At 64.8% G+C, this 57180-nt stretch carries 49 protein-coding genes, 1 tRNA gene and 3 rRNA genes (2 of these 53 running past the window's edge); 33 read left to right on the plus strand and 20 right to left on the minus strand.

The genetic code is table 11. The features are described 5' to 3' along the window. The 6 genes in view from AC5Y2L_RS05585 to AC5Y2L_RS05610 are tightly spaced (at most 46 nt apart) and all read left to right on the plus strand, a layout consistent with a single transcriptional unit that may run on beyond the window. Positions 1-1261, plus strand: the 3' portion of a protein-coding gene (locus AC5Y2L_RS05585; protein WP_499932681.1) for a F0F1 ATP synthase subunit B/delta. It extends 83 nt beyond the left edge of the window; the window shows 1261 of its 1344 coding nt (coding positions 84-1344); its start codon lies beyond the left edge, outside the window; its stop codon occupies positions 1259-1261. A 46-nt stretch (positions 1262-1307) separates the two neighbouring features. Further along, a complete protein-coding gene (atpA, locus tag AC5Y2L_RS05590; RefSeq protein ID WP_499932679.1) occupies positions 1308-3020 on the plus strand; it encodes a F0F1 ATP synthase subunit alpha in 1713 nt (570 codons plus the stop codon). Positions 3021-3026: 6 nt separating this feature from the next. Next, complete coding sequence (locus AC5Y2L_RS05595; protein WP_499932677.1) at positions 3027-3950, plus strand: F0F1 ATP synthase subunit gamma; 924 nt, start codon at positions 3027-3029, stop codon at positions 3948-3950. 25 nt (positions 3951-3975) lie between these two features. Further along, on the plus strand, positions 3976-5436 hold the full coding sequence (atpD, locus tag AC5Y2L_RS05600; RefSeq protein ID WP_499932675.1) for a F0F1 ATP synthase subunit beta: 1461 nt from the start codon (positions 3976-3978) through the stop codon (positions 5434-5436). Positions 5437-5466: 30 nt separating this feature from the next. Further along, positions 5467-5832: a F0F1 ATP synthase subunit epsilon gene (locus tag AC5Y2L_RS05605; RefSeq protein ID WP_499932673.1), complete on the plus strand. Its 366-nt coding sequence runs from the start codon at positions 5467-5469 to the stop codon at positions 5830-5832. A 6-nt stretch (positions 5833-5838) separates the two neighbouring features. Next, positions 5839-6282 carry a DUF2550 domain-containing protein gene (locus AC5Y2L_RS05610; protein WP_499932671.1) on the plus strand — a complete coding sequence of 148 codons (444 nt, stop codon included), beginning with the start codon at positions 5839-5841 and terminating at the stop codon, positions 6280-6282. A 92-nt stretch (positions 6283-6374) separates the two neighbouring features. Here the strand turns inward: AC5Y2L_RS05610 and AC5Y2L_RS05615 are convergent, their stop codons facing one another. Then, positions 6375-6953 carry a cob(I)yrinic acid a,c-diamide adenosyltransferase gene (locus AC5Y2L_RS05615; RefSeq protein ID WP_499932670.1) on the minus strand — a complete coding sequence of 193 codons (579 nt, stop codon included), beginning with the start codon at positions 6951-6953 and terminating at the stop codon, positions 6375-6377. Between the two features lie 71 nt (positions 6954-7024). Here AC5Y2L_RS05615 and murA point away from each other — a divergent pair, with 71 nt between their 5' ends. The 4 genes from murA (at position 7025) to rrf (ending at position 13673) form a co-directional block, all read left to right on the plus strand. Continuing rightward, positions 7025-8278: a UDP-N-acetylglucosamine 1-carboxyvinyltransferase gene (gene murA / locus AC5Y2L_RS05620; RefSeq protein WP_499932668.1), complete on the plus strand. Its 1254-nt coding sequence runs from the start codon at positions 7025-7027 to the stop codon at positions 8276-8278. Between the two features lie 294 nt (positions 8279-8572). Continuing rightward, positions 8573-10091: ribosomal RNA gene (locus AC5Y2L_RS05625) — 16S ribosomal RNA — on the plus strand. A gap of 275 nt (positions 10092-10366) precedes the next feature. After that, positions 10367-13479 (plus strand): 23S ribosomal RNA (locus AC5Y2L_RS05630). Positions 13480-13559: 80 nt separating this feature from the next. Continuing rightward, positions 13560-13673: ribosomal RNA gene (rrf, locus tag AC5Y2L_RS05635) — 5S ribosomal RNA — on the plus strand. Together the 16S, 23S and 5S rRNA genes form the textbook arrangement of a ribosomal RNA operon. A gap of 122 nt (positions 13674-13795) precedes the next feature. Here the strand turns inward: rrf and AC5Y2L_RS05640 are convergent. The 6 genes from AC5Y2L_RS05640 to AC5Y2L_RS05665 form a co-directional block, all read right to left on the minus strand. Beyond that, entirely contained in the window at positions 13796-14293 is a 498-nt protein-coding gene (locus AC5Y2L_RS05640) for a methylated-DNA--[protein]-cysteine S-methyltransferase (protein ID WP_499932666.1), read from the minus strand. After that, on the minus strand, positions 14290-15777 hold the full coding sequence (locus tag AC5Y2L_RS05645) for an AlkA N-terminal domain-containing protein (protein ID WP_499933192.1): 1488 nt from the start codon (positions 15775-15777) through the stop codon (positions 14290-14292). Before AC5Y2L_RS05645 ends, AC5Y2L_RS05640 begins: the two co-directional genes overlap by 4 nt. 50 nt (positions 15778-15827) lie before the next feature. Next, on the minus strand, positions 15828-17468 hold the full coding sequence (locus tag AC5Y2L_RS05650; RefSeq protein WP_499932664.1) for an AMP-binding protein: 1641 nt from the start codon (positions 17466-17468) through the stop codon (positions 15828-15830). After that, positions 17465-18550: a CaiB/BaiF CoA transferase family protein gene (locus tag AC5Y2L_RS05655; RefSeq protein WP_499933190.1), complete on the minus strand. Its 1086-nt coding sequence runs from the start codon at positions 18548-18550 to the stop codon at positions 17465-17467. The genes AC5Y2L_RS05650 and AC5Y2L_RS05655 overlap by 4 nt, the downstream gene beginning before the upstream one ends. Positions 18551-18585: 35 nt before the next feature. Then, positions 18586-19710 carry an acyl-CoA dehydrogenase family protein gene (locus AC5Y2L_RS05660; RefSeq protein WP_499933188.1) on the minus strand — a complete coding sequence of 375 codons (1125 nt, stop codon included), beginning with the start codon at positions 19708-19710 and terminating at the stop codon, positions 18586-18588. Between the two features lie 144 nt (positions 19711-19854). Beyond that, the gene (locus AC5Y2L_RS05665; protein WP_499932663.1) at positions 19855-20856 is read right to left on the minus strand and encodes an AraC family transcriptional regulator; all 1002 of its coding nucleotides are present in this window, start codon (positions 20854-20856) and stop codon (positions 19855-19857) included. A gap of 135 nt (positions 20857-20991) precedes the next feature. Between AC5Y2L_RS05665 and AC5Y2L_RS05670 the strand changes: the two genes are divergently transcribed. From AC5Y2L_RS05670 to AC5Y2L_RS05695, 6 genes are read left to right on the plus strand one after another with little or no spacing between them, the layout of a single operon-like run. Further along, on the plus strand, positions 20992-21849 hold the full coding sequence (locus AC5Y2L_RS05670) for a MaoC/PaaZ C-terminal domain-containing protein (protein WP_499932661.1): 858 nt from the start codon (positions 20992-20994) through the stop codon (positions 21847-21849). Between the two features lie 5 nt (positions 21850-21854). Next, positions 21855-23138, plus strand: a complete 1284-nt coding sequence (locus AC5Y2L_RS05675; RefSeq protein ID WP_499932659.1) for a lipid-transfer protein — start codon at positions 21855-21857, stop codon at positions 23136-23138. Between the two features lie 43 nt (positions 23139-23181). Next, the gene (locus AC5Y2L_RS05680; protein WP_499932657.1) at positions 23182-23616 is read left to right on the plus strand and encodes a type II toxin-antitoxin system Rv0910 family toxin; all 435 of its coding nucleotides are present in this window, start codon (positions 23182-23184) and stop codon (positions 23614-23616) included. Positions 23617-23645: 29 nt separating this feature from the next. Beyond that, complete coding sequence (locus AC5Y2L_RS05685) at positions 23646-24533, plus strand: SDR family oxidoreductase (RefSeq protein ID WP_499932655.1); 888 nt, start codon at positions 23646-23648, stop codon at positions 24531-24533. Further along, positions 24530-25393, plus strand: a complete 864-nt coding sequence (locus AC5Y2L_RS05690) for an alpha/beta fold hydrolase (RefSeq protein WP_499932653.1) — start codon at positions 24530-24532, stop codon at positions 25391-25393. The genes AC5Y2L_RS05685 and AC5Y2L_RS05690 overlap by 4 nt, the downstream gene beginning before the upstream one ends. A 10-nt stretch (positions 25394-25403) precedes the next feature. Then, entirely contained in the window at positions 25404-26240 is an 837-nt protein-coding gene (locus tag AC5Y2L_RS05695) for an SDR family oxidoreductase (RefSeq protein WP_499932651.1), read from the plus strand. 58 nt (positions 26241-26298) lie between these two features. Here the strand turns inward: AC5Y2L_RS05695 and AC5Y2L_RS05700 are convergent, their stop codons facing one another. Then, positions 26299-27921, minus strand: coding sequence for an adenylate/guanylate cyclase domain-containing protein (locus AC5Y2L_RS05700; protein ID WP_499932649.1), 1623 nt, complete (start codon positions 27919-27921; stop codon positions 26299-26301). A gap of 45 nt (positions 27922-27966) precedes the next feature. Between AC5Y2L_RS05700 and nucS the strand changes: the two genes are divergently transcribed. Both nucS and AC5Y2L_RS05710 read left to right on the plus strand, forming a co-directional pair. Beyond that, positions 27967-28638, plus strand: coding sequence for an endonuclease NucS (gene nucS, locus AC5Y2L_RS05705; RefSeq protein ID WP_499932647.1), 672 nt, complete (start codon positions 27967-27969; stop codon positions 28636-28638). 22 nt (positions 28639-28660) lie between these two features. Beyond that, on the plus strand, positions 28661-28942 hold the full coding sequence (locus AC5Y2L_RS05710; RefSeq protein ID WP_499932645.1) for an Rv1322 family protein: 282 nt from the start codon (positions 28661-28663) through the stop codon (positions 28940-28942). Here the strand turns inward: AC5Y2L_RS05710 and mce are convergent. After that, positions 28939-29397: a methylmalonyl-CoA epimerase gene (mce, locus tag AC5Y2L_RS05715; protein ID WP_499932643.1), complete on the minus strand. Its 459-nt coding sequence runs from the start codon at positions 29395-29397 to the stop codon at positions 28939-28941. The two genes, AC5Y2L_RS05710 and mce, sit on opposite strands and share 4 nt — an antisense overlap. A gap of 90 nt (positions 29398-29487) precedes the next feature. On the opposite strand from mce, the gene AC5Y2L_RS05720 reads away from it, so the two are divergent. Together AC5Y2L_RS05720 and AC5Y2L_RS05725 are read left to right on the plus strand one after the other, a co-directional pair. Then, a complete protein-coding gene (locus AC5Y2L_RS05720; RefSeq protein WP_499932641.1) occupies positions 29488-30669 on the plus strand; it encodes an acetyl-CoA C-acetyltransferase in 1182 nt (393 codons plus the stop codon). 160 nt (positions 30670-30829) lie between these two features. Further along, positions 30830-31744 carry a tetratricopeptide repeat protein gene (locus tag AC5Y2L_RS05725; protein ID WP_499932639.1) on the plus strand — a complete coding sequence of 305 codons (915 nt, stop codon included), beginning with the start codon at positions 30830-30832 and terminating at the stop codon, positions 31742-31744. A 62-nt stretch (positions 31745-31806) separates the two neighbouring features. Here the strand turns inward: AC5Y2L_RS05725 and glgB are convergent, their stop codons facing one another. Together glgB and AC5Y2L_RS05735 are read right to left on the minus strand one after the other, a co-directional pair. Then, positions 31807-34002, minus strand: a complete 2196-nt coding sequence (gene glgB, locus AC5Y2L_RS05730) for a 1,4-alpha-glucan branching protein GlgB (protein ID WP_499932637.1) — start codon at positions 34000-34002, stop codon at positions 31807-31809. Positions 34003-34009: 7 nt separating this feature from the next. Then, positions 34010-36097, minus strand: coding sequence for an alpha-1,4-glucan--maltose-1-phosphate maltosyltransferase (locus AC5Y2L_RS05735; RefSeq protein WP_499932635.1), 2088 nt, complete (start codon positions 36095-36097; stop codon positions 34010-34012). Positions 36098-36289: 192 nt separating this feature from the next. Here AC5Y2L_RS05735 and AC5Y2L_RS05740 point away from each other — a divergent pair, with 192 nt between their 5' ends. Then, positions 36290-38881, plus strand: a complete 2592-nt coding sequence (locus AC5Y2L_RS05740) for a glycosyltransferase family 1 protein (RefSeq protein ID WP_499932633.1) — start codon at positions 36290-36292, stop codon at positions 38879-38881. Here the strand turns inward: AC5Y2L_RS05740 and AC5Y2L_RS05745 are convergent. Together AC5Y2L_RS05745 and AC5Y2L_RS05750 are read right to left on the minus strand one after the other, a co-directional pair. Next, the gene (locus tag AC5Y2L_RS05745; protein WP_499932631.1) at positions 38868-40865 is read right to left on the minus strand and encodes an ATP-dependent DNA helicase; all 1998 of its coding nucleotides are present in this window, start codon (positions 40863-40865) and stop codon (positions 38868-38870) included. The two genes, AC5Y2L_RS05740 and AC5Y2L_RS05745, sit on opposite strands and share 14 nt — an antisense overlap. A 101-nt stretch (positions 40866-40966) precedes the next feature. After that, on the minus strand, positions 40967-42265 hold the full coding sequence (locus AC5Y2L_RS05750; RefSeq protein ID WP_499932629.1) for a nicotinate phosphoribosyltransferase: 1299 nt from the start codon (positions 42263-42265) through the stop codon (positions 40967-40969). Positions 42266-42321: 56 nt separating this feature from the next. Here AC5Y2L_RS05750 and clpS point away from each other — a divergent pair, with 56 nt between their 5' ends. The 8 genes from clpS (at position 42322) to rdgB (ending at position 48086) form a co-directional block, all read left to right on the plus strand. Further along, the gene (gene clpS, locus AC5Y2L_RS05755; protein WP_499932627.1) at positions 42322-42627 is read left to right on the plus strand and encodes an ATP-dependent Clp protease adapter ClpS; all 306 of its coding nucleotides are present in this window, start codon (positions 42322-42324) and stop codon (positions 42625-42627) included. A gap of 25 nt (positions 42628-42652) precedes the next feature. Continuing rightward, positions 42653-43228, plus strand: a complete 576-nt coding sequence (gene aosR / locus AC5Y2L_RS05760) for an oxidative stress transcriptional regulator AosR (RefSeq protein ID WP_499932625.1) — start codon at positions 42653-42655, stop codon at positions 43226-43228. Continuing rightward, positions 43225-44283 carry a P1 family peptidase gene (locus AC5Y2L_RS05765; RefSeq protein ID WP_499932623.1) on the plus strand — a complete coding sequence of 353 codons (1059 nt, stop codon included), beginning with the start codon at positions 43225-43227 and terminating at the stop codon, positions 44281-44283. Before aosR ends, AC5Y2L_RS05765 begins: the two co-directional genes overlap by 4 nt. 36 nt (positions 44284-44319) lie before the next feature. Next, positions 44320-44982: a rhomboid family intramembrane serine protease gene (locus AC5Y2L_RS05770; protein ID WP_499932621.1), complete on the plus strand. Its 663-nt coding sequence runs from the start codon at positions 44320-44322 to the stop codon at positions 44980-44982. Then, a complete protein-coding gene (gene murI, locus AC5Y2L_RS05775; RefSeq protein ID WP_499932619.1) occupies positions 44979-45794 on the plus strand; it encodes a glutamate racemase in 816 nt (271 codons plus the stop codon). Before AC5Y2L_RS05770 ends, murI begins: the two co-directional genes overlap by 4 nt. Before the next feature lie 72 nt (positions 45795-45866). Continuing rightward, the gene (locus AC5Y2L_RS05780; RefSeq protein WP_499932618.1) at positions 45867-46643 is read left to right on the plus strand and encodes a cyclic nucleotide-degrading phosphodiesterase; all 777 of its coding nucleotides are present in this window, start codon (positions 45867-45869) and stop codon (positions 46641-46643) included. Between the two features lie 58 nt (positions 46644-46701). After that, positions 46702-47481: a ribonuclease PH gene (gene rph / locus AC5Y2L_RS05785; protein ID WP_499932616.1), complete on the plus strand. Its 780-nt coding sequence runs from the start codon at positions 46702-46704 to the stop codon at positions 47479-47481. Next, positions 47478-48086: an RdgB/HAM1 family non-canonical purine NTP pyrophosphatase gene (rdgB, locus tag AC5Y2L_RS05790; RefSeq protein ID WP_499933186.1), complete on the plus strand. Its 609-nt coding sequence runs from the start codon at positions 47478-47480 to the stop codon at positions 48084-48086. Before rph ends, rdgB begins: the two co-directional genes overlap by 4 nt. A gap of 25 nt (positions 48087-48111) precedes the next feature. Here the strand turns inward: rdgB and AC5Y2L_RS05795 are convergent, their stop codons facing one another. Together AC5Y2L_RS05795 and AC5Y2L_RS05800 are read right to left on the minus strand one after the other, a co-directional pair. Next, positions 48112-48462, minus strand: coding sequence for a DUF3817 domain-containing protein (locus AC5Y2L_RS05795; RefSeq protein ID WP_499932615.1), 351 nt, complete (start codon positions 48460-48462; stop codon positions 48112-48114). Continuing rightward, positions 48459-48851, minus strand: coding sequence for a hypothetical protein (locus AC5Y2L_RS05800; RefSeq protein WP_499932614.1), 393 nt, complete (start codon positions 48849-48851; stop codon positions 48459-48461). Before AC5Y2L_RS05800 ends, AC5Y2L_RS05795 begins: the two co-directional genes overlap by 4 nt. Before the next feature lie 63 nt (positions 48852-48914). On the opposite strand from AC5Y2L_RS05800, the gene AC5Y2L_RS05805 reads away from it, so the two are divergent. Further along, positions 48915-48998: transfer RNA gene (locus AC5Y2L_RS05805), tRNA-Leu, on the plus strand. Between the two features lie 31 nt (positions 48999-49029). On the opposite strand, the gene AC5Y2L_RS05810 is transcribed toward AC5Y2L_RS05805, so the two are convergent. From AC5Y2L_RS05810 to AC5Y2L_RS05820, 3 genes are all read right to left on the minus strand, one after another. Continuing rightward, positions 49030-49179: a hypothetical protein gene (locus AC5Y2L_RS05810; RefSeq protein WP_499932612.1), complete on the minus strand. Its 150-nt coding sequence runs from the start codon at positions 49177-49179 to the stop codon at positions 49030-49032. Positions 49180-49181: 2 nt separating this feature from the next. After that, the gene (locus AC5Y2L_RS05815; protein WP_499932611.1) at positions 49182-49445 is read right to left on the minus strand and encodes a hypothetical protein; all 264 of its coding nucleotides are present in this window, start codon (positions 49443-49445) and stop codon (positions 49182-49184) included. 296 nt (positions 49446-49741) lie between these two features. After that, positions 49742-50101 (minus strand): helix-turn-helix domain-containing protein, encoded by a 360-nt coding sequence (locus AC5Y2L_RS05820; RefSeq protein WP_499932610.1) that lies wholly within the window; start codon positions 50099-50101, stop codon positions 49742-49744. A gap of 650 nt (positions 50102-50751) precedes the next feature. Between AC5Y2L_RS05820 and AC5Y2L_RS05825 the strand changes: the two genes are divergently transcribed. Continuing rightward, entirely contained in the window at positions 50752-51093 is a 342-nt protein-coding gene (locus AC5Y2L_RS05825; protein WP_499932608.1) for a hypothetical protein, read from the plus strand. An 82-nt stretch (positions 51094-51175) separates the two neighbouring features. Continuing rightward, positions 51176-52225, plus strand: a complete 1050-nt coding sequence (locus AC5Y2L_RS05830) for a phosphotransferase family protein (RefSeq protein WP_499933185.1) — start codon at positions 51176-51178, stop codon at positions 52223-52225. 2 nt (positions 52226-52227) lie between these two features. Here the strand turns inward: AC5Y2L_RS05830 and AC5Y2L_RS05835 are convergent, their stop codons facing one another. Together AC5Y2L_RS05835 and AC5Y2L_RS05840 are read right to left on the minus strand one after the other, a co-directional pair. Then, positions 52228-55491, minus strand: a complete 3264-nt coding sequence (locus AC5Y2L_RS05835) for a helix-turn-helix transcriptional regulator (RefSeq protein WP_499932606.1) — start codon at positions 55489-55491, stop codon at positions 52228-52230. Between the two features lie 100 nt (positions 55492-55591). Beyond that, positions 55592-56764: an acyl-CoA dehydrogenase family protein gene (locus AC5Y2L_RS05840; protein WP_499932604.1), complete on the minus strand. Its 1173-nt coding sequence runs from the start codon at positions 56762-56764 to the stop codon at positions 55592-55594. A gap of 100 nt (positions 56765-56864) precedes the next feature. On the opposite strand from AC5Y2L_RS05840, the gene fabG reads away from it, so the two are divergent. Beyond that, positions 56865-57180, plus strand: partial view of a 3-oxoacyl-ACP reductase FabG gene (gene fabG, locus AC5Y2L_RS05845; protein ID WP_499933184.1) — the start only. It continues 425 nt past the right edge of the window; 316 of the gene's 741 nt are visible here — the first part of the coding sequence; it begins with the start codon at positions 56865-56867; its stop codon lies beyond the right edge, outside the window.

The raw sequence follows: 57180 nt of genomic DNA on the forward strand, positions 1-57180 counted from the left end.
TTTGATGACTGCACGACAGGAAACCGTGCGCCGGCAGTTGGAAGAGTCGCTCGCGGCTGCCGAGCGGCTGACCGAGTCGACCACGGCGCACAGCAAAGCCGTCGAGTCCGCCAAGGAAGAGGCCAAGCGGGTCGTCGAAGAGGCCAAGGCGGACGCCGAACGCATTACCGAACAGCTGCAGGCCCACGCCGAGGTTGAGGCCGAACGCATCAAGTCTCAGGGTGCCCGGCAGGTCGACCTGCTGCGCGCGCAGCTGACCCGTCAGCTTCGCCTGGAGCTCGGCCACGAATCAGTGCGCCAGGCAACCGAATTGGTGCGTAATTATGTCGCAGACCCGGACCAGCAGGCGGCTACCGTCGATCGCTTCCTGAATGAGCTGGACGAGATGGCGCCGGAGGCGGTCGATGTCACGTCGCCGGTGCTGGCCAAGATGCGCTCGTCGAGTCGCCAGGCGCTGCGCGATGTTGAGGACCGGTTCGACACGCTTGTCGGGAACCTCGACGATCAGGGCCTGGAAAAGCTCGCCGACGAGCTGGTTTCAGTGGCCGGAATGCTCATTCGCGAAATCGTGGTCACCCGGTATCTCACTGTGCCCGCCGAAGATTCGACCCCAAGGGTCAGATTGATCGAGCGCATCCTCGCCGGGAAGGTCGCCGATTCCACGCTCGACGTGCTGCGGGCAGCCGTCTCGGAGCGTTGGTCGGCCAACCGTGACCTGATCGATGCGATCGAACACCTGTCGCGGCAAGCGCTATTGAAAGTCGCGGAGAACGAGGGTCGGATCGACGAGGTCGAAGACCAGTTGTTCCGGTTTTCCCGTCTTCTCGAGGCGCAGCCACGACTGGCCATTCTGTTGGGCGATCACACCAGCCCGGCAGAAGGGCGAATCGGCTTGCTGCGCAACGTGCTCCGGAGCGCCAGCGGCAGAAGCAACCGGATCACGAACGCGTTGCTGTCCCACACCGTCGAGTTGTTGAGAGGTCACCAGACGGCCGACGAGGCCGTCCAGTTCTTGGCCGAATCGGCAGTGGCGCGGCGCGGCGAGGTGGTCGCACAAGTCAGTGCCGCGGCCGAGCTCAGAGACGCGCAGCGCACGCGCCTCGTCGAAGTGCTGAGTCGCATCTACGCCCACCCGGTGTCGATACAGCTGCAAATCGACCCCGATTTGCTTGGCGGCCTTTTGATCTCGGTAGGCGACGAGGTCATTGACGGCACCCTCAAGTCTCGATTGACCGCAGCCGAGGCTCAGCTCCCCGACTGAAAATCACGAACTAGTCAGCACAAACGAAGTAGGAAGACGAAAAGCCATGGCCGACCTGACAATCTCCGCAGATGACATTCAGAGTGCCATCGAGGAGTATGTAAGTTCCTTCACCGCCGACACTTCCCGTGAAGAGGTCGGTACGGTGGTCGACGCCGGCGACGGCATCGCGCATGTCGAAGGCCTGCCATCCGTCATGACCCAGGAGCTGCTCGAGTTCCCGGGCGGCGTGCTCGGCGTCGCGCTCAACCTCGACGAGCACAGCGTCGGCGCCGTGATCTTGGGTGACTTCGAGAACATCGAAGAAGGCCAGCAGGTCAAGCGCACCGGTGACGTCCTGTCCGTACCCGTCGGCGACGCGTTCTTAGGCCGGGTGGTGAACCCGCTCGGTCAGCCGATTGACGGCGGCGGCGACATCGAGACCGACGAGCGGCGCGCGCTGGAGCTGCAGGCGCCGTCGGTGGTGCAGCGGCAGGGCGTGAAAGAGCCACTGCAGACAGGGATCAAGGCCATCGACGCCATGACTCCGATCGGCCGCGGACAGCGTCAGCTGATCATCGGCGACCGCAAGACCGGAAAGACCGCCGTCTGCGTCGACACCATTCTCAACCAGCGGCAGAACTGGGAGAGCGGCGACGAGAAGCTGCAGGTGCGTTGCGTCTACGTGGCAATCGGACAGAAGGGCACCACGATCGCCGCCGTCCGCCGCGCGCTCGACGAGGGCGGCGCGATGGACTACACCACGATCGTCGCGGCACCGGCTTCGGAGTCGGCCGGCTTCAAATGGCTTGCGCCGTACACTGGTTCGGCCATCGCCCAGCATTGGATGTATCAGGGCAAGCACGTGCTGATCGTCTTCGACGACCTGACCAAGCAGGCCGAAGCGTACCGGGCAATCTCGCTGCTGCTGCGGCGCCCGCCGGGCCGGGAGGCGTACCCGGGCGACGTGTTCTACCTGCACTCACGGCTACTCGAACGCTGCGCCAAATTGTCCGACGACCTCGGTGGTGGTTCGCTGACCGGCCTGCCGATCATCGAGACCAAGGCCAACGACATCTCGGCTTACATCCCGACCAACGTCATCTCCATCACCGACGGCCAATGCTTCCTGGAGACCGACCTGTTCAATCAGGGCGTGCGGCCCGCCATCAACGTCGGCGTCTCGGTGTCCCGGGTCGGTGGAGCCGCTCAGATCAAGGCGATGAAAGAGGTGGCCGGCTCGTTGCGACTGGACCTGTCGCAGTATCGCGAGCTGGAAGCCTTCGCCGCGTTCGCTTCCGATCTGGACGCTACGTCGAAGGCACAGCTGGAGCGCGGTGAGCGGTTGGTGGAACTGCTCAAGCAGCCGCAATTCCAGCCGATGCCCGTTGAGGAGCAAGTGGTTTCGATCTTCCTCGGCACCGCCGGTCACCTGGACTCGGTACCGGTCGAAGATGTCAAGAGGTTCGAAGCCGAACTCCTCGACCACATGCGGGCTTCCGAGGAAAAGTTCCTTGAAGGTATCCGCTCGACCCAGAAGATCAGTGAGGAAGAGGAAGAGAAGCTCACCGAGATCATCAACCACTTCAAGAAGGGCTTCGCGGCCACCGGCGGCCAATCGGTGGTGCCCGACGAGCACGTCGAGCCCATGGCCGAAGAGGAACTCGAAAAGGAGACCGTGCAGGTCAAGAAGGAGAAGCCGAAGAAGGACTCGAAGGAGGCCAAACAGGACTCCGGCAAGAAGGAGTCCGTCGAAAAGGAAGCCAAGAAGGATAAGTAGCTAACAATGGCCGCCACACTTCGCGAATTGCGTGGGCGCATCCGCTCGGCGGGGTCGATCAAGAAGATCACGAAGGCCCAGGAGCTGATCGCCACCTCGCGCATCGGCAAGGCGCAGGCTCGGCTGGAATCTGCACGGCCGTATGCGTTCCAGATCACGTCGATGCTGCTTACTCTCTCTGCCGAAGCCGCTCTCGACCATCCGTTGCTGGTCGAGCGAGCGGAGCCCAAGCGGGCCGGGGTATTGGTGGTTTCTTCCGACCGCGGTTTGTGCGGCGCCTACAACTCGAGTATTTTCCGTCGCTCCGAGGAGCTGTTCTCCCTGCTGCGGGAAGAAGGAAAGCAGCCGGTGCTGTACACCGTGGGCCGTAAGGCGTTGAACTACTTCAAGTTCCGCAACTGGGACATCACCGAGTCGTGGACGGGCTTCTCCGAGCAGCCCAAGTACGAAAACGCCGCCGAGATCGGTTCGACCCTGGTCGAAACTTTCATGAAGGGCACTGGCGACGACGAGGAGCAGCAGTCCGACGACGAGACGAGCGTCGATGAACTGCACATCGTGTACTCGGAGTTCAAGTCGATGATGTCGCAGACCGCCGTGGCTCACCGCATTGCCCCACTGGTGGTGGAATACGTCGAAGAAGACGAGGGGCTGCACACCTTGTACTCCTTCGAGCCGGATGCCACGACACTGTTCGACGCGCTGCTGCCGCGGTATCTGACCACTCGGGTGTACGCGGCGCTGCTGGAATCGGCGGCCTCTGAGCTCGCGTCGCGACAACGGGCGATGAAGTCGGCGACGGACAACGCCGACGACCTCATCAAGGCTCTTACCCTAGAGGCCAACCGCGAGCGGCAGGCCCAGATCACCCAGGAAATCAGCGAAATCGTTGGTGGCGCAAACGCGCTCGCCGACGCCGCCGCCAAGTAGCCCCTTAAGGAAGCGAAGAAGAATCATGAGCGCTACTGCCGAGAAGACCGACAAGTCCGGAAAGTCAGGTAACTCCGAAACCAGCGGCCGCGTGGTACGCGTGACCGGGCCCGTCGTCGACGTCGAGTTCCCGCGGGGCTCGGTGCCCGAGTTGTTCAACGCCCTGCACGCGGAGATCAAGTTCGAGGCGCTGGCCAAGACCCTCACCCTCGAAGTTGCCCAGCACCTCGGCGACAACTTGGTACGCGCCATCTCGTTGCAGCCCACCGATGGGCTGGTGCGTGGTGTCGAGGTGACCGACACCGGTGACTCCATCTCGGTGCCAGTCGGTGAGGAAGTCAAGGGCCATGTGTTCAACGCGCTGGGATACTGCCTCGACGAGCCCGGCTACGGAGAAGACTTCGAGCACTGGTCGATTCACCGCAAGCCGCCGGCGTTCGAAGACCTGGAGCCGCGGACCGAGATGCTCGAGACCGGCCTCAAGGTTGTCGACCTGCTTACTCCCTACGTGCGCGGCGGAAAGATTGCCCTGTTCGGCGGTGCGGGGGTCGGCAAAACGGTGCTCATCCAGGAGATGATCAACCGTATTGCCCGAAACTTCGGCGGCACTTCGGTGTTCGCCGGCGTGGGGGAGCGGACCCGTGAGGGCAACGACCTGTGGGTCGAGCTCAAGGAAGCCGACGTGCTCAAGGACACCGCGCTGGTGTTCGGCCAGATGGACGAACCGCCCGGCACTCGTATGCGGGTGGCGTTGTCCGCGCTGACCATGGCCGAGTGGTTCCGGGACGAGGCGGGCCAGGACGTGTTGTTGTTCATTGACAACATCTTCCGGTTCACTCAAGCGGGTTCGGAAGTGTCGACGCTGCTTGGTCGGATGCCGTCCGCGGTGGGATACCAGCCCACCCTGGCCGACGAGATGGGTGAGCTGCAGGAGCGCATCACCTCGACCCGGGGCCGTTCCATCACCTCGATGCAAGCGGTCTACGTGCCGGCCGACGACTACACCGACCCGGCGCCCGCCACGACCTTCGCGCACCTGGACGCGACTACGGAGCTGTCGCGTTCGGTCTTCTCCAAGGGCATCTTCCCCGCCGTGGACCCGCTGGCCTCCAGCTCGACCATCCTGGACCCCAGCGTGGTCGGTGACGAACACTACCGCGTGGCACAGGAGGTCATCCGAATCCTGCAGCGCTACAAGGATCTTCAGGACATCATCGCCATCCTCGGTATCGACGAGCTGTCCGAGGAGGACAAACAGTTGGTCAACCGGGCGCGGCGCATCGAGCGGTTCCTCTCGCAGAACATGATGGCGGCCGAGCAGTTCACCGGCCAGCCCGGCTCGACGGTGCCGGTAAAGGAGACCATCGAGGCGTTCGACAAGCTGACGAAGGGCGACTTCGACCACGTGCCCGAGCAGGCCTTCTTCCTGATCGGCGGGCTGGACGACTTGGCCAAGAAGGCCGAGACCTACGACGTCAAGCTATAGAGGTTCGCGTGAGTCGAAAGGCGTTGCGGCATGGCTGAATTGAACGTTCAGATCGTCGCCGTCGACCGGGAGATCTGGTCGGGCGAGGCAACGTTCCTGTTCACCCGCACCACCGTCGGCGAGATCGGCATCCTGCCGCACCACATCCCGCTGGTGGCCCAATTGGTCGACGACGCCATGGTGCGGGTGGAACGGGAAGGCGGAGACGACCTGCGGATCGCGGTCGACGGTGGCTTTTTGACGGTGACCGAAGAGGGGGTCACCGTCCTCGCCGAATCAGCCGAGTTCGAAAAGGACATCGACGAAAGCGCTGCCAAGCAGGATTCCGAGTCGGACGATCCGAAGATCGCCGCGCGGGGCCGCGCCAGGTTGCGCGCCCTCGGCGTGATCGACTAGCCGCCGATGAGCGCGCCCATGGTCGGCATGGTCGTGCTTGTCGTGGTGCTGGGAATTGCGGTCCTGGCGTTGAGTTATCGCCTGTGGAAACTACGCCAGGGCGGCACGGCGGGAATCATGCGGGACATCCCCGCGGTCGGCGGCCACGGCTGGCGGCACGGTGTGATCCGCTACCGCGGCGGCGAAGCCGCGTTCTATCGGTTGTCCAGTCTGCGGCTCTGGCCGGATCGACGGCTGAGCCGGCGAGGTGTGGAGATCATCAGCCGGCGCGGGCCCCGCGGCGACGAGTACGACATCATGACCGACGAGATCGTTGTGCTGGAATTGCGAGACACCACGCAGGATCGCCGCTCGGGCTACGAGCTGGCGCTGGACCAAGGTGCGCTTACCGCGTTCCTGTCCTGGCTGGAGTCCCGTCCCTCACCGCGCGCCCGCCGCCGCAGCGTGTGACGGACCTCGGCGAGCAGACGCAAAATCCCCTGAAACGGCCCAGTTTTGGGCGATTTTGCGTCTGCTCGCGCTAGCTCGCGGCGCTGCTCGCGCTAGCTCGCGGAGCCGCCGCCCGGCCGCCACAGCACGTCGTCGCCCCCATTGGCCACTCGCGCCAGGATGAAAAGCAGATCCGACAGCCGGTTCAAATACTTCGCCGGCAGCGCACTGACACCATCCGGGTGCGCGTCGACCGCGGCCCATGCCGACCGCTCCGCTCGGCGTACCACCGTACGCGCCACGTGCAGTAGCGCAGACAACGGCGAACCACCCGGCAGCACAAAGGAATTCAGCGCGGGCAGGGCTTCGTTGTACCGGTCACACCAGCCCTCGAGCCGATCGATGTACGGTTGGCTGATTCGCAGCGCCGGATGCTCGGGGTGTTCCACCACCGGGGTCGACAGATCCGCGCCCGTGTCGAACAAGTCGTTTTGAATCTGCAGCAATACCTCAACGATCTCCGGCTCGGGCTTTCCCAGCGCGATCGCGGCGCCGATCGCGGAGTTGGCCTCGTCGCAATCCGCGTACGCCACCAGACGGGTGTCATTCTTGGAGACTCGGGAAAAATCACTCAGTCCCGTGGTTCCGTCGTCGCCCGTTCGGGTATAGATGCGGGTCAGATGCACTGCCATGAGCAAAACGGTACCGCGCCGTGCGTCTTGGCTGACTGACAAGCCGATAGCGCTTCACTACACTGACCCGGATGGCTGAGCGTTTCGTGGTGACCGGCGGCAACCGGTTGTCCGGCCGAGTCACCGTCGGGGGCGCCAAGAACAGCGTGCTCAAGCTCATGGCCGCGACGTTGCTGGCCGAGGGAACCAGCACCATTACCAACTGTCCAGACATCCTCGACGTGCCGCTGATGGCTGAGGTGCTGCGGGGCCTGGGCGCCACCGTCGAGCTCGACGGCGACGTCGCCCGAATCACCTCCCCCGACGAGCCCAAGTACGACGCGGACTTCGCTGCGGTTCGGCAGTTCCGGGCCTCGGTCTGTGTACTGGGGCCGTTGGTCGGCCGATGCAAGCGGGCCAGGGTTGCGCTCCCAGGCGGTGACGCGATCGGATCTCGCCCGCTGGATATGCACCAAGCCGGCCTGCGGCAGCTCGGCGCGCGCTGCAACATCGAGCACGGCTGCGTGGTGGCCCAAGCAGAAACGTTGCGCGGCGCGGAGATTCAATTGGAATTCCCGTCGGTGGGGGCCACCGAGAACATCCTCATGGCCGCCGTCCTGGCCGAGGGCGTCACCACGATCCACAACGCCGCCCGCGAGCCCGACGTCGTCGACCTGTGCACGATGCTGAACCAGATGGGCGCGCAGGTCGAAGGCGCGGGCTCGCCGACGATGACGATTACCGGCGTCCCACGGCTGTATCCGACCGAGCACCGCGTGATCGGAGATCGCATCGTGGCCGCCACGTGGGGCATCGCGGCTGCCATGACCCGCGGTGACATCACGGTGAGCGGCGTTGACCCGGCCCACTTACAGGTAGTGCTGCACAAGTTGCACGATGCCGGTGCCACCGTCACCCAGACCGACGACAGCTTCCGGGTGGCCCAGTACGAACGGCCCAAGGCGGTTAACGTGGCGACGCTACCGTTCCCCGGGTTTCCGACTGACCTGCAGCCGATGGCGATCGCGCTGGCCTCGATAGCCGACGGCACGTCGATGATCACCGAGAACGTGTTCGAGGCAAGGTTCCGCTTCGTCGAGGAAATGATCCGGCTCGGCGCCGATGCCCGCACCGACGGTCACCACGCCGTCGTCCGGGGTCTTCCACAACTGTCGAGCGCGCCGGTGTGGTGCTCGGACATCCGGGCCGGCGCCGGGCTGGTGCTGGCGGGCCTGGTCGCCGACGGCGACACCGAGGTCCACGACGTTTTCCACATCGACCGCGGCTACCCGTTGTTCGTGGAGAACCTGTCGAGTTTGGGTGCGGAGATCGAGAGGGTAGAGTAGCGGGCAGGTAATGCCCGACAGTCCCGGCCACGCCTGCACAGGATGGCTGAAACTGAGGGTTGACCACTCTGCCGGAGTTGTATTAAGCTGGCAGGGTTGCCCCGGAAGAGGGCGAAAACAAGCATGAGTGTTGTTTGAGAACTCAATAGTGTGTTTGGTGTTTTTGTTTGTTGTTGTTTTTTTGACCATATCTTCCACCCCCCGTGTGTGGGTATGGTCGTTTTTTGATGCCAGATATTGGCGTCTTGTCAGGTATCTCTGATTATAAATTCACCTCGTTTCTCGAGGAGTTTTTGTTTGGAGAGTTTGATCCTGGCTCAGGACGAACGCTGGCGGCGTGCTTAACACATGCAAGTCGAACGGAAAGGTCTCTTCGGAGATACTCGAGTGGCGAACGGGTGAGTAACACGTGGGTAATCTGCCCTGCACATCGGGATAAGCCTGGGAAACTGGGTCTAATACCGGATATGACCACGGGACGCATGTCCTGTGGTGGAAAGCTTTTGCGGTGTGGGATGGGCCCGCGGCCTATCAGCTTGTTGGTGGGGTGACGGCCTACCAAGGCGACGACGGGTAGCCGGCCTGAGAGGGTGTCCGGCCACACTGGGACTGAGATACGGCCCAGACTCCTACGGGAGGCAGCAGTGGGGAATATTGCACAATGGGCGCAAGCCTGATGCAGCGACGCCGCGTGGGGGATGACGGCCTTCGGGTTGTAAACCTCTTTCAGCAGGGACGAAGCGCAAGTGACGGTACCTGCAGAAGAAGCACCGGCCAACTACGTGCCAGCAGCCGCGGTAATACGTAGGGTGCGAGCGTTGTCCGGAATTACTGGGCGTAAAGAGCTCGTAGGTGGTTTGTCGCGTTGTTCGTGAAATCTCACGGCTTAACTGTGAGCGTGCGGGCGATACGGGCAGACTGGAGTACTGCAGGGGAGACTGGAATTCCTGGTGTAGCGGTGGAATGCGCAGATATCAGGAGGAACACCGGTGGCGAAGGCGGGTCTCTGGGCAGTAACTGACGCTGAGGAGCGAAAGCGTGGGGAGCGAACAGGATTAGATACCCTGGTAGTCCACGCCGTAAACGGTGGGTACTAGGTGTGGGTTTCCTTCCTTGGGATCCGTGCCGTAGCTAACGCATTAAGTACCCCGCCTGGGGAGTACGGCCGCAAGGCTAAAACTCAAAGGAATTGACGGGGGCCCGCACAAGCGGCGGAGCATGTGGATTAATTCGATGCAACGCGAAGAACCTTACCTGGGTTTGACATGCACAGGACGCGTCTAGAGATAGGCGTTCCCTTGTGGCCTGTGTGCAGGTGGTGCATGGCTGTCGTCAGCTCGTGTCGTGAGATGTTGGGTTAAGTCCCGCAACGAGCGCAACCCTTGTCTCATGTTGCCAGCGGGTAATGCCGGGGACTCGTGAGAGACTGCCGGGGTCAACTCGGAGGAAGGTGGGGATGACGTCAAGTCATCATGCCCCTTATGTCCAGGGCTTCACACATGCTACAATGGCCGGTACAAAGGGCTGCGATACCGCAAGGTTAAGCGAATCCTTTTAAAGCCGGTCTCAGTTCGGATCGGGGTCTGCAACTCGACCCCGTGAAGTCGGAGTCGCTAGTAATCGCAGATCAGCAACGCTGCGGTGAATACGTTCCCGGGCCTTGTACACACCGCCCGTCACGTCATGAAAGTCGGTAACACCCGAAGCCAGTGGCCTAACCCTCGGGAGGGAGCTGTCGAAGGTGGGATCGGCGATTGGGACGAAGTCGTAACAAGGTAGCCGTACCGGAAGGTGCGGCTGGATCACCTCCTTTCTAAGGAGCACCACGAAAAACACTCCAATTGGTGGAGTGTGAGCCGTGAGGGGTTCTCGTCTGTAGTGGACGAGGGCCGGGTGCGCAACAACAAGCAAGCCAGACACACTATTGGGTCCTGAGGCAACACCCAGTTGTTTAAGGGCTGTTGTCCCGCCATCTTGGTGGTGGGGTGTGGTGTTTGAGAACTGGATAGTGGTTGCGAGCATCTAATGAATGCGCTGCCCTCGGTGGTGGCGTGTTCATAAATGTAATTTCTTCTTTGGTTTTTGTGTTTGTAAGTGACTAAGGGCGCATGGTGGATGCCTTGGCATCGAGAGCCGACGAAGGACGTGGGAGGCTGCGATATGCCTCGGGGAGCTGTCAACCGAGCGTTGATCCGAGGATTTCCGAATGGGGAAACCCAGCACGAGTGATGTCGTGTTACTCGCATCTGAATATATAGGGTGCGAGGGGGAACGCGGGGAAGTGAAACATCTCAGTACCCGTAGGAGAAGAAAACAATTGTGATTCCGCTAGTAGTGGCGAGCGAACGCGGAACATGGCTAAACCGCACGCATGGGTAACCAGGTAGGGGTTGTGTGTGCGGGGTTGTGGGATTGATATGTCTCAGCTCTACCTGGCTGAGGGGTAGTCAGAAAGTGTCGTGGTTAGCGGAAGTGGCCTGGGATGGTCTGCCGTAGACGGTGAGAGCCCGGTACGCGAAAACCCGGCACCTACCTTGTATCAATTCCCGAGTAGCAGCGGGCCCGTGGAATCTGCTGTGAATCTGCCGGGACCACCCGGTAAGCCTAAATACTACTCGATGACCGATAGCGGATTAGTACCGTGAGGGAATGGTGAAAAGTACCCCGGGAGGGGAGTGAAAGAGTACCTGAAACCGTGTGCCTACAATCCGTCAGAGCCTCTTCGTGGGGTGATGGCGTGCCTTTTGAAGAATGAGCCTGCGAGTCAGGGACATGTCGCGAGGTTAACCCGTGCGGGGTAGCCGCAGCGAAAGCGAGTCTGAATAGGGCGTATCCCCTTTTGGGGTGTAGTGGCGTGTTCTGGACCCGAAGCGGAGTGATCTACCCATGGCCAGGGTGAAGCGCGGGTAAGACCGCGTGGAGGCCCGAACCCACTTAGGTTGAAGACTGAGGGGATGAGTTGTGGGTAGGGGTGAAAGGCCAATCAAACTCCGTGATAGCTGGTTCTCCCCGAAATGCATTTAGGTGCAGCGTTGCGTGATTCACCGCGGAGGTAGAGCTACTGGATGGCCGATGGGCCCTACTAGGTTACTGACGTCAGCCAAACTCCGAATGCCGTGGTGTACAGCGTGGCAGTGAGACGGCGGGGGATAAGCTCCGTGCGTCGAAAGGGAAACAGCCCAGATCGCCGGCTAAGGCCCCTAAGCGTGTGCTAAGTGGAAAAGGATGTGCAGTCGCAGAGACAACCAGGAGGTTGGCTTAGAAGCAGCCACCCTTGAAAGAGTGCGTAATAGCTCACTGGTCAAGTGATTGTGCGCCGATAATGTAGCGGGGCTCAAGCACACCGCCGAAGCCGCGACACATTCACATTCGTGGGTGTGGGTAGGGGAGCGTCCCTCATTCAGGGAAGCCGCCGGGTGACCGGTGGTGGAGGGTGAGGGAGTGAGAATGCAGGCATGAGTAGCGATAAGGCAAGTGAGAACCTTGCCCGCCGTAAGACCAAGGGTTCCTGGGCCAGGCCAGTCCGCCCAGGGTGAGTCGGGACCTAAGGCGAGGCCGACAGGCGTAGTCGATGGACAACGGGTTGATATTCCCGTACCCGTGTATGAGCGCCCGTGATGAATCAGCGGTACTAACCACCCAAAACCGAATCGATCATTCCCCTTCGGGGGCGTGGAGGTTCGGGGCTGCGTGGGACCTTCGCTGGTAGTAGTCAAGCGATGGGGTGACGCAGGAAGGTAGCCGTACCAGTCAGTGGTAATACTGGGGTAAGCCTGTAGGGAGAGCGATAGGCAAATCCGTCGCTCATTAATCCTGAGAGGTGATGCATAGCCGATTGAGGCGAATTCGGTGATCCTCTGCTGCCGAGAAAAGCCTCTAGCGAGCACATACACGGCCCGTACCCCAAACCGACACAGGTGGTCAGGTAGAGCATACCAAGGCGTACGAGATAACTATGGTTAAGGAACTCGGCAAAATGCCCCCGTAACTTCGGGAGAAGGGGGACCGGAATATCGTGAACACCCTTGCGGTGGAAGCGGGATCCGGTCGCAGAAACCAGTGAGAAGCGACTGTTTACTAAAAACACAGGTCCGTGCGAAGTCGCAAGACGATGTATACGGACTGACGCCTGCCCGGTGCTGGAAGGTTAAGAGGACCCGTTAACTCGAAAGGGTGAAGCGGAGAATTTAAGCCCCAGTAAACGGCGGTGGTAACTATAACCATCCTAAGGTAGCGAAATTCCTTGTCGGGTAAGTTCCGACCTGCACGAATGGCGTAACGACTTCTCAACTGTCTCAACCATAGACTCGGCGAAATTGCACTACGAGTAAAGATGCTCGTTACGCGCGGCAGGACGAAAAGACCCCGGGACCTTCACTACAACTTGGTATTGGTGTTCGGTACGGTTTGTGTAGGATAGGTGGGAGACTGTGAAGCCTCGACGCCAGTTGAGGTGGAGTCGTTGTTGAAATACCACTCTGATCGTATTGGATACCTAACGTCGAACCGTATATCCGGTTCACGGACAGTGCCTGGCGGGTAGTTTAACTGGGGCGGTTGCCTCCTAAAATGTAACGGAGGCGCCCAAAGGTTCCCTCAACCTGGACGGCAATCAGGTGGCGAGTGTAAATGCACAAGGGAGCTTGACTGCGAGACCTACACGTCAAGCAGGGACGAAAGTCGGGATTAGTGATCCGGCACCCCCGAGTGGAAGGGGTGTCGCTCAACGGATAAAAGGTACCCCGGGGATAACAGGCTGATCTTCCCCAAGAGTCCATATCGACGGGATGGTTTGGCACCTCGATGTCGGCTCGTCGCATCCTGGGGCTGGAGCAGGTCCCAAGGGTTGGGCTGTTCGCCCATTAAAGCGGCACGCGAGCTGGGTTTAGAACGTCGTGAGACAGTTCGGTCTCTATCCGCCGCGCGCGTCAGAAGCTTGAGGAAACCTGTCCCTAGTACGAGAGGACCGGGACGGACGAACCTCTAGTGCACCAGTTGTCTCACCAGGGGCACTGCTGGATAGCTACGTTCGGACAGGATAACCGCTGAAAGCATCTAAGCGGGAAACCTTCTCCAAGATCAGGCTTCTCACCCACTTGGTGGGATAAGGCCCCCCGCAGAACACGGGATCGATAGGCCAGACCTGGAAGCTCAGCAATGAGTGAAGGGAACTGGCACTAACCGGCCGAAAACTTACCAACACAAATCGCAACCACTATTCGGTACTCACGACGTTTGTCGTGCAGCACCGCACCCCCCACCAGAACAAATTACATAGAGTTACGGCGGCCACAGCGACAGGGAAACGCCCGGTCCCATCCCGAACCCGGAAGCTAAGCCTGTCAGCGCCGATGATACTGCCCATTTCGGGTGGAAAAGTAGGACACCGCCGAACATATACAAAAACACCCCCTGCAAAGGGGGTGTTTTTGCATATTCAACCCGCTGCCATTTGTGTCGCCGAAAGTGGGCGAAAATCGATGCCCCCACGCTCGGCAAGCCCATCATGGTCAGGCGTTAGTCGAATAGAGTCAATTCGGCCGGCGCCCGCTTTTTCTCCAGGTCGAGCAGTGTCTTTTTCCGGTCGAGCCCACCGCCGTATCCGGTGAGGCCACCGCTGGCGCCGATCACCCGATGGCACGGGACGATAATGGCAATCGGATTGTGGCCGTTGGCCAATCCAACAGCACGGGCCGCGCCGGCTGCGCCGATTTGCATGGCGATTTCCCCGTACGAGCGTGTCTGGCCGTACGGAATTGTCAGCAGTGCCTGCCAAACCCGGCGTTGAAATGCGGTGCCACGCAGGTCCAATTCGACGTCGAATTCCGTTAACTCGCCGGCGAAATACGCTTCCAGTTGCTCGACGGCTTCGGGAAAGGACTTCTGATCGAGGGTCCAGCCGGCGCGGTTCGGCTCGTAGGTCTGGTCGACCATCCTCAGATTGGTCAGCACCGACCCTTGCCCGGCCAGAGTCAACAGGCCGATCGGGCTCTCGATGGTGCGGTAGTGAATCATGCAACCTCCCTTGGTGGCCAGTGGTTTATCGGATGTTCGAGGGTGGCCCATAGGTGCTGGACGGCGTACGAGCGCCAGGGGCGCCAGCGGGCGCTGTGCTCGATGAGGCCCCGTTGCCCGGCGGGCAGGCCGAGCTGCTCGGCGGCCAGCCTGAGGCCGAGATCGCTGGCCGGGAAGGCGTCCGGGTCGCCGAGGCCCCGCATGGCGATCACCTCCGCCGTCCACGGTCCGACCCCGGGCAGGTCCAGCAGTTGCCTGCGCGCGCGTTCCCAGTCGCACCCGGCGTCCAGGATGACGCTGCCGTCGGCAAGGCCGGCCACCAGGGCGTTCAGCGTCCGCTGTCGGGATTTGGGGACGGCCAAATGGACCGGATCGATGTCGGCGAGCTGGTCAACCGACGGGAAGGTGTGCGTCAGCGTGCCGGCCGGATCGTGGATGGGCTGGCCGTAGGCGGCGACGAGTCTGCGCGTGTGGGTTCGCGCGGCCTTGGTCGACACCTGCTGTCCGAGCACTGCGCGCACGGCAAGTTCTGCATCGTCGACGGTGCGGGGGATGCGTTGTCCGGGCGCTTTGGCCACCACCGGCGCCAGGTCCGTATCCGCGGACAGCGCTTCGACGACGGCTTCGGGGTCGGCATCGAGGTCGAGCAGCCGTCGGCAGCGCGCGATCGCGGTGGTGAGGTCGCGGAAGTCGTCCAAGACCAGTTGGCAACCGACATGATCGGCGGCCGGGGTGAGGGCAACGACGGCACTGCCGGAGGGAAGCCGCAGGCTGCGTCGGTACGCGCCGTCACGCACCTCCTCGCAACCGGGTACGGCTCCGGCGGCCAGATGGCCGAACACCCCTTCAAAGGCGAAGGGGGTGCGCACCGGCAGCCGAAGCGACACAGCTCCCCGCGACGTCGTCCCAGAGCCGAAATGAATTGCAGCGCGCTCCCGTAACGCCGTCGGCGTGGTTTCGAAGACCAGCCGCACGGTGTCGTTGAACTGGCGGATGCTGGAGAACCCGGCGGCGAATGCGACGTCGCCCAAGGGCAGGTCGGTGGTCTCGATCAGGACCCGGGCGGTCTGCGCCCGTTGCGCGCGGGCCAGCGCGAGCGGGCCGGCACCGACCTCGGCCTGCAACAGTCGTTCCAGCTGACGCGTCGTATAGCCGACGTGGCCGGCCAGGCCGCCGACGCCCTCGCGGTCCACGGTGCCGTCGGCGATGAGGCGCATCGCCCGCGCAACGACGTCGCCGCGCACGTTCCACTCGGGAGAACCCGGTGAGGCGTCGGGACGGCATCGCTTGCAGGCCCGAAAACCTTCCCGTTGAGCGGCCGCTGCGGTCGGCAGGAACCGGACGTTGCGGGCAAAGGGTGGCCGCACCGGGCAACTGGGGCGGCAGTAGATCCGGGTTGTCAGCACAGCGACGACGAACCAGCCGTCGAACCGGGCGTCCTTGGACTGGACCGCTCGGTAGCAGCGTTCGAAATCTTCATGCACGGGTTCCACAGTTACACCTGACCACCGACAACACTGGCGGAAAAGCGACATCAATGTCCTGGCAACCGAGTGTGCTCTGCGAGTTCGCGTTTGAGGACTTTGCCGGTGGGGTTGCGCGGCAGCTCGTCGAGGAAGACGATGTCGCGCGGAACTTTGTAGCGGGCGAGGTTCTCCTTGACGAAGCTCTGCAGTTCCTTCTCGCTGGCCTCCGCGTGGTCGGCGAGGATGCAGAATGCGCGGAGCCGCTGTCCGAAGTCGGGGTCATCGACCCCGATGACCGCCACATCGACGACCGCGGGGTGGGTGACGAGCAGTTCCTCGACCTCCCGCGGGAAGACGTTCTCACCTCCCGAGACGATCATCTCGTCGTCACGGCCGTCGATGTAGAGGCGTCCGGCGTCGTCGAAATGGCCGATGTCGCCGGTCGACATCAGCCCGTCGATGATGTCCTTACCGCCGCCGCCGGTGTAGCCCTCGAACGGGGTTGCGGCGCCGACGAAGATTCGCCCCCTGCCGCCCGGGGCGACCTCTTTGCCCGCCTCGTCGTAGATCTTGACCGTCGAGCCGAGTGCCGGTTTGCCCACCGACGTCGGGGCGGCCCGTACATCCGCTGGGGTCGCGAGCGTGGCGACGGAGACTTCGGTCGATCCGTAGAGGTTGTAAATCACATCACCGAGCAGGTCCGACGCAGTGATCGCGACTTCGGCGGGGAGCTGCGAGCCGGCGCAGAACGCGACGCGAAGGGAGGAGAGGTCGCGCCGGCGTACCTCGTCGTCGCCGAGCGCCAGGACCCGTTGCAGCATTATCGGTACGACGCAGATCGTGGTCGCCTGGTGGCGTTCGATGTCGTTGAGGAACTCTGCGGCCTCGAAGCGACGCCGCAGGACGAGCTTCGAGCCGAGGGCGATGGACAGTAGAGCGATGATCAGCCCGGTGCCGTGGTAGAGCGGCGGCCCGATCACGGTCGCCTCACGCGCGCGCATCGGCATCCGGTCGAGCAGCGCGCCGGGCAGGATCAGTGATTTTGGCTCGGCGCGCGGCGCTCCCTTCGGCGTTCCGGTGGTGCCACTGGTCAGCAGGACGATCCGGCCCGGCTTCGCCGGTACGGCGGGCCGCTGCGGGTCCCCGGCCGCGATCAGCCGCTTCAGCTGATCGTCGGCGGGCTCGTCGGTGAAGCAGCGGACCCGCCCCTGCGGTGTATTGATGTCGACGACAACGTCGTCGAACTCGGCATCGTGAATGAGCAGGTCGACGCCTTCGCGTTCGGCGACCTCGCGTGCCTGCGGTGCCGAAAATGCGGTGTTGAGCCAGATCCCGCTCATACCTGCCCGTGACGCCGCGAATGCCGCGATCAGCGGGTAGCGGTGGTTGCGGCACAGGATGCCGACGCTCGAGCCCGGCCGCAGGCCCGTGGCGCGGAGAGTGTTCGCGAGCCGGTTCACCTGCTCGTCGAGCTCGGCGAAGCTGAGTTCGCCGAGCTCGTCGGTGATCGCAGGGCGTTGGCCGTGGCGGATCGCGGCGATCCGGGGAGCCGCGCCGAACGGCCCGTAGTCGGTTAGTGCCTTGACGATCTGGACGATCCGATGTGGTGGCTCGACCCCGATCACTCCCGCGCGCATCAGCGTGATCAGTGATTGCGTCTCAAGGCTGGCCCGGCGAGCGGGATCCTTGAGCATCTCGATCAGGTTCATTTCTTGCCCCTACCAGTGGAGCCGGCAACCTTCCAGCGGGACAACAGATTCCGAGTCTCTTCCGGGCCGGCGGACAGCGGTTTCGGTGACGCTGCGGGTGTTCGGCTGAATCGCGGTGCCGGTGCAGGCTGACGCACTCCATTGACCTCGATGAAGGAGTCGCGGGCCTGGTTGTGCGGGTGCTGGTGTGCCTCCCACGGGCTCAGCACGGGCACGACGCAGGCGTCCGATTCAGCGAACGCCGCCGCCCATTCGTCACGGGTGCGTTCCTTGAACGCGGCGCCGATGACGTCGCGCAGTTGATCCCAGCGGGTGCTGTCGAGCTGGAACGGCAGCTCTGGATCGTCAATGCCGAGTCCGTCCAGCAGCTGCAGGTAGAACGGGTGCTCGACGCAGCCGACTGCCACGTATTTACCATCGGCGCACTCGTAGGTGTCGTAGAACGGAGCGCCACCGTCGAGCAGGTTCTGGCCGCGAGGCTGGTTCCACAGCCCGTTGTGGTGCATGCCATGCATGAATGCGGTGAGCAGCGCCGAACCGTCGACCATCGCCGCGTCGATCACCTGCCCAAGGCCGGACTGTTCGCGCTCGTAAAGCGCGGCGAGCACACCGAGTGCGAGAAGCATTCCGCCGCCGGCGAAGTCGCCGATCATGTTGGCGGGGGGAAGCGGACGCTCCCCGGCGCGGCCGACGAGATCGAGCGCCCCGGAGATGGCGATGTAGTTGATGTCGTGCCCGGCCCGAGGGGCCAGCGGTCCGTCCTGCCCGTAGCCGGTCATCCGGGCATACAGCAGCCGCGGGTTGCGCGACAGCAGGTCGTCTGGGCCGATTCCGAGCCGTTCGGCGACACCGGGACGGAAGCCCTCGATGAACACGTCCGCAGCGTCAACGAGCGCATAGAGGGTCTCGCGGTCTGCGGATTCTTTGAGGTCGAGCCGCACTGTGTGCTTGCCGCGGTCCAGCGGTCCGTCGGGCGGCACCAACCCAGCGCCGGGCGCGCCGCCCCGGTCGATCCGTACCACCTCGGCGCCCAGGTCGGCCAGGATCATGGCACCGAACGGGGCCGGCGCCAGGCCTGCCATCTCGACGACCTTGACGCCGTGCAGCGGGCCTGCGGTCACAGGCTCTTTCCGATGATCGTCTTCATGATCTCGTTGGTGCCCCCGTAAATCTTCTGGATACGGGAGTCGGTGAATATCCGAGAGATCGGATACTCGGTCATGTAGCCGTAGCCACCGAACAACTGGAGACATTCGTCGGCGACCTTGCACTGCTGATCGGCGAGCCACCACTTGGCCTTGGCCACGGTCGGCACATCCAATTCGCCCACGAGGTGCTTGGCGACGCAGTCATCGACGAAGCTCCACGCGATGCTCTTGATGGTGTCGCACTCGGCAAGCACGAACTGAGTGTTCTGGAAATTGAAGACAGGTTTACCGAACGCTTCCCGCTCCTTGGTGTAGGCGACGGTGAGCTCGACGGTCTTCTCGATCGCGGCAGCTGCGACCACGGCGAGGATCAGTCGCTCTTGTGGCAGCTGCTGCATCAGCTGGATGAAGCCCAGCCCCTCGGCGGCACCCACCAGGTTGGACTGGGGAACCCGGACGTCGTCGAAGAACAGCTCGACGGTGTCCTGGCCGTGCTGGCCGATCTTCTCCAGGTTGCGGCCACGCCGGAAGCCGGCGCGATCCGTCTCCACCGCAATGAGCGAGGTGCTGTCCACGCCGCTGCTCTCGGGAGCGGTCTTGGCGGCCACGATCACCAGATCTGCCAGGAAGCCATTGGAGATGAAGGTCTTGGATCCGCTGATCACATAGTCGTCACCATCCTTGATGGCCTTGGTCTTGATGCTCTGCAGATCCGAGCCGGTGCCAGGCTCGGTCATGGCGATGGCGCCGATGGCTTCGCCGGTGGCCATTTTCGGCAGCCAGGCGCGCTTCTGCTCTTCGGTGCCATAGCTGCTGATGTAGTGGGCGACGATGGTGCTGTGTAGCGGGCCGCCGAAACTCGGTGCCAGGGCACGGATCTGCTCGATCGCGATCACTGCGTCATGGGCGAAGGTACCGCCGCCACCGCCGTACTCCTCGGGGATGCTCGTGCACAGCAGGCCGAGGTCACCGGCCTTTTTCCAGACGTCGCGGTCGGCGTGCTGCTGGGCGCCCCACCGCTGTTCGTTCGGGGCGCATTCCTTCTCGTAGAACCGGCGCGCGAGATCGGTCAGCGCGTCCAGGTCCTTGTCCATCCATGATGACCGGTGCAAGGCCACAGTTGAACTCCTCTGTTCTGTGATGACTCTTGCTTCGACGCTATGGGTCTGGTGGGCGGCCACCAATGACCGCGGCGATCACCACGTTGACCGGATCGCTCACGGTGCCACGGCGCGCGTTCAGCGCTGATATGAGCCCGGTGCGCTACCGGTCCAACGCCGGAAGGCTCGGGAGAACGCGCTGGGTTCGGAGAAGCCGAGCCGGCGGGACAGGGCAGCGACGGTTTCGTCGCCGCGCACCAGGCTTGCGATCGCGGCGTCACGCAGGATGTCTTCCCGGATGTCGCGAGCCGAGGTGTTCTCCTCGCGCAGCTTGCGCCGAAGTGTCTGCGGACTCACGGCCAGTTCGGCTGCGATGTCATCGACGCTTGGCCAGTCGCCACTGAGCCCGCGTTGCAGGATGCGCCGCACGTGGCTGGTCAGCGAGACCCCGTAGTCACGTCGTTCGAGCACCCCCGCGGGAGAGTCCCGAAGGAAGTCCATCAACTCTTGCTCGTTGCGCACGATCGGTGCGGAGAGCACCTCGGCGTCGAATATCAGCGCCGGCGCCGGTGCCGAGAACCGCACCGGCGCACCGAATATCAGGTCGTAGTCGTCAAGTCCGGGATCGGCCGGGTACGGCACCTCGACCCTTCGCAGCGCCACCTTGCGACGAATCGCCCAGCCGATGAAGCGGTGCATGACGGCCAGCATGGTGTCGATGGCCAGGCCCACCGGCCGCGGCACCGCGCTGATGTCGAACGAGAGGCGGGCGACTCCCGCGTCCTCGGCCAGCGTCACCGGCGGAACCCCCGGCAGTGACTTGTTGAAGCTTTCGAACCGTCCTAGGGCAGTGCGCACGTCGGCGGCGTTGAGCAGACCGAAACACACCAGGCGAAAGGTGCCGCGCGGCACCGGCTGCAAACCCAGCCCGAGCAGCTCGTCGTCGGTGACCCGCCACAGGTGTCGAATCAACGTGGAGGCCTGGGCCGTCGTGACGCGGGACCGCCCCTCGTCGAGCAGGATCGGCTCGATGCCCGCCTCGGTAAGCAGGGCCTCGACGTTCAAGTTCAGGCGACGTCCGAGCTCGACCATGTCCTGCACGCGCCGAATCGCGATCGTGTAGCCAGAGTCGGCGGACATGACGCCGACCGTAGCAACCCCAAGACGTGAGCGTTTCGGTCAACGGGGCGAGAGGTTTGGTCATCGCCGGGGCCCAGTCCCGCTCCTAGCGTCGAACGCGACAACTCGCCCGATGATGCGCACAGGAGTTCACCAGTGGCCGACAACGAGGGATACAACCTCGACCGCCTCGATGTATGGGGCGATGAGCAGGAGTTCAAGGTTGAGGCCGAGCGCACGATCGCTTACGCCAAGGCCACCAACGACCCGATCGCCCAGCACCTGGACGGCACGTACGCGCCGCCGGTGTTTGCGGTCGTACCGGCCATGGTGATGATGGCCGAAGCCACCATGTCCGTAGTCCCGGACGAGCTGATGCTGCGAATCCTGCACGGCGAGCACGACTTCCGGTTCCACCGCCCGATCGAACCCGGCGAGGTGCTGACTGTTCGGGCCAAGCCGATCGGCATCGAGGGCAAGTCTTCCGGGGTGGTGGTGACCACGCTGATGGAAACTCGCAGCGACCGCGGCGATCTAGTCAACGAGCAGTACTTCATCGGGTTCTTCCGCGGCGGTGAATTCGACGGCACTGTCGGCGTTCCCGCACCCGATCACGCGTTCGACGACTCACTGCGCGAGCGCGACCCGGAATTCACCGTGGTCCAGCAGTTCGACGACGACCAGACCTTCCGGTACAGCGAGCCTGCCGGCGATCCGATGCCGATCCATCTGGACGACGAATTCGCAAGGGCCATGGGCCTTCCCGGGATCATCATCCACGGGTTGTGCACCATCGCGTTCACCTCGCACGCCTTGATCACCAACATCAGCCCCGAAGCGCCCGCTCGGTTGAAGCGGCTGGCGGTGCGTCTGTCGAAGCCGGGTCGGCCGAAAGAGATCATCACAAGCCGGATCTGGCGCAAGGAAGACGGCGTGTACGCCTTTGAGACCGCGGGCGATGAGAAGCCCGACAAGTTCGTCATCACCGACGGTCTCGCCGAATTCAAGGAGTGAACACTATGTCCAACAAGGAAAACGCGGCGTCCAACAAGGAAAACACGGCGTCCAACAAGGAAAACGCGGCGTCCAACAAGGAAAACACGGCGTCCAACAAGGTATTTGTCGTCGGCGTCGGCATGACGAAGTTCGAGAAGCCGGGCCGCCGCGAGGGCTGGGACTACCCGGCGATGGCGAAGGAATCCGGCACCAAGGCCCTCGAGGACGCCGGGATCGAGTACGGCAAGATCCAGGAGGCTGCCGCGGGATACGTCTACGGCGACTCGACTGCCGGCGAACGGGCCATTTACGAACTCGGCATGACGGGCATCCCCGTGGTCAACGTCAACAACAACTGCTCCACCGGGTCGTCCGCGTTGTACCTGGCCGCACGGGCGATTCGCGGCGGGTTGGCCGATTGCGCCCTCGCGATCGGGTTCGAGAAGATGCAGAGCGGCTCACTCGACGCCGGCTTTTCCGACCGGGAGCAGCCGCTGCTACGCCACATCGAGGCGCTCGCTCAGCTGCGGGACTTCGCAATGCCGGTGGCGCCCTGGATGTTCGGCGCCGCGGGTGCCGAACATATGGAGCGCTACGGCTCCACCCCGGAGCACTACGCCAGGATCGCCGAGAAAAACCACCGGCACTCGGCAAACAACCCGTATGCCCAGTTCCAGGATGTGTACACGCTGGAGGAGATCCAGTCCGCGAAGATGGTCTACGAGCCGCTGCAGATGACGCGGCTGATGTGCTCGCCCACCTCGGATGGCTCCGGCGCTGCGGTTCTGGCCAGCGAGCGATTCGTCGAGGAGCACGATCTCGCGGATCGCGCGGTGGAAATCGTGGGCCAGTCGCTGGTCACCGACACCGAGTCGACGTTCTCCGCGGGAACCGCCCGTGCGCTCGTCGGATACGACATGAGCGCCACCGCGGCCCGCAACGTCTACGAGCAGGCCGGAATCACCCCCGACGACGTCGACGTCATCGAACTGCACGACTGTTTCGCCCCCAACGAACTGCTCACCTACGAGGCGCTGGGCCTGTGCGCCGAAGGTGAGGGCCACAAACTGGTGGACGCCGGCGACACCACCTACGGCGGCCGCTGGGTCGTCAACCCATCCGGCGGGCTCATCTCCAAGGGCCACCCCCTCGGCGCGACAGGGCTCGCACAGTGCGCCGAGATGACGTGGCAGTTGCGAGGCCAGGCCGACGCTCGCCAGGTGCCGAACGCGCAGGTTGCTCTCGCCCACAACATCGGTCTCGGTGGCGCCGCCGTCGTCACCGCCTACCGACCGGCCCAGCGCTGAAACAGACTGTCCCACAACATCATCACGAACAAGGAGTACGAAAATGGCATCATCGAACGTCAGCCGAGAGTTTGCGGCGTCGCAGGACAAGGTGTGGGCTGTGATCTCCGACCCGAACCGGTTCGAGGAGTGGCTGACTTTGCACACCAAGTGGAAGGAAGCACCGCCCGCGCAGCTGTCCAAGGGCGCAACGATGGCCGAGGTCCTCACCATCATGGGCATGGCGAACACGATCACCTTCACCGTCGACGAGTACGACGCACCGAACACAACCAAGTTCTCGGGCACCGGTATGGCAGGCGCCAAGATCACCTTCACGCTGACTGTCGAACCGAAGGGTGACGACGCGTCGATCGCGACGCTCGACGCGGAGTTCATCAGCCAGATGATGGTCGGCGCCATCGGCGGTGCGATCGAGCGGGCCTCCACCAAGGAGCTCGAAGCCTCCCTCGACAAGCTGACTGCGCTGATCGCCTGACCGGCCCCACTCAACCGAAGGAAAACACCATGGGTTCAATGCAGAATCGCGTCGCCGTCATCACCGGGGCCGGGCGCGGCATCGGTCGCGAACATGCGCTGCTCTTCGCCAAAGAAGGTGCCAGCGTGGTCGTCAACGACCTCGGTGGCAGCAACGACGGCAGCGGCATGGACGCCGGGCCGGCTCAGCAGGTGGTCGACGAGATCATCGCCGGCGGCGGCAAGGCCGTCGCCAACACTGACAACATCGCCACCTGGAGCGGAGCGAAAAGTCTTGTCGACCGAGCTATTTCAGAGTTCGACGGCCTGGACGTGGTGGTGAACAACGCGGGAATCCTGCGCGACGCGTTCATCGCAGGCATGGACGAGTCACAGTGGGACTCGGTGATCGCGGTGCACCTCAAAGGTCATTTCTCGGTGCTCCACCATGCCGCGGCTTACTGGAAGGATCAGGTCAAGGCCGGCAAAACGGTCAAGGCCGCGGTGATCAACACCGCGTCGGCGTCCGGCACGTTCATGGCCAACGCGGGGCAGGCCAACTACGGTGCGGCCAAGGCCGGTATCGCTGCCCTCACTGAGGTGGCCGCACTGGAACTCGAGCGTTACGGCGTGCGCGTGAACGCGATCGCCCCGGTGGCGCGCACGCGCCTCACCCTGGCTACCCCGGGCATGAGCGCCATGTTCGAAGAAGAAGTTCCCGAGGGCGAGTTCGATGCCTTCAGCCCGGCCAACATTGCCCCGGTCGTCGTGTACCTCGCCTCCGAGGACTGCCCGTTGACCGGCAAGGTTCTCGCGGTGCAGGGCGGCGCGGTGTCGCTGCTGCAAGGCTGGCACACGAAGGATGTCGTCGAGACCGACGGTCCCTGGCTGTTGGACAAGCTGCCCGCGCAATTGGATCACTGGGCCGCCACCGAATGATCGGCGAACGGCGCGCAACCTACGCCGGCGTCGGTACCCGCGAGCTGTATGTCGACGGAGCGGGGCCGACGCTGGTTCTGGTACACGGATTCGGCCACCCCGCGCCGTGTTGGCGTCCCGTTCTGCAGCGGTGCGCCGCGGCCGGGCAGGCGGCCATCGCGGTCGACCTGCCCGGCTTCGGCGACGCCGACGCAGCGTCGCCGGGTCCGTTCCTGCCACAGCTGGTGCGGTTTCTGCGGGCCGTGGTGACCACGCACGGAGCCGGCACTCCCGTTGTGCTGGTTGCAAACTCGCTCGGCGCGAGCAGCGCGGTGCGATTGCTCGACACCGAATCCGATCTGCCCGTATGCGGGCTGGTTGCGTTGAACACCGCCACCGACCAGTGGACGCCGCTGATGAAAGCCGCGATGATCCGCCGAGGCCGGACACTTGCCGGACTGGCCGGCCTGCCGCTGCGGGGTGCGATCTTCGGGCGCGGCGCGAACATCGTCGGCGCCCGACTGCTTTACGGCGACTACCGACTCGCCGACGCCGCCGCAGTCGCCCTACTCACCGACCAACTCAGCTCGCGGCAAGTACGACGCGATCTCGCCGCCCTCGGCGGCCCGCTGATGTTCGAGGTCGCGGTGGTCGCCACCGCACATGACATCACCTATCCCACCGTGTTCGTGCACGGCACCCGGGACAAGCTCGTCGCGGTCGCGGCCAGCAAGCACCTGCATGCCGCCAATCCTGCGAGTCGGCTCGAGTTGCTAGACGGCATCGGGCACTGTCCCCATCTGGACGCGCCGGATCGCATCACCGCCCTCGCCCTGGAACTGGCAGGCGCCGCGGGTGGGATTCGTACCGGCACCGTATGAAGGAGTTTCGATGGCAAATCAGGTAGCAGCGGTGCGCGGCAAGGTCATTGCCATCACCGGCGGTGCGCGGGGAATCGGGCTGGCGACGGCGACCGCCTTGCACAATCTGGGCGCGAAGGTGGCCATCGGAGACATCGACCACATCGCCGTCAAGAACGCCGCCGACGAGGCCGATCTGGCGTTCTACGGCAAGCTCGACGTCACCGAAAATGATTCTTTCGCGGCATTTCTCGACCAGGTCGAACAAAAGCTCGGACCGATCGACGTCCTGGTCAACAATGCCGGAATCATGCCGGTCGGCCGGCTGGTCGACGAGCCCGACCCAGTGACCCGGCGCATCATCGACATCAACGTCATGGGCGTGATATTCGGCTCGAAGCTCGCCGCGCAACGTATGCTGCGCCGGCACCACGGCCATATCGTCAACGTGGCGTCGCTGGCCGGCGAAATCTACGGCTCAGGAATGGCCACCTACTGCGCCAGCAAGTTCGCGGTGGTGGGATTCACCGATGCCGCCCGCGTCGAGCACCGCAACACCGGTGTCGAGTTCTCGATTGTGATGCCGTCATTCGTCAACACGGAGCTGACCGCCGGCACCAAGGGCATCCGCGGCATCAGAAACGCTGAACCCGAAGACATTGCCGCGGCGATCGTCCGCTTGGTCAGCAAGCCTCGGCCGCGGGTCAGAGTGACCAAGCTCGCCGGTGGCATCGCGGCGATGCAGAAGTTCTTGCCGCGTGGCTTCGCCGAGTGGTTGGCCCGAGGGCTCGGCGGTGAAACGGTCTTTCTCGACGACGTTGACACCGAAAAGCGTCGAGGCTACGAGGAACGCGCCCGTCGCAGCTGATTGATCACGACCAGCTTGCGGGTTGCCTGCGGCCCCGGCCGACGTCGGGTTCGTCGTCTTACTTGCGCGCTTTGGCCGGTTCGACCGGCGACGCCAGCTGAATCCGTTCATCGTGGCCACGCAATTTCACGTGGCGTCCCAAAGACCAATGCTCGCGCTCACTTTCGCTCGCGCCCTCCAGCGTCTGCGCCGATGCCAGCAACTTGCCGGGGCGTGATTTGGCCAGTTCGCACAGCCGTGCCGCTTCGTTGACCGGCTCACCGATCACGGTGTATTCGAACCGTTCTCGGGCGCCCACATTGCCGGCGACGACCTGGCCCGCGGCCACACCGATGCCAGCCTGGCACTCCGGCATCTCGTCGCACAATCGTTTGGCGATGACCCGTGCGGCGGCCAAGGCCTGGTCTTCGGGGTGTTCCAAAGTATTCGGCGCACCGAAAATGGCCAGTGAAGCGTCGCCCTCGAACTTGTTGACGAAGCCGCGGTGGCGGTCCACCTCTTCGACGATGATCGTGAAGAACCGGTTCAGGAGTTTGACGATGTCGGCTGGTGGTTGGCTGGTGACCAACTTCGTGGAGCCGATGATGTCGATGAACACCACCGCGACATGGCGTTCTTCGCCGCCCAGTTTCGGCCGCTCCCGTTCGGCGGCGGCGGCGACTTCGCGCCCGACGTGCCGGCCGAACAGATCGCGCACCCGTTCGCGCTCCCGCAGGCCGTCGACCATCGCGTTGAAACCCCGTTGCAGCTCGCCGAGCTCGGTGCCGTCGAACACCACCAGGTCGCCACGCAGGTCGCCCCGCTCGACGCGCTGGAGCGCCGCGCGAACCACGCGCACCGGTGTCGCGGTCAGCCAGGCCATGATCCACATCAGGATGAACCCGAAGACCAGTGTCGCCGCCGCGACGATCAGCACGCCGACCGCGAACTCGGTTTCGGTCAGATTCCGCATCAGGATCTGGAAGACGGCCATCAGCGCGATGCCGACGACGGGTACGCCGGAACCCATCAGCCAAACCATCATCAGTCGGCCCATGATGCCCGGTGCCATCCGCCGGGGCGGTGGCCCCGCCTCGAGTGCCTGGGCGGCCACCGGGCGCAGCGCGAACTCGGTGAGCAGATAGCTGCTGGTGGAGACCAGAAGACCGGCAAACGCGACCGTGATCAGGAACCGCGGGATGAACTGGTGGTTGACCATGCCGTAGAGGGTGGTCAGCAGCACCGTCCCGATCCCCCACAGGATGAGGTCACCCAGCGCCACTCGCCAGGGGGCCAGGAAGGTGTTGCGCTCGTCCTCCTGCGTCGGCGGGCGCTCCTCGATGGCCCAGCGCAGTGCGAGCACGGTTCGCCTGGTGATCCACCACGCGCCTAGCGCCAGGGCTAGCGCGATGTAGCCGGGCACGACGCCGAACGTCAGCCACTTCGGTGCGTCGTGGAACACGCTGGGTTGGGGAATGGCGACCGTCACCAGCAGCACGTTGACGGCGATCCCGATCAGATTGGCCGCCACGATAAGGACGGTCATGATGACCTGGATGCGGACCCGGCGGCGTCGCTGACTTTCCGATACCCGCCCGAGCAGCCAAGAGCCGAACGCGGGGGTGTCGGGCCGGCCGCTTTGACGGGTCACCCTCTCGAGCACCCGGCCCAAGCGTTGCGCCACCGTCTTTTTGCCGGCCATGGTGGCGCCAGCCTAGTTCGTCGGCAACGTTCTAAGGTGAGTCGGGTGCGCCTAGTGATTGCCCAGTGCACCGTCGACTACGTCGGCAGGCTTACCGCGCACCTGCCCTCCGCCCGCAGGTTGCTGCTGTTCAAGGCCGACGGGTCGGTCAGCGTGCACGCAGATGATCGCGCCTATAAGCCGTTGAACTGGATGAGCCCGCCGTGCTGGGTGAGCGAGGAGCCCGGCGACCCGGCGCCGGTATGGGTGGTGCAGAACAAAGCGGGCGAGCAGCTGCGGATCACCGTCGAGCAGATCGAGCACGATTCCAGCCACGATCTGGGTGTGGACCCGGGGCTTGTCAAGGACGGTGTGGAGGCACACCTGCAGGCGTTGTTGGCCGAGCACCTGCACGTGCTCGGCGAGGGATACACGCTGGTTCGCCGCGAGTACATGACCGCAATCGGACCGGTCGACCTGTTATGCCGCGACGAACGGGGAGGCTGTGTCGCGGTGGAGATCAAGCGGCGCGGCGAGATTGACGGCGTTGAGCAGCTCACCCGGTATCTCGAATTGCTCAATCGCGACACCGTTCTGGCGCCGGTGAAGGGGGTGTTCGCCGCCCAGCAGATCAAGCCGCAGGCCCGCACTCTGGCGATGGACCGCGGAATCCGTTGCGTGACACTGGATTACGACCAAATGCGGGGGATGGACAGCGACGAGTATCGGCTGTTCTGAGTTGCCCGATTAAGCTGGCGCAATGGCCCGTCGCCCTAAACCGCCACGACCGCTGTCGGCGGAGTCGCGGCGGCTGGAAACCGGTCCTGACGGCTATCAGTACGAGGTGCGCGCGATCGCCGCGGCACGCGCCGTCAAGACCTATCGATGCCCGGGGTGCGATCATGAAATCCGTTCCGGCACTGCGCATGTGGTGGTGTGGCCCGCCGACTCAGTGGTGAGCGGAGCCGAGGATCGGCGGCACTGGCATACGCCGTGCTGGAGAAACCGCGCCAATCGCGGTCCGACCCGAAAGTGGTCTTAGCTCGCCGGCTCGACCAACTCGATGAGCACACCGCCGGCGTCTTTGGGGTGGATGAAGTTGATCCGTGAGTTCGCTGTGCCGCGCCTGGCATTCTCGTAGACCAGGCGCACACCCTGGGAGCGCAGCCGAGCGCACAGGGCATCCAGATCGCTGACCCGGCAGGCCAACTGCTGGATGCCTGGTCCACGCTTGTCCAAGAACTTTGCTATGGTCGACGACTCGTCGAGCGGGGCCATGAGCTGGATCTGCGCCGTGGTTCCCGGCACCGAGAGCATTGCCTCGCGGATGCCCTGGTCGTCGTTGACTTCCTCGTGGACCAGGATCATGCCGAGGTGGTCGTGGTACCACTCGATGGAAGCGTCCAGGTCGGCGACCGCGATGCCGACATGATCGAGGCCTGTCACCAACGAGGCAGCGAGTACGTGACGGGCGTCAACTTGATCGGTCGTCATCACACAACGGTAACCTGGCGATTGAGATTGCGCTTCTTCGGTAGGTCGAATCGGCCTTCGACAGACCGCCCATTGCCCGGCCAGGAGGTACTGATGACGACGTCCGTGATCGTTGCTGGAGCCCGCACCCCAATAGGGAAATTGATGGGTTCGCTCAAGGATTTCAGCGCCAGCGATCTGGGCGCCATTGCGATTGCCGGGGCGCTGGAACGGGCGCACGTGCGGGCCGCCCTGGTCGAGTACGTGATCATGGGTCAGGTGCTGACCGCGGGGGCCGGTCAGATGCCGGCCCGGCAGGCGGCGGTCGCGGCCGGTATCGGCTGGGACGTGCCGTCCCTGACCATCAACAAGATGTGTCTGTCCGGAATCGACGCCATCGCGCTGGCCGACCAGCTGATCCGCGCCGGTGAGTTCGACGTGGTAGTCGCCGGTGGTCAGGAATCCATGACCAAGGCTCCACACCTGCTGATGGACAGCCGCTCCGGTTACAAGTACGGCGATGTCAAGGTGCTGGATCACATGGCTTACGACGGGCTGCACGACGTGTTCACCGACCAGCCGATGGGTGCCCTCACCGAGCAGCGCAACGACGTCGACAAGTTCACCCGTCAGGAGCAGGACGAATACGCCGCCCGGTCGCATCAGAAAGCGGCCGCGGCGTGGAAGGACGGCGTCTTCAACGACGAGGTGGTGCCGGTGCAAATCCCGCAGCGCAAGGGTGATCCACTGCAGTTCACCGAGGACGAGGGAATCCGCGCCAACACCACCGCCGAGTCGCTGGCCGGCCTCAAGCCGGCGTTCCGCAAGGACGGCACCATCACCGCCGGCTCGGCCTCCCAGATCTCCGACGGCGCCGCCGCGGTTGTGGTGATGAACAAGCAGAAGGCCCAGGAAATGGGTCTGACATGGCTGTGCGAGATCGGCGCACACGGCGTCGTTGCGGGGCCGGATTCCACCCTGCAGTCCCAGCCGGCCAATGCCATCAAGAAGGCGCTGGACCGTGAGGGTATCTCGGTCGACCAACTCGACGTCGTGGAGATCAACGAGGCCTTCGCGGCCGTCGCGCTGGCCTCCACGCGCGAGCTCGGCGTGGATCCCGAGATCGTCAACGTCAACGGCGGTGCAATCGCCGTCGGTCATCCAATCGGCATGTCCGGGGCCAGAATCACGCTGCACGTCGCGCTCGAGCTGGCGCGGCGCGGGTCGGGCTACGGCGTTGCGGCGCTGTGCGGTGCCGGGGGACAGGGCGACGCGCTGATTCTCCGTGCCGGATGAACTGACCAGTAACTTTGCTGCGAAGCGTGATGCGCCAAGCGATGTGTGATTTTTGTCATACTCGCAGATCACGGGCCTTTGCGGGTCGGCCTTGGCCGCGCGCGATCCTCGGCGCCACCGGGTCGACCGGCCGTCCTACCGGCGTGACAAACTGGATGACGTGACGCGTCCGCGACCCCCTATCGGGCCTGCCATGGCCGGTGCGGTCGATCTGTCCGGCCTCAAGCAGCGCGCCCAACAGAACGCTTCAGCACCTGGCCAGGCAACGTCGGCGGCGCCGGGCGGCCCGCAGACCACCGAGGTGACCGAAGCCAACTTCGAAGACCAAGTGCTGGTCCGGTCGGACGAAGTACCGGTTGTCGTCGTGCTGTGGTCCCCGCGCAGCGACGCGTGCGTAGAGCTGGTTGATGCGCTATCCGGTCTTGCCGCCGCCGACAAAGGCAAGTGGTCGCTGGCGACGGTCAACGTGGACGTCGCACCCAGGGTGGCGCGGATATTCGGCGTCGATGCGGTCCCGACCGTGGTGGCTTTGGCCGCCGGGCAGCCTATTTCGAGTTTCCAGGGCGTGCAGCCGGCCGATCAGTTGCGACGCTGGCTGGATTCTTTGATTTCGGCGACGGCCGGGAAGCTCAGAGGCCCGAGCGGCTCCGGAGAAGCCACGGAAGTGGATCCGGAGGTTGCGCAGGCTCGCCAGCAGCTCGAAGCAGGCGATTTCGAAGCCGCGCGAAACTCGTATCAGGCGATCCTGGATGCCAATCCGAGTAGCGTCGAAGCAAAAGCCGCGATCCGCCAGATCGAATTCCTCACGCGCGCAACCGCACAGCGGCCCGACGCGGTTGCGATCGCCGACGCCGCGCCGCATGACATCGAAGCCGCGTTCGCGGCCGCCGACGTGCAGATCCTCAACCAGGACGTGACTGCGGCATTCGACCGGTTGATTGCCTTGGTACGCAGCACGTCTGGAGATGAGCGCACTCGGGTGCGCACCCGGCTGATCGAGCTGTTCGATCTGTTCGACCCGGCCGATCCCGAGGTCATCGTCGGCCGGCGCAATCTCGCCAACGCGCTTTATTAGGCCGAGCAGACGCAAAAGCACCCGCACGCCCGGTGTGTCGGGTGCTTTTGCGTCTGTTCGCGCTACTCAGGTTCCAGCCATAGCGCCGATGTCGGCGGCAGTACCAGCACCGCCGACGCCGGACGGCCGTGCCACGGGTCGTCGGTGGCGTCGACGCCGCCGAGATTGCCGATTCCCGAGCCGTTGTACTGTGTCGCGTCGGTGTTGAGCACCTCGCGCCAACGGCCGGCGACCGGCAGCCCGAGCCGGTAGCCGCTGTGCTCTGAGCCGGCGAAGTTGAACACGCAGGCCATCACCGAGCCGTCAACGCCGTAGCGGAGGAAGCTCAGGACGTTGTTGGCCGAATCGTTGGCGTCGATCCAGGAATAGCCCTCGGGCATGGTGTCTTGACTCCACAGCGCGGGGTGGTGGCGGTAGATGTCGTTGATGTCGCGGACCAAACGCAGAACACCGTTGGAAAATCCCTGCTCGTCGAGCTGCCACCAGTCCAGACCACCCTGCTCGGACCACTCGGCGCGCTGGCCGAACTCCTGTCCCATGAACAGCAGTTGCTTACCCGGATGCGCCCACTGGTACGCCAGTAGGCTGCGCAATCCGGCAGCCTTGGCGTGGTTGTTGCCGGGCATCCGCCCCCACAGCGTGCCCTTGCCGTGCACCACCTCGTCGTGACTGAGCGGCAGCACATAGTTCTCGCTGAACGCATAAAGCATGGAGAACGTCATCTCGTGGTGGTGGTAGCTGCGATACACCGGATCATGGCTGATGTAGTTGAGTGTGTCGTGCATCCAGCCCATGTTCCACTTCATCGAAAAGCCTAGGCCGCCAAGGTTTGTCGGCCGCGTCACCCCAGGCCACGACGTCGACTCCTCGGCGATCGTGACGATGCCCGGCGCCGCCTTGTGGGCGGTGGCGTTCATCTCCTGCAAGAACTGCACCGCCTCCAGGTTCTCGCGTCCGCCATAGATGTTGGGAGTCCACCCGCCTTCGGGGCGCGAGTAGTCCAGGTAGAGCATCGAGGCCACCGCGTCCACCCGCAGACCATCGACGTGGAACTCCTGCAGCCAGTACAGGGCGTTGGCCACCAGGAAGTTGCGCACCTCCGGTCGCCCGAAGTCGAAGACGTATGTGCCCCAGTCCAATTGCTCGCCGCGCTTGGGATCGGAGTGCTCGTAGAGCGGAGTGCCGTCGAAACGGCCCAGCGCCCAGGCGTCTTTGGGGAAGTGTGCCGGCACCCAGTCCACGATGACGCCGATGCCGGCCTGATGCAGAGCGTCGACCAACGCCCGGAAATCGTCGGGGGTGCCGAACCGCGAGGTCGGGGCGTAGTACGAGGTGACCTGATATCCCCACGACCCGGCAAACGGATGCTCGGCGACGGGCAGCAGCTCCACATGGGTAAACCCATGTGTCACAACGTATTCGGTCAGCTCACGGGCGAGTTGGCGGTAGCTGAGGCCGGGGCGCCACGAGCCGAGGTGGACTTCGTAGGTGCTCATCGGCTCGAACACCGGATTGCGTTGCGCCCGCCGAGCCATCCAGTCCTCGTCGGCCCAGCTGTAGTCGCTGGTGGTCACCCGGGATGCGGTCTGCGGCGGGACCTCGGTGCCGAAGGCGAACGGGTCGGCGCGATCGGTGACGACGCCGTCAGCGCCGTGTACCCGGAACTTGTAGAGGCCACCGACGGGGAACCCCGGCCAGAACAACTCCCAGACCCCCGATGAGCCCAAAACCCGCATCGGCGCGTCGTTGCCGGTCCAGCCGTTGAAATCACCGATCAGGCTCACACCCTTGGCATTGGGCGCCCAGACCGCGAACGAGACGCCGTCGACCACGCCGTCGGCGGTCTTGAACGAGCGGGGATGTGCGCCGAGGACTTCCCAGAGTCGCTCGTGGCGACCCTCGGCGAACAGGTGCAGGTCCACCTCGCCCAGGGTGGGCAGGAACCGGTAGGCGTCGGCGATGGTGTAGACGTCGGAGTCGCTGTAACGCACCTCAAGTCGGTAGTCGATGAGGTCGACGAACGGCAGGGCAACAGCGAACAACCCGGAGTCGATGTGCTGCAACGGGAATCGGTCATCGCCGACGATGGCAACCACCTCGGCCGCATGTGGTCGATAGGTGCGGATGACGGTGTGGTCACCGTACTCGTGGGCGCCCAAGATGCCGTGCGGGTTGTGGTGCTCGCCCGCCATCAGGCGTGCAAAGTCGGCGTGGTCTGGCGCCAGATGCGTGTTTGCGATTTGGTCCGTCTTGCTCATGGTTCCCTCACCTCCTGCGCAGCAGCGTGATTCGGGATTCGTCGGGTATCAGCGGCATGTTGATGATGTGGGCGACCGCGCGCCCAGGGTCGATACGAACGTAGTTTGCCTGTCCCCATTGGTATTCCTCGCCGGTTATCTCGTCGCGCACCCAGAACCGGTCGTAGGGCTCCATGCCCAACGCCGCCATGTCTAGCCACAGCGTCCCCTCTTCCGGCCCGAACGCATTCAGGGTCACCACCACCAGCACGCAGTCGCCGGTGGCCGGGTCGAACTTGCTGTACGCCAGCAGCGCGTCATTGTCCACGCCGTGGAAGTGGATGGTGCGCAGCTGCTGCAGTGCTGGGTGCAGTCGTCGAATTGCGTTGAGCCTGGTGATAAATGGCTCGAGCGACTTACCTTCGGCCAGCGCGCCGGCGAAGTCACGGGGCCGCAATTCGTACTTCTCCGAGTCCAGGTATTCCTCGCTGCCCTCACGTACCGCGCGGTGCTCGAAGAGCTCGTAGCCGGAGTACATCCCCCAGGCCGGACTCATGGTCGCTGCCAGGACTGCGCGGATGGCGAACATCCCCGGGCCGTTGTGTTGCAGCACGGCATGCAAGATGTCGGGGGTGTTGACGAACAGGTTCGGCCGCCGGTAGTCGGCCAGCGCGGCAATGTCGTTGCCGAATTCGGTGAGCTCCCATTTCGCCGTCCGCCAGGTGAAGTACGAGTAGGACTGCGTGAAACCCAGCTTGGCCAAGCCATATTGCCGGGCCGGCGGGGTGAAGGCTTCGGACAAGAAGAGCACGTCGGGGTCGACGGACTTCACCTGGCCGATCAGCCAGGCCCAGAAGTCGGGCGGCTTGGTATGCGGATTGTCGACGCGAAAGAACTTGACGCCGTGGTCAACCCAGTGTCGAACCACGCGCAGGACTTCGTCGTAGAGGCCCGCGGGATCGTTGTCGAAATTGAGGGGATAGATGTCCTGGTACTTCTTCGGTGGGTTCTCCGCATAGGCGATGGTGCCGTCCGGCAATTCGGTGAACCATTGCCGGTGTTCGCGCGCCCAGGGATGATCGGGCGCGCACTGCAGCGCCAGGTCCAGGGCCACCTCCATGCCGAGGTCGCGCGCTGCGGCCACGAAGTCGTCGAAGTCGTCGAGGGTGCCCAGGTCCGGATGAATGGCGTCGTGGCCGCCCTCGTCGCTACCGATCGCCCACGGCGATCCCACGTCTCCGGGTTCGGCGGTGGGATTGTTGTTGCGGCCCTTGCGGTGCACCTTGCCGATCGGATGGATCGGCGGCAGGTACACCACGTCGAACCCCATCTCGGCGATGCGTGGCAGCGCCGCGGCCGCGGTGGCGAAGGTGCCGTGCACGGGCTTGCCGTCGGCGTCCCAGCCACCGGTCGAACGGGGAAACATCTCGTACCACGAGCCGAACCGGGCCAGCGGCCGATCCACCCAGATGCCGAACTGCTCGCCGCGAGTGACGAGGTCACGCAGCGGATAGTCGGTGAGAATCTGTTCGACGTCGGATGACAGTGCCAAGGCTGAGCGGGTTACCGGATCCCCCGGTCTGCGCAGCGCCGCCGCGGCCTCCATCAGCGGCCAACGCTGTGAACGCGGCACACCGGTCGCAGCGCGCTCGAACAGCGCCGCACCGACCAAAAGGTCGTTGGACAGTTCCTTCTCGCCCTGGCCGGCGTCCAGCTTGGCCACCAGCCCGTGCCGCCAGGTGTGGATCGGATCACCCCAGCCGTCGACCCGGAAAGTCCACAGCCCGACACTGTCGGGAGTGAACTGTCCGTGAAACACGTAGGGCTCCTGGCCCATCGTCATGGGAATCAGCAGCGGCTTGACCCGGGGCGTCTCCGTGGGCGCGGCATCCACAGTGGCCGTGGGCGCCTGCACCGCCTTGATCCGGCGCGCCTCGGCCACCTGTGGATAGCGCCGGCCGTGGTAGCGCACAACCAGGGTCGCCGCTACCGCCTCATGACCTTCCCGCCATACCGCGGCGCTGACCGGGACCACTTCACCGACCACCGCCTTCGCGGGGTACGCGCCACAGGAAACGACGGGCTGGACGTTATCGATCTCGACACGACCGGGCACCCATCACTCCGTTCGCCTGTCGTCGGGTGTTGCTGGGAATTTCCCTCGTCGGGAATCTGCTGTCACCGGGAAGCTTCGTTGCGCCCCAATACGTACCCGATACCCACCCTAGTGTCCGATCACACCCGGCGAGGTCAACGGCGGCGGATCAGTAGCCCTGCGGGGCCGTCAATTCTCAGTAAGCTATTGACGGTGAAAGCCCTCCGCCGGTTCACGGTCCGTGCTCACCTACCCGAGCGGCTCGCCGCCCTCGATCAGTTGTCCACCAACCTGCGATGGTCGTGGGATAAGCCGACCCAGGACCTGTTCGCGACCATCGATCCGACGCTGTGGGTCCAGTGCGCCAATGACCCGGTGGCGCTGCTGGGCGCGGTCAAGCCGGTACGGCTTGACGAATTGGCGCTCGACGAAAGCTTCCTGGGCCGGCTCGACACCTTGGCCGCCGAACTCAACGACTACCTGAGCCGCCCGTTGTGGTACCAGCAGCAGGCCGACGCCGGAGCGGAGCTGCCGACCGGTATCGCCTACTTCTCCATGGAGTTCGGCGTCGCCGAGGTTTTGCCCAATTATTCTGGCGGACTTGGGATCTTGGCCGGCGATCACCTCAAGTCCGCGTCCGACCTCGGGGTTCCGCTGATCGCGGTCGGTCTCTACTACCGCTCCGGCTACTTTCGGCAGTCGCTGACGGCGGACGGTTGGCAACAGGAGACCTATCCGGCGCTGGACCCGCAGGGACTCCCGTTGCGGCTGCTGACCGACGCCGGCGGCAATCCGGTGCTGGTGTCGCTGTCGCTGCCGGACGACGCCCAGTTGCGTGCGCGGATCTGGGTCGCGCAGGTGGGCCGCGTCCCGCTGCTGCTGCTGGATTCCGACATCCCGGAAAACGAGCATGAGCTGCGCAGCGTCACCGATCGACTCTATGGCGGCGACCAGGAACACCGCATCCGGCAAGAGATCCTGGCCGGTGTGGGCGGGGTGCGGGCTATCCGCGCGTTCACCGCGCTGGAGGGGCTGCCCGCGCCCGAGGTATTCCATATGAACGAGGGTCACGCGGGATTCCTCGGCGTAGAGCGGATCCGCGAGTTGATGACCGGCTCGGATTTGGACTTCGACACCGCGCTCACGGTGGTGCGGTCCAGCACCGTGTTCACCACCCATACCCCGGTGCCGGCGGGCATCGACCGGTTCCCGCTCGAGATGGTGCAGCGCTACTTCGACGACGGCGGCGACGAGGTGGCCACCCTGTTGCCGGGCGTTCCGGCGGACCGGGTCATCGCGCTGGGGTCCGAGGACGATCCGACGAAGTTCAACATGGCTCACATGGGTCTGCGGCTGGCGCAGCGGGCCAATGGCGTGTCGTTGCTGCACGGCCGAGTCAGCCGCGTCATGTTCAGCGAACTGTGGGCTGGGTTCGATCCCGGCGAGGTGCCCATCGGATCGATCACCAACGGCGTGCATGCGCGCACCTGGGCGGCCCCGCAATGGCTGCAACTCGGACGCGAACTGGCGGGCTCGGACTCGTTCGCCGACCCCGGGGTGTGGCTGCGGCTGCAGCAGGTCGACCCCGCTCACCTGTGGTGGATCCGGTCACAGCTGCGCGCGCTGCTGGTTGACGACGTTCGGGTGCGGCTGCGCAAGTCTTGGCTGGAACGCGGCGCGTCGGAGGCCGAACTCGGTTGGATCGCAACGGCATTCGATCCGGGCGTGCTCACCGTCGGGTTCGCGCGCCGGGTGCCGACCTACAAGCGGCTCACCCTGATGTTGCGTGACCCGGATCGACTGGAGCGGTTGCTGCTCAACGACGAAAGGCCGATCCAGCTGATCGTCGCCGGCAAGTCGCATCCCGCCGACGACGGCGGCAAGGCGCTGATCCAGCAGATCGTGCGCTTTGCCGACCGGCCGGAGGTGCGCCACCGCATCGCGTTCCTGCCCAACTACGACATGTCGATGGCCCGGCTGCTGTATTGGGGATGCGACGTCTGGCTCAACAACCCGCTACGCCCGTTGGAAGCCTGCGGCACCTCGGGGATGAAAAGCGCGCTGAACGGCGGGCTGAACCTGTCCATTCGCGACGGCTGGTGGGACGAATGGTATGACGGCGAAAACGGTTGGGAGATACCGTCTGCCGACGGGGTAGCCGACAACAACCGCCGCGACGACCTGGAATCCAGCGCCCTCTACGACCTGCTCGAACACGCGGTGGTACCGAAGTTCTACGACCGCGACGAGCAGGGAGTGCCGCCGCGGTGGATCGAGATGGTGCGGCACACGCTGCAGACGCTCGGTCCAAAAGTGCTGGCGTCACGCATGGTTCGCGACTACGTCGAGCATTACTACCTGCCGGCGGCGCAGTCGTTGCGCCGGACCGTCTCCGGCGCTGACGGTGGCGAGTTCGCCGCGGCCCGGGAACTGGCCGCCTACCGTCGTCGGGTCGAGGCCGCGTGGCCGAAGATCGACATCACCGACGTGGACAGCACCGGCCTCCCGGATACTCCGCTGCTCGGGTCCAAGCTGACCCTGACCGCCACAGTCCAACTGGCCGGTCTGTCGCCCGACGAGGTGACTGTGCAGGCGGTAGTGGGCAGGGTCGATCCCAGCGACGTGTTGATCGATCCGATGACCGTCGAGATGTCTTATGCCGGTACGGCCGAGGGGGGCAATCAGGTGTTCTCGACGACCACACCGTTGCCGATGGCGGGGGCCCTCGGGTACACCGTGCGGGTGCTGCCGCGTCATCCGATGCTTGCCGACAGCAACGAGCTGGGCCTGGTCACGCTGGCCTGAGGCGCTGCTCGCGCGACGCGGTGCGCAGCCGCTCCAGCGCCGCACGGACCTGGGCACCATTGGTGGTTTGCCAGAACGGCGGCAGCGAGGCTCGCAAGTAGTCGCCGTAGCGCGCGGTGACCATCCGCGAGTCGAGCACCGCGACCACACCGCGGTCGGAGATGGCGCGCAGCAACCGGCCGGATCCCTGCGCCACCAGCAGCGCGGCATGGCTGGCGGCGACGGCCATGAAACCATTTCCGCCACGTGCCGCCACCGCTCGCTGCCGGGCGCTCAACAGTGGGTCGTCCGGGCGCGGGAACGGGATGCGATCGATGAGCACCAACGACAGCGACGGCCCCGGCACGTCGACCCCTTGCCACAGCGACAGCGTGCCGAACAGTGAGGTCGCCGGATCGGCGGTGAACTGCTCCACCAGCGCCGAGGTGCTGTCGTCGCCCTGACACAGCACCGGCGTCGAAAGGCGCTCACGCATGGCTTCGGCGGCCGCTCGCGCCGCCCGCATCGACGAGAACAACCCCAGCGTCCGTCCGCCGGCGGCGGTGATCAGCTCGGCGATTTCGGTCAGCTGCTCGGCCGACCCGGTGCCGTCGCGACCCGGGGGCGGAAGGTGAGCGGCAATGTAGAGGATTCCCGCCTTGGCGTGGTGGAACGGCGATCCGACATCCAGGCCACGCCAGCGTTGCGCCGCTGTCAGCCCCCACGCGGTCGCCATCGCGTCGAAGGAACCGCCGACCGTCAGCGTCGCCGACGTCAACACGGTCGTCGAACGGGCGAACACCTGATTGCGCAGCAGGTCCGCCACCGCGAGCGGCGCCACCCGCAGCACGGCGCGTGGCGTGCCCCGGTTGTCCTCCTGGTCCAGCCAGACCACGTCGGTGCGATCGGGGATGGCCGGGGTGAACGACGTCAGGATCCGCGCTGCGGTCTCCGAGATATCACTAAGGGCCGCAACGGATTCGGCCCGCGCCGAAGCCGCCTTGGCGTCGCCGGTGGTGTCGATGGCCGACCTCGCCGCGCTGGCCGCATCACGCAGCGCGGTCAGGTATGTGGCCAGCTCCTCGTCGAGGTGGTCGATGCGTCCGGGGATGGCGTCCTGGATGGCAGCGGCGAAATTCACCGATGCAGCCTCCAGTCGCTGGACCAGTTCCTGCCCGACCAGCCTGTTGATCCGTCGCGACACCGCACCCAGGGCCGCCGACGTCAGCTCCGCGGTGGCCACCGACGTCACCCGGTCGACCAGCTCATGCGCTTCGTCGACCACCAGCAGCGCGTGGTCTGGCAGCACCGTCGATTCCGAAACCGCGTCGATGGCAAGCAGTGCGTGGTTGGTGACGACGATGTCGACCCGGCCGGCGCGCTGACGCGCGCGTTCGGAGAAGCACTCGGCGCCGAACGGGCAGCGGGCCACGCCGATGCATTCTCGTGCGGAAACGCTGACCTGCGACCACGATCGATCGTTCACGCCCGGCTTGAGGTCGTCGCGGTCACCAGACTCGGTGGTGGAGGCCCATGCCGTGAGCCGTTGCACGTCGCGTCCCAACGCCGAGATCGCAACCGGGTCGAAGAGTTCTTCCTGCGGTCCGTCTTCCGAATCGGCGCTGTCACCATGAATCTTGTTCAGGCACAGGTAGTTTCGCCGACCTTTGAGTAAGGCAAACCGTGGACGGCGGGGCAACACGTCGGCAAGCGAATCGGCCAGCCGGGGTAGGTCGCGATCCACCAGTTGGCGCTGCAGCGCGATGGTCGCTGTCGACACCACCACCGGTGTGTCGTCGGTGACGGCGCGGACGATCGCCGGAACCAGATAAGCCAACGACTTGCCGGTGCCGGTGCCCGCCTGCACCACCAGATGCTCGCCGGTCTCGAAGGCCTGGGCGACGGCAGCGGCCATCTGCTGCTGACCGCTGCGTTCGCTGCCACCGAGTGCTGCCACCGCAATGGCCAGCAGCTCGGCCACGGACGGGGAGGCGGGCCCGGACACGGCGTCGACGGTAGTCCAACTCGGTCAATTTGCTCGACTCTCCCCGGCAAGCGGGTGGTGCCCCCACCTCACGCCGCGCGGCGGCGTGCATCGTCGTCAAGCTAGGCCGTGATCGTCGTCGTCGGAACGGCCGGCTCGCCGGGTCCCAGTTTCAGCCCCTCCCAGGGCAGGCTGCGCAGTCCGGACGCCACCCGCTCCCGTGCCGCGGCCAGGTCAGGGTCGGCCACCACCTGCCCATCCCGCACCAGCGGTGTGGTCAACACCCGGCACGGCTCGGCGGTGGCGGGTCGACGGCCCGCCGGATACACGATCTCCTCGGTGATGGTGCCCGTCGGCCGGGACAACCGCAGCGCCTCCTTGCTGCCGCCCCGGGACTCCTTGTCAGCGCTGCGCTTTTGCACCGGAATGCCGTCGACCTCGACCAGCTTGTAGACCATGTTCGCGGCCGGGGCGCCGGAACCGGTGACCACCGACGTGCCGACGCCGTAACTGTCCACGGGGGCGGCTTGCAGTGCTGCGATGGAGAACTCGTCAAGGTCGCCGGACACCATGATGCGTGTCCGGTGGGCGCCCAGCCGGTCGAGCTGCTCACGCGCCTGTTTGGCCAGCACTGCCAGCTCGCCGGAATCGATGCGGATCGCACCGAGCGCGGGACCGGCCGCGGACACGGCGTTGGCCACGCCCGTCGTCACGTCATAGGTGTCCACCAGCAGCGTGGTGCCGACGCCCAGCGCCTCGACCTGGCCGCGAAACGCGGCAAGCTCGTCCGGGCCGCCAGCGGTGGTGTGCAGCATGGTGAAGGCATGCGCGGCGGTGCCCTCGGCGGGTATTCCGTAACGCCGCTGGGCCTCGAGGTTGGACGAAGCGGTGAAGCCGGCGAGGTAGGCCGCCCGGGCCGCCGCCACCGCGGCGCGCTCATGGGTTCGCCGCGATCCCATCTCGATCAGCGGACGTTCGGCCGCGGCGCTGACCATGCGGGCGGCCGCCGAGGCGACCGCGGCGTCGTGATTGAAGATCGACAGCACCAGCGTTTCGAGCACCACACACTCGGCGAAACTGCCGCGCACCGACAGGATGGGCGAGCCGGGGAAGTACAACTCGCCTTCGGCGTAGCCGTCGATGTCGCCGCCGAACCGGAACTCACGCAGATAGCCCACGGTGCCGGCGTCGAGGAACTGCGCCAGTAATTGACAGGCCTCGTCGTCGAACCTGAACTGCGGCAAGGCTTCCAGCAGTCGGCCGGTCCCGGCGACCACCCCGTACCGACGGCCCGCGGGCAGCCGACGGGCGAATACTTCGAACGTGGCCCGGCGATTGGCGCTGCCGTCCTGCAGCGCCGCGGCCAGCATGGTCAGCTCGTACTTGTCGGTCAGCAGGCCCGCCGATGTCGGCTCGTTCACACCGCAACGCTATCTGCTGGCGTCGTGGCGGGCGGCGCCTCGGTATCCTGGGGCCCATGGTTGCTATGTCAGCGCCCACCAAACCGGGCACTACTGGGCAACGCGAGTCCGCACCGGTAGACGTCACGGACAGTCCATGGGTCACCATCGTGTGGGACGACCCGGTCAACCTGATGACCTATGTGACGTATGTGTTCCAGAAGTTGTTCGGCTACAGCGAGCCGCAGGCCACCAAGCTGATGCTGCAGGTGCACAACGAAGGCAAGGCCGTGGTGTCTTCGGGGAGTCGGGAGTCCATGGAAGTCGACGTGTCCAAACTGCATGCCGCCGGTTTGTGGGCGACGATGCAGCAGGACGGGTGAGAATCAAGGACATCCGGGATTCCTTGTGCGCAAATGGAAGCGCGTCGAGACCGTCAACGGTCCCCGGTTTCGGTCCGCCCTGGCCGCGCACGAGGCGGCGCTGCTCAAGAACCTCGTCACCGCGTTGATCGAATTACTCGATCAACGTGAATCATCTTCGCCGCCAGACGAATTGCAGGAGATCACCGGTATCAAGACCGGAAACACCGAGCCGCCACCCGACCCGATGCTGCGCCGGCTGCTGCCGGATTTCCACAAGCCGGATGGGGCCGGCGAGCCCGATGCCTCCGACAGCCTAAACGCCGCACTGCGCAGTTTGCACGAGCCGGAGATCATCGACGCCAAACGACATGCGGCACAACATTTGTTGGACACCGTGCCGGAAAACGGCGGCCGGTTGGAGCTCACCGAGGACGACGCGAACGCCTGGATCGCGGCGGTCAACGATCTGCGATTGACGCTGGGCGTGCTGCTCGACATCGGACCGGAGGGGCCCGAACGCCTGCCGGCCGACCATCCGCTGGCTGCACACCTCGACGTCTACCAATGGCTGACCGTGTTGCAGGAGTACCTGGTGCTGGCGCTGATGGGATCCCGATGAATTCCATCACCGACGTCGGGGGTATCCAGGTCGGGCATTACCAGCGGGTGGACCCAGACGCATCGCTCGGGGCGGGCTGGGCCTGCGGGGTGACTGTCGTGCTGACGCCGCCCGGCACCGTCGGCGCGGTGGATTGCCGGGGCGGCGCGCCGGGCACTCGGGAAACCGATCTGCTGGACCCGGCCAACACAGTGCGCTTCGTCGACGCAGTGCTGCTTGCCGGCGGCAGCGCCTACGGCCTGGCGGCGGCCGACGGCGTGATGCGCTGGCTCGAGGAACACCAGCGCGGCGTGGCGATGGGTGGGGGCTCGGCAGGGGGTGTGGTGCCCATCGTGCCGGGTGCGGTGATCTTCGACCTGCCAGTCGGCGGTTGGGACTGTCGTCCGACGGCCGAATTCGGCTACGCTGCCGCGCAGGCAGCCGATGCCGGCGTGGCCATCGGCACCGTAGGCGCCGGGGTAGGTGCACGTGCCGGCGTGCTCAAGGGCGGTGTGGGGACCGCCTCGATGATGCTGGGCTTGGGCGTGACCGTCGGCGCGATCGTCGTCGCGAACGCCGCAGGCGACGTGGCCGACCGGACCACCGGCCTGCCTTGGATGGCAGATCTGGTCGACGAGTTCGGGCTGACGCCGCCGCCGGCGGACCAGATCGCGGCGTTCGCCGAGCTGCCTTCGCCGATGAGCACCCTCAACACCACCATCGCGGTGGTCGCGACCGACGCCGCCCTAAGCCCGGCGGCCTGCCGGCGCGTCGCGATCGCTGCCCATGACGGCCTGGCCCGGACCATCCGGCCGGCGCACACCCCGCTGGATGGTGACGCCGTGTTCGCGCTGGCGACCGGCGCGGTGGAGGTGCCCACGGCTGCCGATACTCCCGCCGCGCTGTCTCCGGAGACCGGGCTGGTTACCGCGGTAGGCGCCGCCGCGGCCGACTGCTTGGCGCGTGCGGTGCTGGCCGGTGTGCTGGCCGCCGAATCGGTGGCCGGAATACCGACCTACCGCGGCGTGTTGCCCGGGGCATTTGGGACCTCCGCCGGGCGTCGCGTACACCGGTAGCCTGGATGACGCCGAGAACGCTCTGAAAGGGCAGCTATGGGCATAACGCGCCGGGACCGTCTGCCCGCCAAGCAGGAGCAGAAACGGCCGCACTGGGTGGTAGGCGGAGCCACCATCGTCACCTTCGTGGCGTTGCTGTATCTCGTCGAGTTGATCGACAACCTGATGCATCACTCGCTGGACGTCAACGGCATCAGACCCGGAACGACGGACGGCTTATGGGGCATCATCTTCGCGCCGCTGCTGCACGCCAACTGGGCGCATCTGATGGCCAACACCGTCCCCATGCTGGTGCTCGGTTTCCTGATGACACTTGCGGGATTGTCGCGGTTCGTCTGGGCCACGGCGATCGTGTGGATCCTCGGTGGTTTCGGCACCTGGCTGATCGGCAACGTCGGCAGCAGCTGCGGCCCAACCGATCACATCGGCGCGTCCGGCCTGATCTTCGGTTGGCTGGCTTTCCTACTCGTGTTCGGACTGTTCGTGCGCAAGCTCTCACACATCGTCATCGGCCTGGTGGTGCTGTTCGCCTACGGCGGGGTTCTGCTCGGCGCGATGCCGGTGCTGGGGCAATGCGGTGGCGTGTCCTGGCAGGGCCATCTGTGTGGGGCGATCGCGGGCGTCGTGGCGGCATATCTGTTGTCGGCTCCGGAGCGTAAGGCGCGCGCACTGAAGAAGGCCGGTCGTTCCAGGACATGAACTCGGCATTGGCACCCGTCGGAATCTTTGACTCCGGCGTCGGCGGACTGACGGTCGCACGGGCGATCATCGACCAGCTGCCCGACGAGGACATCGTCTACGTCGGCGACACCGGCAACGGGCCGTACGGGCCGCTGTCCATCCCGGAGATCCGCGCGCATGCGCTGGCCATCGGCGACGACTTGGTGAGCCGCGGCGTCAAGGTGCTGGTGATCGCATGCAACTCGGCGTCGTCCGCGTGCCTGCGGGACGCTCGTGAACGCTACGACGTGCCCGTCGTCGAGGTGATCCTGCCCGCGGTGCGCCGCGCGGTTGCCGCCACTCGCAACGGACGCATCGGCGTGATCGGCACCCAGGCGACCATCAGCTCGCACGCCTACCAGGATGCGTTCGCCGCGGCACGCGACACCGAGATCACCGCTGTGGCGTGCCCACGATTCGTCGACTTCGTCGAGCGCGGCGTGACCAGCGGCCGGCAGGTACTCGGTCTGGCCGAGGGCTATCTGGAGCCGCTGCAGCGAGCCGAGGTCGACACCCTGGTGCTGGGTTGCACTCATTACCCGCTGCTGTCCGGGCTGATTCAACTGGCGATGGGCGAAAACGTCACGCTGGTTTCCAGCGCCGAGGAGACCGCCAAGGAGGTTCTACGAGTGCTGTCCGAAGAGGAACTGCTGCGTCCGCACGACGCGCCGCCTGCCACGCGAGTGTTCGAAGCCACCGGCGACCCGGAGGCGTTCACCAAGCTGGCGGCCCGGTTCCTGGGTCCTGCGGTCACGGGGGTTCAACCTGTTCATCACTCACGCATCAGCTGAGCGTCAGCGAAGAGATTCTGACCACCGAATGGGCAAGCTTTTCTCCATCCGAGTATCAGGCATGGCACAGTAGTGTCCGTGCGAATAACCGTGCTGGGCTGCTCGGGTAGCGTCGTCGGTCCGGATTCGCCTGCGTCGGGCTATCTGGTTAGGGCACCGGACACCCCGCCCTTTGTCCTCGACTTCGGCGGGGGCGTCCTCGGCGCGCTGCAGCGCTACACCGATCCCGGTTCGGTGCATGTGCTGTTGTCTCACCTGCACGCCGACCACTGTTTGGATATGCCCGGTTTGTTTGTGTGGCGTCGCTATCACCCGTCCAAGCCGGGCGGCAAGGCGCTGTTATACGGACCGAGTGACACCTGGTCGCGGCTGGGGGCGGCGTCGTCACCCTACGGCGGCGAGATCGACGACTGTTCGGACATCTTCGAGATTCACCACTGGGTGGACGGCGAGCCGGTGACCCTCGGTGCGTTGACCGTGATGCCGCGGGTGGTGGCGCACCCGACCGAGTCGTACGGCTTGCGGATCACCGATCCCAGCGGCGCCTCGCTGGTTTACAGCGGCGACACCGGCGCCTGCCAGCAGATCGTCGAATTGGCCCGTGGCGCAGACGTTTTTCTCTGTGAGGCGTCTTGGACGCACGCACCGAACGAGCGCCCACCCGCACTGCATCTGTCGGGCACCGAGGCGGGCCGGGCCGCGGCCGAGGCGGGTGTGGGCGAGCTGCTGTTGACGCACATCCCGCCGTGGACCTCGCGGGAGGACGTGATCAGCGAGGCCAAGGCCGAGTTCGATGGTCCGGTGCACGCGGTGGTGTGCGGAGAGACGTTTGATATCCCTCGGGTGTGAAATCCTCGCGGGTTCGCGCCCTTAAGAACGGGTCCCTTCGACAGCTAGGGTTGGCGTCGTGTCCAAACGAGAAGACGGGCGGCGTGACGACGAGCTTCGCCCGGTGGTCATCACCCGTGGTTTCACCGACCATCCGGCGGGTTCGGTACTGATCGAATTTGGTCACACCAAAGTCATGTGCACCGCCAGCGTCACCGAGGGAGTACCGCGGTGGCGCAAGGGATCGGGACTGGGTTGGCTCACCGCGGAGTACGCGATGTTGCCGTCGGCCACGCACACTCGCTCGGACCGCGAATCGGTCAAGGGCCGCGTCAGTGGGCGTACCCAGGAAATCAGCCGGCTGGTCGGGCGGTCGTTGCGCGCATGCATCGACCTGGCGGCGCTGGGGGAGAACACCATTGCCGTCGACTGCGACGTGCTGCAGGCCGACGGCGGCACTCGGACCGCGGCGATCACCGGTGCCTACGTGGCGTTGGCCGACGCGGTGACCTACCTTTCGGCGGCCGGCAAACTCTCGGATCCCCGGCCGCTGTCGTGTGCCATCGCGGCGGTCAGCGTCGGTGTGGTCGACGGTCGGATTCGCGTCGACCTGCCCTATGAAGAGGACGCGCGCGCCGAGGTCGACATGAACGTCGTCGCCACCGATACCGGAACCCTGGTCGAGGTCCAGGGCACCGGTGAAGGTGCGACATTTCCGCGTTCGACTTTGGACAAGATGCTCGACATGGCGCTGGGCGCCTGCGATCAGTTGTTTGCCGCTCAGAGTGCGGCCTTGGAGCAGCCGTATCCGGGCGTGCTGCCGGAGGGGCCACCACCGCCGAAGGCGTTCGGGACCTGACCCGCCTACTGGTCGCCAGCCGCAACGTCAAGAAGCTTGCCGAGTTGCGGCGGGTCCTCGATAGCGCGGGACTATCGGGGTTGACGCTGGTCTCGCTGCGCGATGTGCCGCCCTACGACGAGGCGCCGGAAACGGGCGCCACCTTCGAGGACAACGCGCTGGCCAAGGCGCGCGATGGGTTTGCCGCGACGGGTCTGCCGACGGTGGCCGACGACTCCGGTTTGGCGGTGGCCGCTTTGAACGGCATGCCGGGCGTCTTGTCGGCGCGCTGGTCCGGTCGTCACGGCGACGATGCGGGGAATACGTCGCTGCTGCTGGCCCAGCTGCAGGACGTGCCCGACGAGCGTCGCGGAGCGGCGTTCGTTTCGGCTTGCGCGCTGGTCTGGGCGTCCGGCGAAGTGGTGGTGCGCGGGGATTGGCCGGGGACGATCGCCCGGCAGGCTCGCGGCGAGGGGGGCTTCGGCTATGACCCCATCTTCATCCCGGACGGATACGACCGGACGGCGGCGCAGCTCAGTCCTTCCGAGAAGGACGCGATATCGCATCGGGGACGCGCTTTGGCGCAGTTGGTGCCCTCGCTGCGGGCCTTGGCCGGGCGATCGTGAGCGTGCGGCCAGCTTCACACTCTCGTTAAAGTCCGAAGCGGGCCTTGACGTTCCTGGTTTGGAAGTGCTCGACGATAATGCCCAACAGCGGAATGGTGCCGGCGAGCAACACGCCGACGGTCTTGCCGATCGGCCATCTGACCCTGATCGCGAGATTGAAGGCGGCCAGCACATAGGCGAAATACACCCAGCCATGCACGATTTCGATCCACTGGATTTCATGGCCGAAAACCAGGTGCGAGACGATCTCGTAGCACAGCGCGATCAGCCAGATACCCGTCGTCCACGCCATGATCCGGTAGCCGAGCAGCGCGGTGCGTATCTTGTCGGCGGGGAAGGCGGGCGCGTGCGTTTCGGGCGTCTCGGGTGTGGTCATGCGGTGGTCCTGTTCTGCTTTTCGGCGTCGTGTTTGGCGAGTGCGGCCAAGTAGGCGTTGTACTCCCGCAGTGCGGGATCGTCGATCGGTTCCTGCGTCGGCTTTGGACGTTCGGGTAGCAGGCCGGCGGGTATCTCGGTCATCGCGTCATTTTTGCGTGGCTCCGGAGCGACCTCTTCATAGCGCACGAACTTGCGGTAGGCATACACGCAAAACCACGCGAACAGCGGCCATTGCAGCGCGTAGCCGAGGTTCTGGAAGGTGCCCCCGGCCGATTGGAACCTGGTCCACTGCCACCAGCCCAAGGCCAGGCAGCCGCAGGCCGCGACGATCACCAAAATGATCAGCGCGGGTCGGCGACGGCGCTTCCGATGAGCCACGGTGGACACCCCACGACGGTACCGCCTAGCAGAGATCGTCCGGTGAGGCGAGCGGTACGATCGGCAACGCTGGCGGGCGTGATGAAATTGGCAAACATGATGGCTTTAGGTGCCATTGCTCGTAAGAGCTTGAGGGTTCGAGTCCCTCCGCCCGCACCGACGTTTGCGCAGCTCAGATCATGCGCTACTAGGATTCGGCGAGTTCCTTGACCCGTGGATCGACCTCGCGACCCGTCTTTTCGCTAGCAGCTACCGCCGCCTGCGCGGCGGCTTTGCGCACGTCGAGGCTACGTTGCTCATTTTGGTTGCGGTCTGTTGTCGCCCGCTCCGTCGCCATCGCTATCCTCTCCCGGTGTCGCCCAGTGCCACGTGCTCCGCGATCACCTGAACGATATCGGAATCATCTCTAGTCGCTAGTTTAGAACGCACCAGCTTAGAGAGCATTTTCCAGCCGAGTTCGGCTTCGTCATACTCAGTGGTAAATGTGCGCTCGAAGGCCCATTGCGTGCGCTTCCACCACTCACTGCGTCTGTCGGCCCGGTTCTTCTGTTGCCAAGTAACGATGACGCCGATGGCTGCGAGGCCACCGACGATCAGCGTCACCCATGCTTGCGCTGGCATGCCTCACTATCGCAGACCAGGTGCCATTGGCTCAGCAACCGCCCACGTGAGCACATTTTGAGCACAATTTTTCGAGAGTTACAGATAACTCAGCTGAACCGTGTCATACCATAATTGCTGCTCAAGGCCGGTTTAGCGCCCTGAGCAGGATAGCTGATGAGGGTTCGAGTCCCTCCGCCCGCACCGACGCCAAACGCTGATGCAGCAAGAGTTAACAGTAACGCCGAATGTTGGGAATTCTTCGACGTGTCACTGAGACCGCAGTCAGCTTGATCTCGTCAGGCAGCCTGAGCTCGCCGCGCGCGGGGCTCAGCCGGCGCCGGGGGAGCCCCCCACGACGGCAGGGCAGCCACGTACGCTTCCAGATCCGCGGACGTAAATCTCAGCTTCCGCCCGTCTTTAACGGCGGTGATCTTCCCGCGGCGCGTCAACTCTTGGAGATGCCCCGTCGACATGCCCAGCGCTGTTGCTGCCTGCTGCTTGGTGTAGAGGAACTGCTTAGGCCGTTGTTCGGCCGATGCAGCTCGGGCTTTTGCGGCGGCCCTCGACTCGGCCGCCTTCACCGCGAACACGATCCCCGCGAGAATGAGGATCGAAACGACAAATACAACGACGAGAAACAGGGCTGCCGTATCCATGGCGTCACTCCCAAAACAGTACGGCGGGAAATTACGTCAACCGGGTGCTGAAATTGCCCGCACAGTAGCGCACCGCACAGCACCGTATCAGGCAGGAAACTTGCGCACGGCACGACGCGCCGAGTGGTATCGGCTATGCGGTTTGGTGGATGGGCAAATTCCGCAGACGCCTCTTCTGCTATGGCGATATTTGCGGCCACGGAGAACGAACTTAAGATGTGAAGTGGCAGAAGCCATCCGCGCAATCCAAAACGTTTGGGCTGAGGAGGTTCGACTCCTCTCACGCGCGCCGTAGCGTGAGGGCCCACCTGTGTCGAAGGACGCGTAATCGGTCGGAGGACAATGCGTTCGAATGCTTACGGGCGCCGACGAATTCCGCGTGCTCGATTCCGCATAACCACAAGAAATCTCGCGAGCTCAAACAGCATGGGTGAAATGATGACAGTTGCAAACGGACGCAACCCGTACCCACACGGTCCCCGCCGCAACATCTGCGTAACGACTGAGCGACAATTTAAAACCCTCTGAGGGCACCGGCGCAAAACGCGCCCGTGAGCCCGCCCAACTGCACCGATGTGATGACGCGGCCCCGGCTGACGAAGTACTTTCAACAGCAAACGACTGATCGCTGCTGAGTAGGGGGACAAGCAATGGCGAGCATCGCCCTTCGAACCGCCGCGCTCGCGCCGTTGTTCATCGCGACGGCCTTCATTGCCCCACCGCTGGCAGGTGCGACACCGTCGGCGCCCTGCGAGAGAAGCTCGGTGGGCACGGTCGTCCCGGAGGCCGCCGGCTATTCGCTGTGTACCGGAGCGGGATGGGTGCATGTCAACGCGCCACTCAAGCCGCACGGTGAGTGCGCCCGGCTGGCGACCATCGGCCCCCACGACGACGGGACCTACACGATTTGCACGAACCAGGGCTGGGTCGACGTGAACCGGCCGCTGTGCGGTGACTTCCCCGCCGGATTTAACTGCGACGCCAAGCACTAAGCCATTCCCGTATGCCTTACAGTTGACCAGTCAGTCGGACCTCGTAGTCCGTTCTACGCTGGGAGGCTACGTGGCCATAACGATGGCGATTCCCCGGTACCCGGCCGATGTCACGCCCGGGTGGCTGTCGGCGGCACTCGGTGTAGATGTGTCCGACGTCGACGTCGTCGCCATCGGTACCGGGCAGACCGGGGCGACGTACCGCGTATCGGCCGAATATGCCGGGGATCCAGGTGACCTGCCGCCTACCTTCGTGATCAAGCTGCCGGCCCAGGACGACACCGTGCGCGACCGGGTGGTCATCGGGTATCGCAGCGAATGCGCCTTCTACAGCACCGCGGCCGACCGCGTGCAGGTGCCGACGCCGCAGTGTTACTACTGCCGGATCAGCGAGGACGCATCCGAATTCGCCTTGCTGCTGGCCGATCAGGCGCCCGCGGTGCAAGGCGATCAGATCGCGGGCTGCGGCGAGCAGGAGGCAAGGCTGGCGGTCACGGCGTTGGCCGGATTGCATGGTCCCAGCTGGTGCGATCCGTTCTGGCTGGATTTGCCCGGTATCGCATTTCCCCGCCCGGACGAGGCTGCGGCCGGCGGTCTCGGGGAGGTGGCGAAGATGAGCGCCGACATCACGCTGGACAAGCTCGGTGACCGGATGAGCGCTCAAGATCGCGAAACATTCGCCACAGCAATGGGTTTGGTGACGCCATGGCTGCTTGCCGCGCCGGACAGGTTCGCCCTACTGCATGGTGACTATCGTCTGGACAACCTGCTGTTCGACCCGGAACGCACCCGCGTTGCCGTGGTCGACTGGCAGACGCTTGGTACCGGCCTGCCTGCGCGGGACCTGGCCTACTTCACGGCGACCAGCCTGAACTCGAAACTGCGCCTGACGATCGAAGAAGACCTCGTTAACGCCTATCACGAAGCGCTGATCGGCTACGGCGTCACGGGCTATGACCGTGAAACGTGTTGGCGCGATTACCGGCTCGGGATGCCGCAGACCGTCCTGATCTCGGCGCTGGGTTTCGCCTTCGCCACGGCCACCGAACGCGGCGACGACATGGTGCTGACCATGCTGAGCCGGGGTTGCCAGGCGATCCGCGATCTGGGGACGCTGGAGCTCATCGGCTGAGGTCAAACGTGGCGGGTTGCTTCCTGGACCAACTGCATGCGTGAGGTGAGACCAAGTTTCGCGTAGACGTGCGTCAGATGGGTCTGCACGGTGCGCGGGGAGATGAACAGCCGACCGCCAATGTCTCTGTTGCCGAGTCCCTCGCTGACTAGGCGGACGACGTCGAGTTCGGTGGGCGTCAACGAGTCCCAGCCAGTGGGCGGGCGCTTGCGTGCACCGCGGCCGCGTTGTGCGTAGGCGATGGCCTCGTCGGTGGACAGGGCCACGCCCGCGTTCCACGCTGTCTCAAACTCAATCTCTCCCAAAGCGTTACGAACACGGGCAACCGAATCCTCATAGCCGGCGTCGTAGACCTTGAATCGGACTATGCCGGTGCGCTCGCGAACTGACTGCGCCGCTCCGAATAGCCGTGCCGCCTCCAAGTGGTTGCCTGCGTCACCGGCCAGACCGCCGAGGATCTCCGGTAGGTCCGGGACAAAGAGGTGTGTCCCGATCTCGGCAGCGCGTGTCAGCGCTTCATGCGCGTCGCGTTCTGCTTGCCCGATCTCGTTCTGCGCCAGAGCTACTCGCGACCGGGTCAGCTGCGCCTGCACCGTGAACCAGCCCGTCGCGGCGGCCACATCCTGATCCGCCAGGCGACGCGCTGACGTCAGATCGCCACGGGCGAGGGCGACCTGTGCCGCAGGCTTGGCCGAGGTGGTGGCCAGCATGGGCCCGAAGTCGGCCAATCGTTCGCGCGCCGTTTCGCTGGCTTTCACGGCAGCGTCGACATCTCCGCCGGCCAGCTCGGCGAAAGCCAGCCCCGCGTACACCGTGCCTTCCATATACTGGCCGATCTCCGCGGCGTCGCGGACTGCTTCGAGGGCAATCGTGCGTCCCGCATCTGCCTGTCCCTGGTGGGCCAGGACTAGGGACAATGCGGATCGGGTGCTGACCTGCCAGATCAGCGTGTGCGCCGCGTCCTCCTCGGCGAGCAATTCGCGACCCTGCGCCTCGGCCGCTGCAAGATCTCCCGTCACCCACCGCGCTCCCACCAGACACCAGCGGCACCCCCACCCGAATAGCCGATCACCGATCTCCTCGGCGAGCTCGCGGCCCTCCTTTCCGGCGGCAATCACGGTATCGAGGTCTCCGGCGCCGACCCATGCGGAAAATGCTTGGGTATAAAGGACTTGGCTCAGCCTCCACCGGTCGCCTAAAGCGCGGGCCAACTCAACCGCCTCCGATAAGTAGGGGCGAGCGACTTTGGCGTCCCATCCGGCGACCCGACCGCAAGTGGTGAGTACCCGTGCCAGCAGTGCGGGATCATCAACCTCGCGTGCGATTGCTAGCGCACGTTGTGCGCGCGGCAAGCTTTCCCGCGAACGCATATTGTCCACGAATGCCTTGTCGGCCAATGCCTGTGCCAGCGCTGCCGGCGTCACATCGGCGCCCCCGCTTTCGGCGTCGGCCAGAGCGAGGTCGAGCCAGTCCGATCCTTCCTTGAGGAGGCCGCGCGTCAGCCACAGCCGCAGCGAAGCGGCGAGCCGCAATGCTTTGTCGGTGTCATGGTTTTCGCGACTCCACGCGAACGCGGCGCGCAGATTGTCGATTTCGGTCTCCGCTTGGTCGAGCAGCAGCCCCATGTCGCTGTTCGACGGCGAGTCCAGCGCCGCTGCCATCGCGGTGTAGTAATCGCGATGTCGGTCCCGGACGGCCACAGCTTCAGCCGATTCACCGAGCTTCTCTTGCGCATACTGTCGAATGGTTTCCAGCAGCTGGTATCGCGTTGTGCCGCTGGTTGTTTCGGCCACCACCAACGATTTGTCGACGAGCAAGGCGAGTAGGTCCAGCACCTGGTGGCGCGCTAAGTCGTGGTCGCAGACCACCGTTTGACCGGCTTCCAGATCGAAGCCGCCGGCGAACACCGCCAGTCGGCGAAACAGCAACCGCTCGGGTTCCGTCAGCAACGCATGCGACCAATCGACCGAAGCCTGCAGTGTCTGCTGACGGCGCACCGCGGTCCGCGATCCGCCGGTCAACAATCGGAACCGGTCCTGCAAGCCCGCCAGAATCTCCTGCGGTGACAATGCCCGCACCCGTGCCGCCGCCAACTCGATTGCCAGCGGCATCCCGTCAAGCCGCCGGCAGATCTCGTCTACCGCGGCAACGTTGTCGTCATCGATAGTGAAGCCCGGCCGGGCGTGGCCGGCTCGGTCCCCGAAAAGACGCATGGCGTCGCCGGCCAGCGACAGCGACGGCACCCGCCACGTCACCTCCCCGGCCACGCCGATGGGCTCGCGACTGGTCGTCAGCAGCGTCAGCCGCGGACATCCGCCCAACAGCGCCGCGGTCACCTCGGCGCTGGCATCCAGCAGATGCTCACAATTGTCCAGCACCACCAGCATTTGGCGCGCTCCGATGAACTGAAGCAGGGCTTTCTCCGGAGAACGTCCCGGCTGATCCGGCAGACCGAGCGACCGGGCCACCGTCACCGCGACCAGCTCCGGATCGACGATCGGAGCCAGATCGACGTACCACGCTCCGTCCGAGTACCTTTCGGCGACGGCTGCCGCGACCTGCACCGCCAGGCGGGTCTTGCCGACGCCGCCGGCTCCAGTCAGCGTCACCAGCCGGTGATCTGCAAGCAGGACGCGTACTTCGGCCATTTCGCCGTCGCGGCCTACGAAACTGGTGAGCTGGGCGGGAAGATGTTGTGCCGCTGAGGCTTCCGGGCTTTCGTGCAGCCTAAGAGGTGGGAAAACGTTGCACAGGTCGGAATGGCACAGCTGCACAACGCGTTCTGGGCGGGGCAGATCCCGCAGCTGATGGGTGCCCAGGTCGGTCAGCCATGTGTCGTCGGGCAGCGTGTCGGCAACCAAATCACTTGTGGTGCCGGTGAGTACGGTCTGACCGCCATGGGCGAGTTCGCGTATGCGTGCGGTTCGGTTGATGGCCGGTCCGATGTAGTTGTTCTCATCGCGCAGCTGGACTTCGCCGGTGTGCAGGCCAATCCGCAAGCGCAACGGCGCCAACGGCGCTCGCTGCAAGGCCAGCGCACACGCTACCGCGTCGGAGGCCCGGCTGAACGCGATGACGAAGCTATCGCCTTCACCCTGCTCGACCGGCCGGACCCCATGGTGGGCACCTACCAACTCCGCCAATGTCCGATCAAGGGTCGCGATCGCCGCGGTCATGTCGTCGGGCTGCGAGTTCCACAACTGCGTCGAGCCCTGAACGTCGGCCAATAGCAACGTCACGGTCCCGGTTGGCAGGGGCTCGTTCATCGCCGCGTCGCTCTAGTCCAAGGCCCGTCGGTCGATTTCGCTCATGTTAGCCAGCATCCGGCAGCACCACCGGGAAAACATCAGCGCTTGCGCGTATATCTCAGCCCCGCGCCGCTTTGATCAGGTTGGAGCCGATGATCAGACGCTGTATCTCGCTGGTGCCCTCGTACAGCCGCAGCAGCCGAACGTCGCGGTAGATGCGCTCGACAGGAACCCCGCGCATGTATCCACTTCCGCCGTGGATCTGCACCGCAAGATCTGCCACCTTGCCGGCCATCTCGGTGCAGAAGAGCTTGGCCGCCGACGGCGCGATCCTGCGATCCTCGCCGGTGACCCACTTCCGCGCCACGTCGCGTACCAGCGCGCGCCCGGCCAGCACGCCGGTTTGCTGGTCAGCCAGCATGGCCTGCACCAGCTGAAAGCTTCCGATCGGCGAACCACCTTGGGTCGCGGTGGCGGCCCAGGTCACCGACTCGTCGAGTGCGCGCTGGGCGGCGCCCACCGCGATCGCGGCGATGTGGATCCGGCCGCGCGCCAACGCCGTCATCGCCGCTCGGTAACCGATGTCTTCGCTGCCGCCCACCAGCCCGTCGTCACCAACCCGGACGTCGTCGAAGCTGACGTCGGCGGTCCACGCGCCCTCTTGGCCCATCTTGACGTCCTTAACGGCGACCGAGACGCCCTCGGCGTCGGCGGGAACCAGGAAGACCGCGATACCGGGACCCTGGGCGTCGGCGGGCCGGGTTCGAGCAAAGACCACGAACAGCCCCGCGACGGGCGCGTTGGTGATGAAGCGCTTCTGCCCGGATATCACCCAATCCTGTTGGTCACGAACGGCTTTGGTTCGCAAGCCGGCCGGGTTCGACCCGGCGCCGGGCTCGGTCAGCGCGAAGGAGGCGACGACGTCACCGGAGGCGATGCGCTCCAGCCAGCGGCCCTTCTGCTCGTCGGTGCCGAACCCCACCAGGACCTGACCGGCGATCCCGTTGTTGGTACCGAACATCGAGCGCAACGCCAGGGAGGTGTAGCCCAGCTCCATCGCGAGCTCGACGTCCTGCACGAGATTCAGGCCGAGGCCGCCCCACCGCTGTGGAATCGCGTAGCCGAACAAGCCCATCTGCTTGGCGTGGTCACGCAAGTCGTCGGGCACCCGGTCGTCGGCCAGGATCTCCTGCTCACGCGGGACCACGACGTCGCGGACGAAGTGACGAGTTTGGCCCAGGATCTGCTGGAAGTCTTCATCGGAGACTTCTGTGCTTTCGGCTGTGGTCATTGCAGATGCTTCCTCTTCGGCAGGCGCTTGCCGCCCAGGATCCTATATGAAATATGATTTTCGTTCGACGGTGCTGTCGCGAGGAAAGGTACGTACCCAGATGTCGTTATTGAGCGGTCAGACCGCGGTGGTAACCGGAGGCGCGCAAGGCCTCGGTTACGCCATTGCCGAGCGGTTCATTGCCGAGGGCGCCCGGGTAGTGCTCGGAGACGTGAACGCGGAGGCGACCGAGGCCGCCGCCAAACGACTCGGCGGTGACGACGTTGCCGTGGCCGTGCGTTGCGATGTCACCAAGGCCGACGAGGTCGATGCCTTGATCAAGACCGCCATCGAGCGTTTCGGCGGGCTGGACATCATGGTCAACAACGCCGGGATCACCCGCGACGCGACGATGCGCAAGATGACCGAAGAACAGT

This window comes from Mycobacterium sp. NGS66, assembly GCF_059812225.1.

Excerpts from the sequence above, each read along its gene's own strand:
- AC5Y2L_RS05650 (WP_499932664.1), bottom strand. The coding sequence starts at position 17,468 with ATGAACCTGATCGAGATGCTCAAGGATCCCGCTCGCCGGGCCAGCCTT.
- glgB (WP_499932637.1), bottom strand. The coding sequence starts at position 34,002 with ATGAGCAAGACGGACCAAATCGCAAACACGCATCTGGCGCCAGACCAC.
- AC5Y2L_RS05675 (WP_499932659.1), top strand. The coding sequence starts at position 21,855 with ATGTCCAACAAGGAAAACGCGGCGTCCAACAAGGAAAACACGGCGTCC.
- AC5Y2L_RS05830 (WP_499933185.1), top strand. The coding sequence starts at position 51,176 with ATGGCGATTCCCCGGTACCCGGCCGATGTCACGCCCGGGTGGCTGTCG.
- AC5Y2L_RS05835 (WP_499932606.1), bottom strand. The coding sequence starts at position 55,491 with ATGAACGAGCCCCTGCCAACCGGGACCGTGACGTTGCTATTGGCCGAC.
- atpD (WP_499932675.1), top strand. The coding sequence starts at position 3,976 with ATGAGCGCTACTGCCGAGAAGACCGACAAGTCCGGAAAGTCAGGTAAC.
- AC5Y2L_RS05610 (WP_499932671.1), top strand. The coding sequence starts at position 5,839 with ATGAGCGCGCCCATGGTCGGCATGGTCGTGCTTGTCGTGGTGCTGGGA.
- clpS (WP_499932627.1), top strand. The coding sequence starts at position 42,322 with ATGGTTGCTATGTCAGCGCCCACCAAACCGGGCACTACTGGGCAACGC.
- AC5Y2L_RS05680 (WP_499932657.1), top strand. The coding sequence starts at position 23,182 with ATGGCATCATCGAACGTCAGCCGAGAGTTTGCGGCGTCGCAGGACAAG.
- AC5Y2L_RS05640 (WP_499932666.1), bottom strand. The coding sequence starts at position 14,293 with ATGATTCACTACCGCACCATCGAGAGCCCGATCGGCCTGTTGACTCTG.
- AC5Y2L_RS05825 (WP_499932608.1), top strand. The coding sequence starts at position 50,752 with ATGGCGAGCATCGCCCTTCGAACCGCCGCGCTCGCGCCGTTGTTCATC.
- AC5Y2L_RS05685 (WP_499932655.1), top strand. The coding sequence starts at position 23,646 with ATGGGTTCAATGCAGAATCGCGTCGCCGTCATCACCGGGGCCGGGCGC.
- AC5Y2L_RS05690 (WP_499932653.1), top strand. The coding sequence starts at position 24,530 with ATGATCGGCGAACGGCGCGCAACCTACGCCGGCGTCGGTACCCGCGAG.
- atpA (WP_499932679.1), top strand. The coding sequence starts at position 1,308 with ATGGCCGACCTGACAATCTCCGCAGATGACATTCAGAGTGCCATCGAG.
- murI (WP_499932619.1), top strand. The coding sequence starts at position 44,979 with ATGAACTCGGCATTGGCACCCGTCGGAATCTTTGACTCCGGCGTCGGC.
- AC5Y2L_RS05595 (WP_499932677.1), top strand. The coding sequence starts at position 3,027 with ATGGCCGCCACACTTCGCGAATTGCGTGGGCGCATCCGCTCGGCGGGG.
- AC5Y2L_RS05605 (WP_499932673.1), top strand. The coding sequence starts at position 5,467 with ATGGCTGAATTGAACGTTCAGATCGTCGCCGTCGACCGGGAGATCTGG.
- AC5Y2L_RS05795 (WP_499932615.1), bottom strand. The coding sequence starts at position 48,462 with ATGACCACACCCGAGACGCCCGAAACGCACGCGCCCGCCTTCCCCGCC.
- AC5Y2L_RS05695 (WP_499932651.1), top strand. The coding sequence starts at position 25,404 with ATGGCAAATCAGGTAGCAGCGGTGCGCGGCAAGGTCATTGCCATCACC.
- AC5Y2L_RS05820 (WP_499932610.1), bottom strand. The coding sequence starts at position 50,101 with ATGGATACGGCAGCCCTGTTTCTCGTCGTTGTATTTGTCGTTTCGATC.
- AC5Y2L_RS05615 (WP_499932670.1), bottom strand. The coding sequence starts at position 6,953 with ATGGCAGTGCATCTGACCCGCATCTATACCCGAACGGGCGACGACGGA.
- AC5Y2L_RS05665 (WP_499932663.1), bottom strand. The coding sequence starts at position 20,856 with ATGTCCGCCGACTCTGGCTACACGATCGCGATTCGGCGCGTGCAGGAC.
- AC5Y2L_RS05655 (WP_499933190.1), bottom strand. The coding sequence starts at position 18,550 with ATGGCAGGCCTGGCGCCGGCCCCGTTCGGTGCCATGATCCTGGCCGAC.
- AC5Y2L_RS05660 (WP_499933188.1), bottom strand. The coding sequence starts at position 19,710 with ATGGACAAGGACCTGGACGCGCTGACCGATCTCGCGCGCCGGTTCTAC.
- AC5Y2L_RS05720 (WP_499932641.1), top strand. The coding sequence starts at position 29,488 with ATGACGACGTCCGTGATCGTTGCTGGAGCCCGCACCCCAATAGGGAAA.
- AC5Y2L_RS05810 (WP_499932612.1), bottom strand. The coding sequence starts at position 49,179 with ATGGCGACGGAGCGGGCGACAACAGACCGCAACCAAAATGAGCAACGT.
- AC5Y2L_RS05765 (WP_499932623.1), top strand. The coding sequence starts at position 43,225 with ATGAATTCCATCACCGACGTCGGGGGTATCCAGGTCGGGCATTACCAG.
- AC5Y2L_RS05770 (WP_499932621.1), top strand. The coding sequence starts at position 44,320 with ATGGGCATAACGCGCCGGGACCGTCTGCCCGCCAAGCAGGAGCAGAAA.
- AC5Y2L_RS05700 (WP_499932649.1), bottom strand. The coding sequence starts at position 27,921 with ATGGCCGGCAAAAAGACGGTGGCGCAACGCTTGGGCCGGGTGCTCGAG.
- AC5Y2L_RS05840 (WP_499932604.1), bottom strand. The coding sequence starts at position 56,764 with ATGACCACAGCCGAAAGCACAGAAGTCTCCGATGAAGACTTCCAGCAG.
- murA (WP_499932668.1), top strand. The coding sequence starts at position 7,025 with ATGGCTGAGCGTTTCGTGGTGACCGGCGGCAACCGGTTGTCCGGCCGA.
- AC5Y2L_RS05710 (WP_499932645.1), top strand. The coding sequence starts at position 28,661 with ATGGCCCGTCGCCCTAAACCGCCACGACCGCTGTCGGCGGAGTCGCGG.